This is a genomic window from Arthrobacter rhamnosi (assembly GCF_054510855.1).
Genome location: NZ_JBTNDT010000003.1, coordinates 1 through 56539, shown reverse-complemented (window position 1 = coordinate 56539; position 56539 = coordinate 1). Strand labels below are relative to the sequence as shown.

The window sequence follows — 56539 nt, the reverse complement described above, 5'->3', positions numbered from 1 at the left end:
CGAACTCCTGACCACCACGGGCACCCCGGCCCTCCACCCGGACGGTTCCCGTCTGGTGGTCGCCGCGACCCGCCCGGACTTCCGCGCCGACGCCTACGTCGGCCAACTGTGGGAGCTGACGCTCTCGGGAGGGCGGCGTCGGCTGACGCGGGGCTTCCGCGACACCGCGCCGCGCTACTCTCCGGACGGGGAGGTGCTCGTGTTCCTCCGGGCGGCGCCGGGCGGCAAGCCCCAGCTGTTCGCCGTCCGTGCCTCCGGTGGGGAACCCGTCCAGGTGACGGACCAGCCGCTCGGCGTCACCGCCTTCGACATTTCACCGGACTCGCGGACCATCGTCTTCGCCGCACGGGTACCGGAGCAGGGACGCTACGGGACGCTCGACGGCGTGGGCCCAGGCCTCGAGGACGCGCGCCTCATCACCCGCTACCAGTACCGGATGAACGGGCTTGGCTACACGACGGACAAGCGCTCGCAGCTGTTCACCGTCACGCTGCCCGACCTCGACGCGGAGCCGTTCATCGCTGCCGTCGGGCGGCTCAAGCAGCAGACCGCCGACGGTCCGGGTGCCCTCGAGGAGCAGGGCGCCGTGCCTCCCGCCACCCAGGTGACCACTGCCGACGCGGATCACCTCGATCCTGCCGTCACGGCGGACGGCCGCCGCATCCTTTTCACGGCCGCGCTGGGACCGGACGCGGACTCGACCCTCGTCTCCGACATCCACTCGATCGCCCTCGACGGCAGCGACCGGCAGCAGCTGACGAACCAGGGCGGGGACACCCTGCTCGGCTGCAGCGCGCCCCGATCCAGCACCGACGGCGCGTGGGTGTTCTTCCTGGCGTCGGACCTGTCGCCCTCGGGCCTGGACTTCGTGGCGCGGAACACCGCCCTCTACGTGATGCCGGCAGACGACCCGCGGGACGTCCGGCGCCTCAGCGATCCGGAGACCGTGGACTTCGGCGACGTCCAGGAGATCGTGGCCGACGGCCCGCATTCCGTCCTGGTGTTCAACCGTTCCCGCGGGGCGGGTGAACTGCTGCGCGTCTCGGCGACGGGGGAGTCGGCCACCCTGGTCACCGGCCCCACCGTGGTCACCGGAGCCGCATCCACCGGAAGCACCGTCGTGGTGTCCTATACGGATCCGACGACGTCGGGCGAGGTCGCCGTCGTCGACGGGACCTCCCTGCGTCCGCTGTCCGACTTCTCCGCCGCACTGCGCACGGACACGCGCGTGGGAGACCTGCAGGAACGCACCTATGCGGCTCCCGATGGAACCCCGGTGCACGGGTGGGTCGTCCTGCCCGAGGGCGACGGACCGCACCCGGTGCTGCTCGTCATCCATGGCGGACCCTTCGCGCAGTACGGCTGGGGCTACTTCGACGAGGCCCAGGTGTACGCCGCGGCGGGATACGCGGTACTGCTGTGCAACCCGCGCGGTGCCGCCGGGTACGGACAGGCCCACGGGAGGGTGATCAAGGAGGCGATGGGCACCGTGGACCTCGACGACGTCCTCGCATACCTCGACGGCGCGCTCGCCGAGTACGATGCGCTCGACGGCGAGCGCCTCGGCGTCATGGGCGGGTCCTACGGCGGCTACCTGACCGCCTGGACCATCGCCCACGACCACCGCTTCCGGGCCGCGATCGTCGAACGCGGCTACCTCGATCCGCCGTCGTTCGTGGGGTCGTCCGACATCGGCTGGTTCTTCTCCGAGCAATACACCGGCACGGACCCGGCACAGGTCGAGGCGCAGAACCCGTTCGCCAAGATCGGCGACGTGAGGACTCCTGCCTTCGTGATCCACTCCGAGGAGGACCTGAGGTGCCCGATCGAGCAGGCGCAGCGGTACTACACGGCGCTGAAGAAGCAGGGCGTCGAGACCGAACTGCTCGTCTTCCCCGGCGAGACGCACGAGCTGTCGAGGTCGGGCTCGCCGTGGCACCGGAGGCAGCGCTTCGAGCACATCCTGCGGTGGTGGGCGAGGTACCTGCCCACCGGAGCGAACCTCTCCGACCCTGCGGGCGGGTGACGGGGGGCGGCGGGGGCTAGAAGCCGAGACCCCGCCGCGCGTCGTCGACCGTAGGTTGCGCCCACCGGGTGTGCTCTGTGTCGGCCGTGAGGGAGCGGAGGATCGCCCGGTCGAGGTACAGCTGCCCGTTGAGGTGGTCCGTCTCGTGCTGCACGATGCGGGCCGGCCAGCCCTCGAAGCCGGTCGTCACGCTTGTGCCGTCCTGCTGCGTGTAGGTGGCCGCGATGCGGTGCGGGCGCTCGACGACGGCCTGGTAGCCGGGTACGGAGAGGCAGCCCTCGTAAAACGCGGCCACGGCGTCGCCCGCCGCCTCGTAGCTCGGATTGATGAGGACGGTGAACGGCAGGGGAGTGCGGGACCGCGCCTCGGCGACCGCCGGGTCCCGGACTCCCTGGTCCTCGAGAACGGCGATCCGCAGGGGGATCCCGATCTGGGGTGCGGCGAGGCCCACTCCCGGTGCCTCGTGCATCACGCGCCGCATCGTCGCGATGAGCCGGCCCAGGGTGTCGTCGTCGAGCTGCCCGTCGAAGTCCTGGGCGGGCCGGCGCAGGACCGGATGGCCGGCCGCCACGATCTCCGGCAGGTCCGCCGCGAGGACGGCCTCGACGAGCTCGACGACCGCACCGGCCGGGAGCACGGGACGGACATGGTTGCTTGAAGCATCTGCACTCATGCCTACAGGAAAGCACATTTGCGGACAGGGACGGGTCGAGGCGCATTGCCGGTTCGAACGTGACGACGGACAATCAGACGTGCTGCCTTCGGCGGCGGCCCACCGCACGAGTACGGGGTCGGCCGCGCTCGCGGCCACCCGACGGATGGAGACACCATGAGCACAGCCACGACGGACCTCCAGCAGGGAGCGTCCCACCCGGCCGACAGCCACGACCTGATCCGGGTGCAGGGCGCCCGTGAGAACAACCTGAAGGACATCACGATCGAGATCCCGAAGCGTCGGCTGTCGGTGTTCACGGGAGTCTCGGGCTCGGGCAAGAGCTCGCTGGTCTTCGACACCATCGCCGCCGAGTCGCAGCGCATGATCAACGAGACGTACAGCGCATTCCTGCAGGGCTTCATGCCCACCCTCGCGCGGCCCGAGGTGGATGTCCTCGAGGGACTGACGACGGCGATCATCGTCGACCAGGAACGCATGGGCGCCAACCCGAGGTCCACGGTCGGCACCGCCACCGACGTCAATGCGATGCTGCGCATCGTCTTCTCGCGCCTCGGGCAGCCACAGATCGGCTCGCCGCAGGCCTATTCCTTCAACGTCGCGTCCATCAGCGGGGCGGGCGCCGTCACGATCGAGCGCGGCGGCACCACGGTCAAGGAACGCCGCAGCTTCACCGTCACCGGCGGCATGTGCCCGCGCTGCGAGGGCATGGGCTCCGTGACGGACATCGACCTCACGCAGCTGTACGACGAGACGCGGTCCCTCAACGGCGGAGCACTGACCATCCCCGGGTACAGCATGGACGGCTGGTACGGCCGGATCTTCACCGGGAGCGGATTCTTCGACCCGGACAAGCCCATCCGCGATTTCACGCAGCGTGAGCTCCACGACCTGCTGTACAAGGAGCCGACCAAGATCAAGGTCGACACCATCAACCTGACCTATGAGGGCCTGGTCCCGAAGATCCAGAAGTCGATGCTGTCGAAGGACCGTGAGGCGATGCAGCCGCACATCCGTGCCTTCGTCGACCGCGCCATCACGTTCACGACATGTCCCGAGTGCGGCGGGACCCGACTCAGCGACGCCGCACGGTCCTCGAAGATCCGGGGCATCAGTATCGCCGACGCATGTGCCCTGCAGATCAGCGACCTCGCCGCCTGGGTCCGGGAACTCGATGAGCCGTCGGTGGCGCCGTTGCTGGCGGCGCTGGGGGAGACCCTCGACTCGTTCGTGGAGATCGGGCTCGGCTACCTCAGCCTCGACCGGCCCTCCGGCACGCTGTCCGGCGGGGAATCGCAGCGGACGAAGATGATCCGCCATCTCGGGTCGTCGCTGACCGACGTGACCTACGTCTTCGACGAGCCGACGATCGGCCTGCACCCGCACGACATCCAGCGCATGAACGACCTGCTGCTGCGCCTGCGGGACAAGGGCAACACCGTCCTCGTCGTCGAGCACAAGCCCGAGATGATCGCCATCGCGGACCATGTCGTCGACCTCGGCCCGGGCGCCGGGACGGCGGGCGGTTCGGTCTGCTTCGAAGGCACCGTCGACGGCCTGCGCCGCAGCGGGACGCTCACCGGACGGCACCTCGACGACCGCGCGGCGCTCAAGGACACCGTGCGCCGGTCGCCGCGGGCGCTGGAGATCAGGGGAGCCTCCTCCCACAACGTGCAGAACGTCGACGTCGACATCCCACTCGGCGTGCTCTGTGTGATCACCGGCGTCGCGGGGTCCGGTAAGAGTTCGCTCATCCACAGCTCGGTGTCCGGCAGGGACGGCGTCGTCGCCGTCGACCAGACGGCGATCAAGGGCTCCCGCCGCAGCAACCCCGCGACGTACACGGGGATGCTCGAACCCATCCGCAAGGCCTTCGCCAAGGCCAACGGTGTCAAGCCGGCCCTCTTCAGCGCGAATTCCGAAGGTGCCTGCCCCACCTGCAACGGGGCCGGGGTCGTCTTCATGGATCTCGCGATGATGGCCGGTGTGGCGACCACCTGTGAGGTGTGCGGCGGCAAGCGGTTCCAGGCCGAAGTGCTCGAGTACAAGCTCGGGGGCAAAGATATCAGCGAGGTCCTGTCGCTGCCCGTCGCGGACGCGGCCGAATTCTTCCGCGCGGGCGACGCGAAGGTCCCCGCCGCGCACGCGATCCTGACCCGGCTCTCCGACGTCGGGCTCGGCTACCTCACCATCGGTCAGGCCCTGTCGACGTTGTCCGGCGGAGAGCGGCAGCGCCTGAAGCTCGCGACGCACATGGGTGAGAAGGGCGACATCTACGTCCTCGACGAGCCGACCGCCGGACTGCACCTCGCCGACGTCGAGAACCTGCTCGGCCTGCTGGACCGGCTGGTCGACGCGGGCAAGTCCGTTCTGGTCATCGAACACCACCAGGCGGTCATGGCGCACGCCGACTGGATCATCGACATCGGGCCGGGAGCCGGCCATGACGGCGGAACCATCGTCTTCGAGGGGACGCCTGCGGATCTGGTCGCGTCCCGGTCGACGCTGACCGGACGGCACCTCGCGGAGTACGTCGGGGCATCACCGGTCTGATCACCGGACCGGTTATTTCGCCGCTGTGCCGCGCTGCGCTTGAAATGCGCGGAGATAGCGTCGACTATTCGTAAGGCCGGTAGAGCACCGGCAGTGGAGGAGACATCATGACCACGTGGCTGATCACCGGCTGCTCGACGGGCCTGGGGCGCGCCCTGGCGGAAGCCGTCCTTTCGCGGGGAGACAGGGCCGTCGTCACGGCCCGCGACGCATCGACGGTCGAAGACCTCGCGTCCGACTACCCCGACACCGCACTTGCCCTCCCGCTCGACGTGACCGACGCCGGCCAGGTGCGGACGGCGATCGAGCGTGGGACCGCGGTGTTCGGCGGCATCGATGTGCTGGTCAACAATGCCGGCTACGGATACCGGGCCGCCGTGGAGGAAGGAGATGACGACGACGTCCGCACGCTCTTCGACACGCACTTCTTCGGATCGGTCGACATGATCAAGGCAGTCCTCCCTCAGATGCGGGCCCGCCGCTCCGGCACCATCGTGAACCTGTCGTCGATCGGCGCGAAGATCACCCCTGCCGGGTCCGGCTACTACGCGGCCGTCAAAGCCGCCATCGAAGGACTCACCGGATCCCTGCGCAAGGAAGTGGAGCCCCTGGGGATCACGGCGATGGTCGTCGAGCCCGGCGGATTCCGGACCGACTTCTCGGGCCGGTCGCTGCAGCAGTCCGTCGACGCCATCGACGACTACTCCGAGACCGCCGGGAAGCGGCGGAAGGAGAACGACGCCACCCACGGCACGCAGCCCGGCGACCCGGCCAAGGCCGCCGCCGCGATCATCACCGCGGTGGAATCCCCGAACACGCCCGAGGTGCTCGTCCTCGGGTCCGACGCGATCAGCGCCCATACCGGCGTTCTCCAGGCACAGCTGGACTCATTGGAGGCCTGGCGACCCCTCGGTGAGAGCACGGGCGTCGACGCGTAGACGCACTGCCCGCGGGCTCCCCTCCAGTTCCCGGCAATGCCCCCCCTGCCCTACCCGATCTGTTCGATCCCACGTTGCCCGGGAACCCGGCCGACGCTCATTCCTCGAAGGAGACACCATGAAGGTCCTGATCACCGGAGCCCACGGCAAGGTCGGCCGCGCAGCGACGCAGGCGATGAAGGAAGCCGGTCACGACGTGGTCACCACCGACCTCACCCGTCCCGGCTTTGAGCGCAAGCCCGAGGGCACACTCAAGTACACGATGGCCGACCTCACGGACGCCGGCCAGGCCTACGCCGTCGTGCGGGACGTGGACGCCGTCGTCCATGTCGCAGCCATCCCCGAGCCGACCGGCAACCCGCCCCACGTGGTGTTCCAGACCAACCTCATGGCCACGTTCAACGTCCTCGAGGCGGCCATCCGCTTCGGCGTGAAACGCTTCGTCAACATCTCCAGCGAGACCGTCCCCGGATTCTTCTTCCCCGAGCGGGACTTCCTCCCCGACTACGCACCCGTGGACGAGAACCACCCGATCCATCCGCAGGACCCGTATGCGCTCTCCAAGCACTTCGGCGAGCAGCTCATGGACGCCGCGATCGCCCGGTCCGACATCCGGTGCATCAGCATCCGCCCCAGCTGGGTCCAGTTCGAGGGGAACTATGAACAGAATCTCGGACCGCAGGTCCGTGACGCGTCGGTCCTGAGCCCAAACCTCTGGAGCTACATCGACGTCTACGACCTCGCCGATGCCATCGTGCTGGCCACGGAGTCGGAGCTGCCCGGGCATGAAGTCTTCTACATCGCGTCCCCCGACAACGTCGGTGGCCACGACTTCGCCGAGATCCTGACGAAGTACTACGGCGACACGATCGAACTGCGCGGCCTGGACCGCACCGATGCATCAGGCATCACCAGCGCGAAGGCCCAGAGAATGCTCGGCTGGACGCCGAAGCGTTCCTGGCGCGACTACCTCGACTCCGATGGGCACGCGCTGAGGAGATGATCCCGCCGGCACCGGATGCGGATTCCGGTCGATGAGGGGGCACCCATGGATGCTCGGACAGATACCGCTGGTGGCTCGGGCGCGAGGATCCGCTTCGGGATCGTCGGAAGCGGGTGGAGGAGCGAGTTCTTCCTCCGCGTCGCCCGGGAAATGCCCGACCGCTTCGAGGTCACGGGCCTCGTCACACGGAACGAGGCAACCGGACACCGCATCGAGAAGGCGTGGCGGGTGCGGCCCTTCGCGTCCATCGACGACCTTGTGGCGAGGACTTCCCCGTCGTTCGTGGTCGTCTGCGTTCCCCGGGAGGTGGCGCCCGCCGCGATCCGTCACCTCGCTGAGCTGAAGGTTCCGGTTCTCACCGAGACACCTCCCGCGCCTGACCCGGAGGCCTTGAGCAGCCTGTATCCCCTGGTCGAGCGGGGAGCCGTCATCCAGGTGGCGGAGCAGTACCATCTGTCCCCGCTCCTGCGGGCGCAGTTGCGCGTCGCTGCGTCCGGACGCCTGGGAAGGATCAGCCAGGTGCTGGTCGCCCAGTGCCATGACTACCACGGTGTGAGCATCCTGCGGCGGGCGCTTGGCGTCGGGTTCGAGGACGTCTCCATCACGGCGGCGATCTTCCGGTCGCCGCTCGTGAAGGGGCCCGATCGGGAAGGGGACCCGCGGGAGGAGGTGACGGTGACCGCGGACCAGCTGTCGGCCCGTTTCGATTTCGGCGACCGGCTGGGCGTCTACGACTTCGCCGAGCAACAGTACTTCTCGTGGATCCGGGCGAACCGCCTCCTGGTGAGGGGGAACCGTGGAGAGATCGACAACGCGGATCTGCGGTACCTCCGTGACGTCCGCACACCGGTTTCGACGACGTTCCGTCGTGTTGCTGCAGGGGAGGGCGGCAACCTCGAAGGTTTTTTCCTGCGGGGCGTCATGGCCGGCGACGAATGGGTGTTCGAGAACCGGTTCGCGCCCGCCCGGCTCAGCGACGACGAGATCGCGATCGCGGAATGCCTCGTGCGGATGAGTGAGTGTGTCGGGGGCGGTCGGGACCTGTACAGCCTCGCCGAGGCGAGCCAGGACCAGTATCTGTCCCTGCTCATGAAGCAAGCGGCGCTCACGGGGGAAGCGGTCCGCTCCCGGCGGCAGGTCTGGTCCCGGTGAGACCGCATGCAACAACGGAATGCCGTTCTTCCTGTCCCACCGGAGCGTACTGGAGTTTCCGACGACTTCTCCCGGCCCGGCCTCGTGCACCATGAACGAGTGCCATCGTCGATGGCAGGGCCACCCACCAAGCCACCTGCCTGACAACTCACCCCGTCGCTCACCAACTCATCACTCCCGGGAAGAATCGCCATGAAAATACGTTACGGAATATCAGCTCTGCTGTTCGCCGCGGCCATTACGGGCACCACCGCCTGCGGCTCCGATACCGAGCCCAGCACGGCTGGGGCGACCAGTGCAGCTGCGGCACCTGCATCAGCGGCGGCCACCGCCGGCGCCGGGACGTCGACGGAAGCTGCGCCGGCGGAAGAAGCGACGATCACCATCGCGGACTTCGAATACGTGATGCCTGCGACCATCGCACCCGGCGCGACGGTGACGGTGATCAATGAGGACGACGCTCCGCATACGGTGACGGCCAAGGACGAGGGCGGGTTCGACGTCGACGTTTCCGGCGGTGAGACAGTGACGTTCACCGCACCGGATGAAGCAGGCGAGTACGCCGTCATCTGCACCTATCACCCCGCGATGTCCGGAACCCTGGTCGTCGGATGAGCACGTCCGGAGCCGCTGCCGGCAACAGGAAAGCTCAATCTCCACCGAGACAGGGTCCCGACGCCGGGGGAGAGGCGCGCAATCGACTGCTGATGATCGCCCTGCGGGTCCTGGTTGCGGTGGGTCTGATCGTCAGCGCGGTCATCCACTTCCAGCTAGCCCCAGGGTTCCAGCAGGCCGCACCGACCGGAATCGGCGGGGGAAACCTCTTCCGGATCCAGGCGGTCGTCGCGGTCCTCGCTGCGGCGTATGTCCTCATCAGGGGCAGTCGAGCCGCCTACGCGCTCGCCGCCGTCGTGGCGTTGTCTGCTCTGGCAGCGGTGGTTCTGTATCGATATGTGCAGGTGCCGGCAATCGGGCCCATCCCGTCCATGTATGAGCCGGTCTGGTACGCGAAGAAGACTCTGACGGCAGTGGCAGAAGCCGTAGCCGGGACCCTTGCAGTCGCCGGATATGTCCTCCTGCACCGGAGGACCCGGTGAGCAGCTGGATAGTGGCCAGGTTCTGCTCCTCGCCTGCACTTCCGTCGGCACCGGCGATGAAACGCCTGGGCAACTCGTCGGAGAGCGTCACGAGCGCCTGGCCGAGCTTTCGGAGGTCCCCGCCCTGCTGACCAGCGTGGGTGGCTGATGATTCCGGCTCACTCCCGGGCAGGTGGGCTTGCCGGACTCCGGGGGTCGCCGTCGTGTGCCCGGCCTGCGGCGGGAAGAGGTTGCGCTGGTGGCCGGGATGAGCCCCGAGTACTACAAACGGCTCGAGCGGGGTAACGCAGCGGGCGTCTTGGAAGCCGTCATCGACGGAGTCAGCCGCGCCTTACACCTCGATGACGTCGAGCACGCACACCTGCATGCCCTTGTCCGCGCGGCCACTGCAGGGGCCCACCCGCAGCAACGACCCCGCTCGACGAGAAAGTCACGGCTCCCACCGGGCCTGCAACAGACCATCGCTGAGAAGTCCACAATGCCCGTCTTCGTCCAGAACGCGCGGCTCGATGCCGTCGCGACCAACGCTCTGGGGCGCGCTGCTCTCCGACATGCTCGACGACGCCGAGCCTCCGGTGAACGCCGCCCGATTCATCCTCCTCGACCCCCGTGCGCAGACGTTTTACCGGAAGTGGGAAGCACAGACCCGTCAGATCGTCGCCGTGCTCCGGGCTGAAGCCGGCCGATCACCCTACGACCGACACCTGAGCGACCTGGTCGGCGAGCTGTCCACCCGTAGCGACCTGTTCCGGCGACTATGGGGTGCTCACGACGTCCGAGAACACCGGACCGGCACCAAAGCCGTCCACCACGCGCTCGTGGGAGACCTCGATCTCACATTTCAGGCCATGGACCTCGCATCCGACCGTGGCCTGCAGATGATCGTCTTCTCCGCCGAACCAGGATCCGCCACGCACGAGCGGATCCAGCTACTGGCCAACCTCACCGAGACCACCGTCCGGGAAGCAGCCCGTCGCTCATGAGCTGCTGCGAGTTCGGCGGCGAGTGTCGGCTCATCCCTAACGGCACCTGCTGCGGACACCATGCCGAGCCCCACGGCCGATCATTCTCTGAGCTGTGCACCTGGAATTGTTCGCCGGGACCGGTGCTCCGCCGCCCAGGAGGCGAGCAGTCGAAGCCGCTCCGCCGACGGCGACCCGGGCTCGGCGGTGTAAATCATAAACACCAGCCCGGGCTCGGCCATGGGCAGTAGCTCCTCGTAGGCCAGACTGAGAGGACGTAGGCGTTGATCACCCAGGGCAGGCTCGCGGAGGAGACCGCCAGCTCGTTCTGGATCGACGGCAGCGCGATGTTCGCGATCGAGTCATCCAGCACCAGCATCAGCTGCGCGCCGGCCACCACCAGCAACGCCAGAGCAAGGCTCCTGCTCTTCGCAGCGGCAGGTCTCCCGGAAAGTCGGGAACTGAGTGGCTTCACGGGCATTGGATCTCCTCCATGAATAGCTCGTCCATCTGGGTACCCCCTAGGGGTACTTCCGGATAGTTTTACCCCTAGGGGGTATCAGAGGCAAGTCGGAGAACCCGGCGTGTTGGATCATGATGGGGGAGTAGCGAGGAGTCCGCGCCCGATGGTGATGCCGCGGTTCGTGGCCCGTCCTGAAATGCTTTCAGCATCCCACTAGGGGCGGGGCTGATCGTCGCCCCGAGGTTCAGTCTTCCTGCTGCCGAAGGATGAAGCCGGACATTCCCGGGACGGTGAAGGCGACTTGTCCGTACTTGGGGGCGTAGATGATGCCTTTGTTGATCAGTTGCGCTCGAGCGGGGCCGAGAGCGGTTACTTTGACGCCGAGTCGTTCGGCAATCTGGCTAGTACTGGACCCGGCGTCACCATCATGAGCCATCGCTCGGAGATAGCCGCGTTCCTTGCGTGTTGCGCGTCCCCAGCGGGAGGAGAAGAAACCAGCGTCGAGTTGGCTCCGACCGATCGACACTGCTACTTCGGCGTCTTCCTCGGTGAACGGTGTGCTCGGAGCTGCGTCCCAGATCGCCTTGCCAAACTCCTGAATGAAGTAGGGGTATCGCCCGGAGGCGTCAAGCAGGACGTCGAGAGCATCCTGGGAATATTCCGCCCCCATCTCTTTGGCCGGCCGCGTCAGTGCATACTGCGCATCTGTGTCAGCGAGGGGGCCGATGGTGCGGTAGGTGAAGAGCCTTTCGGCGTAGGTCCGGGCTTCACTGAGGGTGGTAGGGAGATTGGGTAGGCCGGCGCCGACGATGTAGAACGGCCAGCCGCGTTGACCTGCTGCATGCTGGACGGTGATGAGGGCAGAGAGTAGTTCCTGGTCGAGGTCCTGCATCTCGTCGATGAAAATCGCGAAGGCACTGTTGTCTGTCTTGAGGGCGAGTGAAACGTCCTCGACGAGCTCCTCGAGGTCGATGTCGATGGTGCCGGAGTTGGCTCGGTTGGAGCTCACGCTGATATCGGCTTTGATCCCGGGCACACCCAGGGCGAGGTTGAAGGACTGAATCGTCCCGAAAGCCTCCCGCAATCGGTCCTTGCCGGATGGCCCGTTGTATCGGCGTGCTGCTGAGGTGAGTTCCCGTGCAAACTTCTCCCGAACCTCTGTGAAGCCTTGTGCTTCCGGCTTGCCCTCGAGCCAGATGGTGAACCAGCCGTGGTTGTCCGCGTGGGACCTCAGGTAGTTGAGGAGGACGGTCTTGCCGACACCCCGAAGCCCGGACAGCACCATTCCACGGTTCGGCAGGTCCCGTTTCGTTCGCGCGACGATGAGGTCGAACGCGTCCATTTCCTGCTGCCGGCCTCCCATGACACGGGGCGGTAGTCCGGATCCGGGGTTATAGGGGTTCAGCTCCAAATGCATATAAGGAAATCTAGCCGCTTGTAAGGAAACTTGTATAACTTGCTAGAACTTTGTAGTTCCGCGTGAGCGGTTGAGGGACGGTGAGCTGTCCGCGACGAACAGCACGTGTCCGATGCCGAGAACAGTCCTGTGCCCGCAGCCCTCGTGGCGAAGCCGACATGGTGTCGTGGTCATCGCATCCAGGCCCACGCGGATGCTTCAGTGCCTGAAGGCCAGGACGTTCGGTGAGCGACAGTTACCAGGAGGAAGAGTCCATCAGCCGTCGGTGATCCCATGTCTGACGATGGCTCCGACTCCACTTCCTAGAATGCCGATAATCTACATTATGTCAGGTAGTGGTTCGGGAAAGGGCTGAATCCACTCCTATTCGGCGCTCTCTGATGCAATCTCGTCGAAGGCTGCAGCAAGTTCATCGGCGGCCAGCAGGGCTCGTCGTTCCGCGGCCGGCAGGGTTTCGTACGTGTACAATCCTGGGAAGCACTACAGGCGACATGCCCGCGGCCGACGGCCACGAGCTCCACCCCAGACGGCTCGTGACCATCAACTGAACTTCATGCCGTTGACCGCAACGCTGCTTCACGTCACCACTGATATTTGCGAATTCAGCGCCAAGAACTAGTACCGGCTGAAGGTTTGATGCCACTGCAGAGATAACCGGGGTGACTACTCACAGAGGGTAACGAACTTGTCGTGATCCGTTGACATGGGCGAACAGTGGATTGATCCGATTGGGACGGTGGCAATTCCCGTCGTGTGAGCAACAACCGCACACTAGTCATCCCTGTGCTTCACCTCGGGTCATGCCGTCATTCATAACGGATTCAACGGTGAATCGAGGATCATGATGAACAAATGGCGACTCGCCTCAGCCCTTGCCATGACCGGTGCTATCACCTTCACCGGTGCGGTTCCAGCATCAGCATCAGCATCGACCGGCGCCTCTGTGTACAAACAGCTTGGATGCGTGGACTACGGCCATGTCGAGGTGTGTGGGACGATCCACTCCTCCATCACGGTCGTCAACACTCCATCCGGTCACGTAGTCATGCGCGGCAGCACCCGATACGACACGACGACGACCTTCGATGAGGGCTATTCCTACTCCACAACTGGCTCCATGCGGTCCCACCTGCTGCGGAAGGACGATCAGAACGCGGTTTACCACGATCAGTTGACCGAGACGCTCGTCGACCCGAACCTGGGTACCTGCACTGCAGTCATCGACGTGCACTACGCAGGCGGCGAGTTCCAATTCCAGCAACGCAGCTTCGAGTGCGTCTAAAGGACGGCCCGAGGGTCCGTCCAATGATCCGGTTCGTGCGTAATGCCCCGGCACCCCTGCATGGCCAGGGCATTCGCGTCGTTCTTTCTAGTGATCCTTTCTAGGGAAGGGTGCAGCTCACGGAGCCGTGGTCGAACTTGGATTCGTCACGGATTGCGATGAAGTCCGTTTCGAAATTGCATTCCATGCCGTCCGGGAAGACCATTGTGCTCGCGCCCTTGAGCTTGATGACCTTTGCCTGGAAGTTGAGTCCATCTATGTACCATTCGAAGACGCTGACGGATGTATACGCGCTCTCCTCCGTGGTCGTCTGCCCCTGGTGAGTGGTCGTTGATGAGGACTGGATCCGGCCCTGCACGATGACCCTGCCCGAGGGTGTGTACACCTCAATGCTGCTTTGCGTCCCGGTCGTACAGGACACCAATCCGACTTCTTCGTCGATGATGCACCGATCGAAGGTGATGGCTTGCCTTCCCTGCGTGCTGGCGGCGTTTGCCGGGACTGCAGCCGAAACCAGAAGTACAGCCGTGGCGCCCGCGCCGACAGCTACCTGACCCCAAAATGGTCGATACATTATTCCTCCCCGATTTTGTTGAAGACGGTCCAGACCGGACCGTTGGCGGAACAGTACGAGCCACGTGAAGTAGGCGTCAAGAACCATAAAGGACGGATCCTACGAATGGTGCGTACGTTCTTAGGGGCGGGAACGAGGGAAGCATTTGGGCTGTCACACGCTGGCATCTGAATGGTGCCCATGGCTCGCAGCAGTGGCTGCAAGGATGCTCGCCGTAGGGTGAGCTGCATGCGTGACATCGCCAATCTCCTCATGAAGCTCGCCCTCACCGTCGGCGTGCTGGTGGTGGCCAGGCTGGTCTTTGATCTGAGCACAGCCGGCGTGCTGGGTGGTGGCGCTGCGGGGCTGGTCTTAGCCACCGCACATCACGTCAGGGTGCGGAGGGAGAAGCGGGCATCCCTTCACGGTGCCGACGACCGACCGGAGGGTCAAAAGCTGGAAGCGGCAGCTGCACCACCAGCTCCCGCTTCCGTACTGCTTTTCTTGCGTTTCCCCGCAACGAGGAAATCTATGGGGCCCGGTTCTTCTCTTCCTCGAGAGTCCGTCGGCCTGGCCGGAGGGCTCCCGGTGCTACCGGTTCCCACTTCCTGCCGTTGTTGTGCTTGCGCTGCAGGCGCTTCACCTCGCGCATCACAGCTGCTTCGATCAAGTCTGTCACGGACCGGTACCCCTCGGCCCGTCCCGCGGCGAGGAACGCGGCCCGCACCTGGTCGGCGTCGGTCTGCGTGAAGTACGGCGTGAATGACGCCGGTTTGCGCTTGCTCACCTGCTACTCCTCGTCGTCGAAAGCTCCTGCTGGCGGCGGCGGTCTGAGGCCACCGCTGAGTTCGTCTAACTCGCTCGTCTTGTAGATCCTGATGATGTTCTGCCAGCCCTCGGCATCCGCGGCCGGTGCAGCGGACAGCGGGTGCTCCCTGCGTCCGCAAGGAACGCCCACCCCTGCGGATGAGCGTCCCCGTACAACGTCAACGGAGACGCTCATCCGCACCCGACGCACTCGGTCGCCTGACCACCTGGCCACGTGCTGGTCGATTCGCGCCCATCCGCCCAGTCTCTCAGTCCCCTGCGTCAGTCACGGTGTCAGAGCCGTGTTCTACGCTTTGTAGTGGAGTCCTGTCCGGGGTGTCCGTCGTACTCGACCTACCGTGCACCCTGGTCAGGACTTCCTGCTGTTCTCGAGTGCTGTCCGCCGGTGTGCCGCGCAGCGGCTTTAGATGATGTTGCCGTCGGGCCAGTCGTAGAGTCGGGCGAGGCGGACGATGGAGGTCGGTGTGCCGTCCTCGGTGAACTCGAACCCTGAGTGTTCGTGGCTTCCGCCGGCATGAGCGATCGCTGCGAGGACGAGGGCCAGCACGTCCCGGTCCAGACCGGGGATGATGTCCCCGAGGTCGACCAGTGCTCCCCCATCACCGAGGGAAGCGACCAGCAGCATGAACCGGCGCTCCCCTCCGGAGAGGCCTCCGAGGTTCTCCTCGATCGCTTCGAAATCGACGTAGGGCCAGCGGCTGCCCATCCCGATCCACGGCTCCCCCGACCTGGCGAAACGACCGTCGAAGGCCCGGATCAGCAACTCGGTTGCCGCTTCGATCGTGTAGGTTCCTTTCGCCCAGGACCGCAGGCCGCAGTGATGCTCGTTCGTGAGCGCTTGCGCCTCGGGGCTGCTGGTCATGAGTTTTCTCTCTCCTACTGGGCGGTTTACGGGGCCGCTTACTGTGACTAATTGGTGTGACTGGTGGTGTGATGCGTCGGTAGCCAGCGTAGAGCCGGCCACCGACGCTTGTCCGCCATGCTGTGCAAAGCCTGCGGCTAGAACGGAGGTTCACTCTCGGGGCCGTTGCCCCACCCACCAGCACTACCAGCACCGCCAACACTTGCTGCTGCAGGGGCTCCCCATGGATCATCCGCGGGCTGCTGCTGCCACGCGGTGTTGTTCTGGTTGCCCTGATTGCTCTGTCCGCCTTGCTGCGCTCCCCCACCGTTGCCTCCCGTGCCGCCGTTGCTGGTGTTGCTGCGCTGGGTGCGGGTGACTTTCGCGGAGGCATAGCGCAGGCTCGGTCCGACCTCGTCGACCTCGAGTTCCATGACGGTGCGCTTCTCGCCTTCCTTGGTGTCGTAGCTGCGGGACTTCAACCGGCCCTGGGCGGTGACGCGGTTCCCCTTGGTCAGGGTCTCGGCGACGTTCTCGGCCGACTCGCGCCACACGTTGCAGCGCAGGAACAGGGTTTCCCCGTCCTTCCAGTCGTTGCTCTGCCGGTCGAAGGTGCGCGGGGTGCTCGCGATGGTGAAGTTCGCGACCGCTGACCCGCTGGGGGTAAAGCGGAGTTCGGGATCCGCGGTGAGGTTCCCGATGACGGTGGTGACGGTTTCTCCGGCCATGATGCTCAACTGCCTTATCTATGGGTTCTGGTGTTGTCGTTGATTTCAGTACTTCTGTGTTTCAGTACTTCTGTACCTCGGCGTACCGTACTCACGTACTGACAGAGTCCGGTACTTCTGTGCATGTACTGGGATTATTGCCGCGTGGTGTCGAGTTTGATGACCTGGGCAATTTTGGGTGGATTCAGGCCGGACCAGTGGTCCTCATTACCGTCCTTCTCGTACACGACGACCGGCGCCTGGCTGTAGCCGAGCTCGTCGGTGATGTAGGCCAGGGCCTGGTCATTGGCGGTGATATCCACGGTGGTGAACCGGACGCCGGCGGCATCGAACAGTTCCTTCGTCTTCTTGCACCCGAAACAGCCCGACGGCTTTTCGTAGACGGTGATGGTCATGGCGCTCAGTCCTTGGTTACGTATCAGTTTTAGTGAGAGTCGACTGCTGTACTGCTGGTACTAATTCAATTGTTTATTCATCTGAATAAACAATGCTTTTCCCCTTAGATTTAGGATCTTTGAAGCTTCTGTATGGGACGTCAGAATCCGTAGTTTCGGTCCTCCGGCGAGGGGCCGCACCCCGCCCGCTGGGGCGGGGTGCGGCCTCTGTCAGCGGGTCCTAGCAGCGGTGGATGTATCCGTAGGGCTTGGTGAACTCGTCCTCCAGCTCCCCAGCCGTCTCCGGGAGGTTGCTTGGTCCGTCGGCTTGCCCGTGCTTCCAGTACCAAAAGACCTCGGCGGTGATCGCCGTGCGGCAGGCGTCCTCGGTCCGGTACCAGTGCGTGAAGGTGTCGCCCTCGACGTAGGTCCCGTACCCGTACAGGGTGCCCGTCTCGTCATGGTGGGTGGCGGCAGCGAAGAAGACGTAGGGCCAGGACCCGGCGTCCCATCCATCAATCCCCCACGCGCCCATGACCTGCCACGGGCCGCCGGTGAGAGTGTCGAGCCAGTCGTACCCGTCGCCTGCCCGGTCATCCACGGGCAGAACCGGGGCGCTGACGGTTTCCCCGGTGTCCTTCATGGTGGTGCCGACCAGAACTACGGTGTCAGTATTCAGAAAGTTGATGGTGGTGCTCCTTATCGATGCAGGTAGTGAGGTCAAGAGGCCTTGGTGACCAGCAGTGGCCCATCTCCCCCGACGCTTCTATGTCTGTCAAGCGGCTGGAATGGGGCGCTGGCGTGGACCAGTGGAGAGGCGGCTTTGGTGACCGACCAGCTTCCCCTCCCCCATTGTTTTGGCTGCTGGCGGAGCTCGCTCGCTCGTCCCCGACGGAGCAGTGCTCAACGCCGCAGGTGCGAGGGTGCACCCAATCTTGGGAGGAAATAAGCGACGTAAGGAGCGCCGGACAGGATGGATGTGCCCGATGCCGGCGGAGCCGGTTGACGCTGTGGAGCGGGGGCGCACAATCCGCAGGACAGCAGACAAAAACCGTCGTAGACACAACAGGGTCGGGTGCGACGAAGGAGCGCCCGACCCTATCAGGCCAGGAGCGAAGCGAGAGGACCATGGTCCTGGTTAGAGCGCCAGCGAAAACCCTGGGAAGCCTGCACACCAGAGGGACCAGCAACCACCAGTTGGCCACTGAGGGCGCGGGCGAAGAGGGCCCTCCTGGGTGGTTCTACTGTGCTTTGACGATGGGCAGGTCGGCCCACTTGGTGGTGTAGTGGGGTGAGAGCATGTCGCGTTTCATGGTCCAGTCCGACCCTGCTTTCAGGCCGGCGTGGCCGAGGCCGATCGCTGAGCGCCCGAATTTCTGGCCGATCTCGTGCAGGAGTGGGCCCGTGTCCTTGCCCGGGCCCCGCCCGGTGTTCGCCCCGGGATCCAGGTCGAGGGTCAGGAGGGTGTCCTGTGTGCCGACGGGTTGGAGGTCGGTGACGATGACCCCGGCCCGGATGTAGGACACGCCCTCTTCGATGAGCGGCAGGAGCCTGTGTGCGGCACGGGTGAGTTCCAGTGGATTCGCGGTGTGGGCCGGGAGCGGGATGCAGATACTCGGTGCGCTTCTGGTACCGGTACTGAAGGGTGAGGTGCCGGCGAACGCGGTGAGCACCCTGCCCTGGAGGTTCTTGCGGGCCAGGCGGGAGGCAGCGCCCTGGGCGTAGACGCCCAACGCCTGGCCCATCGCGTCCAGGGTAGTGACGGGGGTTGCGAAGGAGCGGGAGAAGAGGACTTGCTCGTTGCCGGTGGACTCGCTGGAGGTGATGCAGGGTGTGCCCTGCAGTTCCAGGACGGTGCGCATGAGGACCACGGAGAAGCGTTTCCGGATCAGTACCGGGTCCGCGGCGGCAAGGTCCCAGGCCGTGTCGATGCCGATGGCGTTCAGGCGCGCGGTGTTCCTAGTGCCGACGCCCCAGACGTCGGTGACCTTCAACCTCCGCAGCAGGGCGTGCCGCTGGTCCGGCGGGACGAGGTCCCAGTGGCAGACCCCGTCGAAGTGGGGATTGCCCTTCGCCCACCGGTTGGCGAGTTTCGCCAGGGTCTTCGTCGGGGCGATGCCCACGCACACGGGGAGCCCGGTGTTGCGCCGGACGGTGGCCTTAATGGTCCTGCCGGTGGCGTGCTGTTGCCTGTGGGTGCCATGGAGAGTGAGGAACGCTTCGTCGATGCTGTAGATCTCGAGGTTGGTGGTGTGCCTGCCAAGGACTTCCATGACGCGGGCACTCATATCCCCGTACAGCTCGTAGTTGCTCGAGCGGACTTGCAACCCCCACGCCTTGGCCTGTTCCGCGATCTGGAACCACGGGGCACCCATGCGGATCCCGAGGACCTTCGCTTCGGCACTGCGGGTGATCACGCACCCGTCGTTGTTCGACAAGACCACCAGGGGGCGCCCTTCCAACGACGGGTCGAAAGCCCGCTCGGAGGAAACATAGAAGTTGTTGACGTCGACCAGCGCAACACCGGAGCCAGCTCGACCGGTTACAGGACCCCGGCCCAGCGGGGAAGGTTCAGGGTCAGACATGATGGAGGCACCGAGTGGCCACGCCCCAGATGACCAGGTCATCGGGGTCGGGGACGGGGATGGGCGGGTAGGCGGGGCTCGCTGCAACCAGCGCGACACTGGCAGCCGCACCGTCACCACCATTCGTGCCGTTGGACCTAGTGTTGGGACTGGTCTCGGGGTCGGTAATGCGGAGTCGTCGGATGATGAGTTCACCGTCGAGGACGGCGATGACCACGGACCCGTCTCTGGGTTGCAGGGCCCGGTCGACGATCAGTTCATCACCGTCGGAGATTCCTGCGCCGTCCATGGCATGGCCGGACACGCGCACAATGTAGGTGCTGGTGATGTCCGTGATGAGGTGCCGGTTCAGGTCGATCCGGTCCTCGAACCAGTCCTGGGCCGGGGACGCAAAACCCGATGGCATCAGCTCCGTCCGGGCAGCAGCTGGAGCCGGCCGGCCAAGTGCCGCACCGGGTGCGCCGAACTCGTCCATGACCCTATGTGCCCTTCCATCCCGATGGCCACAACAGCCCAAGTCATCGATCGTAGACTGCGCCACCGACACGGACATGAAGGAGCCGGCCAGTCACCTCCGGTTGTCAGGAGAAGACAAAATCGATCAGTGCGAAAGGTCAGAAGAGGGTGGGCCGTCGGGGTCGATGCCAGTAGCGCTTATGCCTCCCCTCAACCGGTCAACGCCCTCGCCGCTACAGAGCGGAAAAGCAAGGACTGTACGCATTGGAAAGCGGTGGTCTTAGAGACAACCACGACGAACACTGAGCCAGAACCGACGTTTCGCTTGTGGTACCTGCGCGCCCGTTTCGATCGTCCCGGATAAATGTCCCTCCCGTGATCTGACGCGGTCGGTAGATCTATCGGTTCTCACGGTCGTCTGCACAAATACTCAAGGTCGTTGGCACGGGCGTAGGGCGACCGGCTTACGGGCGCCCCACAAATCCATTTCAGACGCTGACATTGTTCGGCAATTCAGCCGAGGGGGCGAACCAACTCTTCCGACCCCCTCGGTGAGGCGCCGAAGCTGCACGTCCCTCGGATCACGGCCCCGCGTACAAGCTGCACCGTTTGGCGCGGCACCTGCGCTGAGCTCGGCATCCTAGGCCAACAGAACCCGCCTCCAACCGCCTACGGGCCAATGGAGAAATCGAGCGCTCCCACCGCACCCTCGCCCACGGCTGGGCATTTTTCGCCGCTACAACTCGGAAACAGTCGTCCAGAGGTCTGCACAGTGCGGGCAGCCACGCCACGTCGCGGTCAGCTGGATTGGCCGAGGCTGACGACGAGGTTGATCACCACTGCGACCACGAAGGTGCCGAAAAAGTATGAGAGCAAAGCGTGCCCCAGACCAATCCTGCGCGAAGGTGTGGATGACTCGTTCACATTGCTCGCGCTGTATGCCATGCCGATCGAGAACGCCGCGAAGGCGAAGTCGCTGTACGACGGGTCCTCGTTCTGATTGAAACTGAAGTGATGGCGGTCATCGTGGTAGTACATGCGGGCGTACTTGAACGCGTAGACAGTGTTGATCAGAGCCCAGGCGATCACCACACCGAGAGCGGCCAGGATCGCCGCGACCACGCCGATGGGGTCCTTCTGCTGGCTGCGGAGCAGTGCAAAGACGACTGCGACGAGACTGACGAATGTCGCACTGATAATGAGAGAGTCCAGAAGCCGGCGAGACCGATCTTCCTGAAGGGCGAGTTTACCCGTGGCTTCCGGACCTGCGGGCCACGCCTTGGCCCAGGCCCAGCCCAGGAAGACACCGCCGGCGACAGCCCAACCGATCAGGGGCGCGAGTTCGGGAGCACCGAGCAACACCGTAATGAGTGCGACAAGGAGGCCAATGACGGCCGAGATCAGAGCCTTGCGATTCATGTGCTCCATCTATAGGGGTGCCCTCCAGCCTCGATTGTCCGCGAAGGGGTGTAATCGCCCGCGGCTTGGGTTAGAGCTAATCTCAATCGCTCAGCATGTGCCATTGGCCACCTGGTCTGCCCCGAGGGAACAGGTGTCAGGCTACTTTGTGCTTTCGCAGGGCCCTCAGCGCGACGGCCGCGAGTCCGCAGGCGGCAAGTGCCCACGGGGCGCCGACGATCACGGGGTCCATCCACTGATGGCTCAGGTCGGTCCGCTTCTTCCCGAAGCGGGAGCCGATCCCATGGCGGGAGAACTCGCCGAGGACCCCGGTTTCTGTCACCGGGTTGTCCGGGCGCAGGGTTGCGAACGAGCGCAGGTGATTCTCCCATGCATCCACCCTGTCGCCCGCGATAAGCAGCAGCCAGTGTGCGGCCCGGCCCTCACTATATTTGTAGGCGTACTTCCGGATCGCTCCCGACGCGCCCCTGGGAGGGGTGGACGTCCCGAAGACGGGTGTCAGGAAAGCGTGCTCGACGGACCGCTCCCGGGGCCGCTTCTCCGGTTGGCGCTCGGGGAAATCCCAGCGCGCACCGGTATCGATGCCGGGCTGCTCGCGGGGGTAGGAAGGCCTGTCCGCCGGGTCGGCATCCACCCCCCACCCCGGGATTCGCACCCTCAGGTCCTCCACTGACTCTGTGAGCGCGGGCTTGTCGGCGGTGTAAGGCGTCGGTATCGCAGCCATGATGCTCTTCCTTTCAGTCCGCGCTGGAAACGATAAGGGGCTTGATGCAGTCATCGAGCTTCGCGGAGAACATGTGGTACCCCTCCGCGATATGTTCCAGCGGGATGCGGTGCGTCACAATATCGCTGGGCTTTAGGTACCCGTTCCGGATGTGTTCGAACAATCGCGGCCACTGCCGCTTGACCGGGCACTGGTTCATGCGCAGCGTCAGCCCCTTGTTCATGGCATCGCCGAATTTCACGGCGCTGAACAGGGGCCCGTACGCGCCCACCACGGACACCGTGCCACCTTTGCGGACGGAGTCGATAGCCCAGTTCAGGGCCACAGGCGAGCCGCCTTGCAGCTTCAGTTTCGCGGCGGTCACGTGCTGAATGAAGTTGCCGTCGGCCTCGGCGCCGACGGCGTCAATGACGACGTCGGCCCCCAGGTAGTCCGTTGCTTTCTTCATCTCCACCACGATGTCGTCGTACTCGGCGAAGTTGTACGTTTCCGCGTGGGCGAAGCTGCGGGCCTTCTCAAGGCGGTACTCCAGGTGGTCGATGACGATCACCCGTCCGGCCCCCATCAGCCAGGCGGACTTGGCGGCGAACAGGCCGACCGGCCCGGCGCCGAACACCACCACGGTGTCGCCTTCCACAATGTCGCCCAGTTGGGCGCCAAAGTAGCCTGTCGGCAGCGCATCGGTGAGAAGGACTGCGTCCTCTTCGTCCATCCAGTCGGGAATCTTGGAAGGACCGACGTCGGCGAACGGGACGCGCACGAACTCAGCTTGGCCCCCGTCGTACCCGCCCGTGGTATGGGAATAACCGTAGATGCCGCCCACCGCCGTCGCGTTCGGATTCACATTGTGGCAGTTCGAATACAGACCGCGGGAGCAGAAGTAGCAGGAGCCGCAGTAGACGTTGAACGGAACCATCACACGGTCACCCGGGGCGAGGTTCTGCACGGACGGGCCCACCTCGTGGACCACCCCCACGAACTCGTGCCCGAACGTCATCCCCACCCGCGTGTCCGGCATCATGCCGTGGTAGAGGTGCAGGTCGGATCCGCAGATCGCCGCCTTCGTCACGCGCACAATCGCATCGTTAGGATGTTCGATCGCTGGTATGTCCTTCTCTTCCACGCGAACCTTGTAAGGTCCGCGATACACCATGGACCGCATCAGTACCACCTCCGGAAAATTGCTGGTTCCTGCACTGGAAGGTTTTGTCCGGGCTAGTTCAGGCGCTGGCGGGGTGAAGGACGATCTTGGTCCAGCCGTCTTCGCGGTTGTCGAAGTTTCGGTAGCCCTCGACGGCCTGATCTAGGGTTAGTTCGTGGCTGACGAGGAAGGAAGGCTTGGCCTTTTCCCCGGCGATGAGATCGCGCAGGGCACGGTTGTATTTCTTCACAGGGCACTGACCCGAGCCCATGGTTTGTCCCTTGAACCAGTAGTTTCCGTAGTCGAAAGCTACCTGGCCCTGCTGGGCGAGGTCGTCGGGACCGCCGGGGTCCTGGGGGAGGAAAACCCCGACGACGCCGATGCCGCCGACGAACCGGACGGAGTCCACGAGCCGGTTCAGTGTCATGTTGGGGTGCTCGGTGCCTGAGGGATCGTGGGCCTGGTAACCGACGCATTCACACCCGCGGTCGGCGCCGAATCCCATGGTCTGGTCCTTGACGAATTCGACGGGGTCAACCACGGAGTCATCGACCGGGATGGCGCCGATCTGTTCCGCCAGCTTCAGGCGGTCCTTTTGGCGGTCCACGACCATGACCTTGCCAGCGCCCTTGATGATGGCCGAGTAGGCGGCCATGAGCCCGACGGGGCCCGCACCGTAGATGACGACGGAGTCGCCCGGGTATACCCCGGCCATCTCGGTGGCATGCCAGCCGGTGGGGAAGATGTCGGCGACCATGACGTAGTCGAGTTCCTTCTCCACGGCGTCCTCGCCCAGGCGCAGGCAGTTGAAATCTCCGTACGGCACACGCAGGTACTCGGCCTGGCCGCCCTGGTACGGGCCCATGTCCGCGAAGCCATACGCGGCACCGGCGAGCTTGGGCTCGGGCTGCATGGTCAGGCAGTAGTTAGTGAAGCCGCGTTCGCAGTTCTTGCAGAACCCGCAGGCGATGTTGAACGGCAGTACGACCCGTTCGCCTACCTTCACCTTGCTCACGGCCGGACCAACCTCGATCACTTCGCCGAGGTTCTCGTGCCCGAGAGTACGTCCGGGTTCGAAACTGGTGCGGCCCTCATACATGTGCAGGTCCGAGCCGCAAATGTTCGCCGACGTGATGCGGACCAGCACATCGGCGGGATGTTCGATCCTGGCGTCCGGTACGTCCTCGACACTGACGTCGTTCGGTCCTTTGTAAACCACTGCCTTCACGGTGAGCCTCCTTGTATTAATGCGGCAACGAAGATGACGCCGATCCAGCGGCCTCCTCGCCTTCGGCGACCCATCGAGGCAACCCGTCAACGCACAACACGATTGTTCGCTTCACCGCAGATGACCACCACGACATAATTCCTCCGGCACGTGAGCCAGGGGCTAACGTTGATTATGGAGTTGCGACACCTGCGGTACTTCGTGGCGGTGGCCGAGGAACGGCACTTCGGGCGCGCCGCCCGCCGGCTACGCATCGCCGCCCCGTCGCTGTCCCAACAGATCAAGGTCCTGGAACGGGACCTGCACGTCACCCTGCTCGAGCGCAGCCCCCGCCACGTGGTCCTCACCCCCGCCGGGGAGGTGCTGCTCGAACACGCCCACGTCCTGCTGGCCCGCGCCGACCGCGCCCGCTCCGAGGTCAGCTGCGCCAATGGCCGTCACCGGCATCTCAGCCTGCGCGTCGCTCCGGGCGTGGAGCACATCCTGAATGATCCCCTGGGCCGCCTGTCCGGGCTGGCCTCCGAGCTGGAGGTCACCGCTATGACCGCCACCGACAGCGACGCGATCCGCGCGGTCCGGGACGAGCACATCGACGCCGCCATCGTGTGGGTGCGCAGCGCTGAGGACCAGGACCTTCCGGGGCGGCTCCTGGCTCGCGTGCCGGTACACCTGGCCCTGCCGGTCGGGCACCGTCTCGCCGCCGCGGAAGCCGTCCCAGTCACCGACCTCGCCGACGAGACGGTCGTGATGATCCCGCGCGACCAGTTCCCCGGCATCTGCGACTACCTCCTCGCCCACCTGCTCCCCGCGGGCCCGTCCCGTCCCAACCAGGTACTCACCCCGCCGAATCTCATCAACGCACCCGAAGCCCTGCTTCGCGCCGTCGCCGCAGGCCATGGGGTAGCACCGGTCGCACCGGCGGTGGCCGAGCACTTAGCGGTACCCGGGATCATCGTCCGCCCCCTGGCGCCCTCCTTGCTGGCCCCCCTCGACCTGATCTGGCACGACCCCGCCCACCCCGCCCTCCCCGACGTCATCGCCCTGCTTACCAATGTCAAAGGACAGGCACCCGCTAGTGACCAGGGCGGCGGACGGAACCGAACGCTTTGTCCCTAGCAATCCCTCCAGAACCGCCTCACCGACCAAGGCCATCTCTCCTGACAGGGCTCCAAGCCAGCTGGTGATGACCCGCAGCATGACCCCGCCTGGTCAGCGCGAATTTGTCCTCGCTGGTGACCAGCCAGCACCACTGCACTTTGCAGTGCAGTAGGCGATCCCATTGCGGGGCACTGCTTCTTTATTTTGCTGCTCAGAGTGGCCGGCCGTAGGGATAGTCCACCCACAGGCCGGCGCCTTCTTCTGGGCATGCCAGGTCGGCGCCCTTCCGCGTGGACCAGTAGTCTGCGGGGAAATGGGCTCCCTGAAGAACGGCGTTCAAAGCGACGCCGTGCCCCTCGAATCCGTCGGCGAACCGCACGTCATACCGAATGCTGCGGTAACGACTCTTCAACCAGCGACGCCTCTCCCATGAGGCGAAGGCTCGGATGGCCACCGGCAACTGTGAACTCATTCCTACATCCTCCCGCGCCGCTCGCCCTCGTGCTGTGACCGACACATGAAGGCGCAATCGATATGTGCCCGTAAGCCGATTGCTAACATCACCGGCCTCGCCGCCGCTGAGGACGCTGTGCAAAAAGCCCTGCCGAACGCCGACGCGGCCGAGGCTCAGTCGAGCCAGTCCGGGGGGCCGGCGAGGCCGATCCGGTAGCGTGCGGCGTCCTCGGAGGGGCTGTGCGGCCCGAGGGCCAGCTGGAAGGTCCGCAACTGCCAGCGGGTGCGCTGCAAGCGGAGGCGGGCTACGGGCGAGCGGTCACCGCGACCGGGCACCCCGGCGAAGGGAGCCACGGACGGGGAGACCACCAGCGCCCCGGCGCTGGCGAGGCCCTTGTAGAAGATCCGCTCGGCACGGTTCAGCCCGCCAGGGGCGGACAGGAAGGCGAGGAGCTCGGCGGGGACGGCTTCGAGGTCGGGCTCCACCGCGCGCAGTGCCTCGGCGAGTTCCCGGCGGCTGGCCGGGAGGTCCTCGGCCCCGAGGGCCCGGGCGCTGCGGGACCAGTCGGGGACGTAGGTGTCGGCCCAGGTGCGGCCGAACCGCGGGGCCAGGTCATGCCCGACCGCCTCATGGGCCCCGAGGAAGGCGTCGGTGAAGGCCAGGTGCACCCAGCGCAGCAGGGCGGGATCGGACGCGGAGTAGGCGCGGCCGTCGTCGGTGGTGCCGCGGACCCGCCCATGCATACCGCGGACCCGCGCCGATTCCCGCTCGGCGAGCTCCGCGGAGCCGAAGGTACTCACGGTGAGCCAGCGCGCGGTCCCGGCGAGGCGGGCCCACGGGTCGCTGCGGTAGGAGGAGTGCCGTGCCACCCCGGCCATCGCCAGCGGGTGCGCGCCCTGCCCGAGGAGGGCCGCGACCCCGCCGACCAAGGTGGAGAGATTGCCGTGAACCCGCCAGACGACGCCGTCGGGCTCGAACCAGCCCGGCCCCTCCCCCACCAGGGCGATCTCGCGCACCCAGTCCGGCGCCCCGGTCGGATCGCCGGAGACCCGGGCACGAAAGGCACGCCGGACGCGGTGGGCCAGCTCGGGGGTGTGCAGTATCGAGCTAGCAGGCATGATGCTCCAACGACGGTAGGTCGGGTACGACGGACACCCCGGACAGGACTCCACTACGAAGCGTAGAACACAGCCCTGACACGGTGAGGGCCGCATGGGCCCTTCCATGGTCAGAAAAGTGTTGGTGCTTCGGGGTCGATGCCGGTGAGCAGGGGGCGGATGATCGGCTCGTTCCATCCGTGCTCGAGGAGGGCTGTGCGCAGCTCCACGGAGTGGGCGCGGAGCTGGGCGCGGCCGACTCTGCGCCACCGGAAGGTCGAGGCGTTGGCGTGCCGGCCCTTCTGGGACCGGTCGAGCATGTTCAGCGCCTGGGTGCCGGGCAGCAGGTGCGTGTCCGTCCCGGTACTGGCGTGAACGCACAATGGCACGTCGCAGACGTGCATGAGAGCGATGCCGGGGTGCAGGGTCTCGCCGGTGAGGTTTTCGTAGGCGTAGCGTTGCGGCCGCAGGGCGCGTTGCTCGCCGTCCCTGGTGACCCAGAACCGCCCGTACCCGTCGTCGGCGACGGCGCCGGTCCAGATCCAGCAGTCATGCGGTCGCGGGCCCTTGACGACTTTCTCCCAAAACCGGTCGGCCTCTCCCCTGCGCTGCCTCATCACCAGCTAACCCCGCTAAGACGTCATAGGACCCGGACGGGCCGGCGGACGATCGGCCGGCGGCCCTCCATCCGCACCACGCCTGCGATAACCAGTGCAGCTGCGACACGACCATCAGCTGACCCCACCACGGCGCGGCAGCCGCGGCGACGAGGACATACAGGCCGGCGAACCAGAGGGCGATCGCCAGGGCGCCGGCGACATGGTTGCGAACCCGCGGCGGAATCGGTAGCAGGAGCAGCGGCAGCCGGAGGATGGCGCGGAAGAACCGGTAGCTGTAGCGGATGCTCGCGGTCAGCCACCAGCGGATGAGTCTAATCATCGGAGTCTCCTGATCACCGGGGATCTTGTCGTGCGAGCTGTATTTCGGTCGCTTCGATGATGGTGGCCGATCCCACTGACGGTTTCACCTTCGGTTTTCGTCCCTTTGACGGAGTCACCTGATCCCGTTTGAGCGTCCGGTAGATGGTGGTCCTGCTGACGCCAAGGACCTGGCCAATCTGTTCGACGGTCATGTCCTGCTGCTCATACATTCGCCTCGCGGCCGTAGCCTGTTGAGGACTGAGTCGCGGTGGTCGGCCACCGGTGCGACCTCTAGATCGTGCCGCCGCGAGACCGGCGTTCGTACGCTCCCTGATGAGGTCCCGTTCGAACTCGGCGAGAGCAGCGAAAACGTGGAAGACCAGTCTGCCGCCGGGCGAAGTTGTGTCAATCGTTTCCTGGAGGGACTTGAATCCAATGCCCTTGTCCTGAAGTGCTGTGAGTTGGTCGATGAGGTGCCGGATGGAACGACCAAGTCGGTCGAGCCGCCAGACCACGAGCGTGTCCCCGGGGCGCAACTGATCCAAAAGCTTGATTAGCTCAGGTCGCTGATCGAGGGACCCTGAGATGGTGTCCACAAGCACCCGGTAACACCCGGCGGCATTCAGTGCGTCGACCTGCAGCGAAGCGTCCTGATCGGTCGTCGACACCCGCGCGTACCCGAGAAGGTGTCCCATGCCCTCCAATGTAGCGGAACTCATCACCGGGAAGTAGAAGTGGCACATAGATTGTGGCACTGAGTATTGCTACAGAAACAGAGCCCCTTAAAATCAGCATCGAGAGGTGCCAGCACGTGTAGCGAAAACGTTCGATTATGGGACGCCGTTCGGTCAGGGTTTGGCAGTAGGTATCACCCGAGCTGTTGAATTGCTGAAGTGCTCAACAGCAAGCATTACGAGGCGCCAAGGTGCCTTGAGCCTTTGTCGCTTTCCGAGCGTGGCGGCAAAACCGCCGGCATACTGAGATAGTTCTTGATCCAGCTCCGCTGCAGTTGTGCGCCCCAGTATTCGCCGTGCCCAAATATTTCTTGTCCGCCTGCTGGAGGATCCTCGATCCTGGTATTACGTTCATTGACAGTTTTCTCGTCGTCGTTCGGTCCAATCAGGGGGGTCGCTATCGGGTCGGTCACCCGCCAGAAGTTGGCCCAGCCGTCGCTCATGGCCACAATACGATGGAATAGGTTGTCGTCGAATGTCTGCGGGAAAAATCGGAAGTAGAGCGAGCCTAGAGGTGTTCCGCAAGTGACAAGTGCTGGGCGGGTCCCGTTGCCGGTGGTTGGCTGGTGAGCGACAGTCCATGCTGCTAGAACGGACCCCTGACTATGGCCAACTAACACTTTTCGTTGATCGGGGCCAAGGTGTAGCGCCTCCGTGATGCCTTGAACGGCGTCGCGGCGATACGTTCTTGCACCTAGCGGCTGAAGCGTGATGGGCCAGAAGCCTACGACGTCCGCGGTGTTGGTCAACACGGTCTTCAACGCCGGGAATCTGTTGGCGTTTCGAACGATGAAGAAGCCCACGACAGCACTAATACTTGCTAGCCAGCCGATTGCGGAGATGTACCAAGGGAGACACTCCTCACCCAGCAGCGGGCTACAGTAAAGTCCTGCGTCTTCGCGTTCTACAAATAAAGTGAGCAATGCAGAACCGAGCAATGATGCCAGCACGACGAACGTTGCAGATGTAAGAAAGAGAATTAGCGGAAGGTGTCCCACCATCTCATGAGCCCACCGTAAAAAATGTTCCCGGTGTCGCTTCGGGGGAAACCAGGACAGCATCCTGGGCCTGAATACCCAGCACAGCACCGCGAGCCCGAGAATCAGGAGCAGCGCAAGCCCCACTAAAGGAAGCAACGTCGTGGGATAGCTTCGCCCCAACCGAGACATCAAGATCCCTGCCGGCAGGATCTCGTCCCGAGATCCGAAGACGCGCGTTGATTCCCTCGATCGTAAGACGACCTGTGTCACCCCTGCATGAACGCTGCTGCTAATAAGGATCGTGAGCACACCTGATAGCAGGACCGCGAAAGAACCACCTGATGCAGGTCCCGGCTCTGACTGCACCCACGTAGCGAGAAGAACGATGGCCACTACGAGGCTCAGCGCCAAGACGCCGTACGAAACCAATCCGATCGGATCGAACCAAAGGGGGGTTTGATCCAACTGGTCGATGTCGAAACTTCTTGAGGCAATCTGTTCGTTCGTGGGCCCCTGCACGGCGAAAAAGCGCAGCCAGGAATATTCCTCCACCTGCCACTCTCCCGGCCGAAACCGCAGTGCCCCAAGCGCGATCACCAGCACAACCACGGCATGAGTGACACTCCACACCACGTGTGACACCGACTCCGCCTTCAACGCCCTTGCCAGCATCACAAGGATCACGATTCCGGCGCCAAGTACGACTGCCAACGTCAAGCGGTGGAGGTGCCACTCGTCCGGAAGATCCACGATCCGAAACAACGACTCGGACAGTGCGATCAACCAACAAGCGGTTACCGCGCTCAGTACCAGGCTCCATACTGCCAAGACTCCGGTATGCACGCTTCGTCGCCACCCATGAACAGGCCTCATCTCGTACGCCACATTGACCAGGGTGAATGGAAACGCCAGGTACCAAAAGAACGGGCCTAAAGCGCGACGCGACATACGCGACCAGTTAGCCAGAATGAGATCGTGGCCGACTCCCTTAGGCGGACGTACAACGGCCACGCCGCGCTTCTTCCCAGGAATCAGTTCAAATGGCCTACCTAGACCGGATAGGACATGGTGATCTCCTACACCATGAACACGGATTTCCCGCCCGCCAGACGGCATCGCCTCCACCGTCGCCGGTCTTGCCTGAGCGTCCACGTTGACCCTCTCGTGTGCACTGCCATTGTGCCCTGACAGGCAGACTACTCCCAGGAACTCGCGGGCGTTAGAGCCCTGCGATACAACTCAAGGAACAAGCTCTCAAGCTCGAATTACACCCCGGTGCCCACCCGCAAGCAGCGCAAACTCCTCGAATCAGTTGTCTCGTAACCTCAAGCTTCGAGGGACACTTCTCCAAGCTCACGCCGAGCTTCGTGGCACCGGGAACTACAGGCTTGGCTATGTCGATCTAAGCGGGACCCATCCGGGCGGTCTAAGCGGCCCCACCTGGGACCGGCCGGCCCTCACTGTGTTGCGCGGATGGCGTCGTCCACTGCAGTGACGACGGCGACCGGGTCTTCGGACGGGATCTGGTGGCCGACTTCCGGCACTACGACTAGTGTCGAGCGGCTCGAGAGCGCGGCCAAGCGCTGCTGACCTTCGGTCCAGGCATCGGTGGCCCCCTCTCCCCGGGACACCACGATCACCACCGGGTCCTCGGCGAGGTGGGCCACCGACTGCACGGCGCCCTCCAGCTCCTTCAAGTCCAACTGCTCGTCAGCCATCTCGACATCGGCCGTGGTGCTCGCTCCGGTTCCGGCGAGCACGCCTACAGACGGGTCCAGGGCGTCGACGAACACCAGGGCACGGACCCGGTCGGGGTGACGGTCCGCATAGACGCGCGAGAGATATCCCCCGAAGGAGTGCGCGACCACGATCACGGGAGCATCCTTCGCCGCAAGGTCGACCACAGCGTCCAACTCCTCGTCGAGCTGGTCCGCGGCTCGCCCTGCAGTGTTCGGAGCATCGCTCCGGCCGGTGCCGAGTCGGTCGTAACGGCACACCCGCGCATGGTCAGCTAATGCGCTCTGCACCTCGACCCACTGCGCCGACGTCGCGTCATCCCCGATGCCATTGACCAGGACGACTCCGGGCCCTTGCCCCACGCACCACGCGGCCTGTGTGCCCTCCGGCGTGTCAACGTCGACGGCGACCTCCCCCGGGACGGCCAAGCTCGTGGAGTCGCAAGCAGCCAGGCTGGTGATACACAGCAGCGTCAACGGGATCATCGCCACACGAGCTCGCACGGTCCACTCCCCTACCCGGTCTGCTGAAACGAGCATCATCAGGTGGTGCTGCAACTCGTCGCACGCCAACCTGCGCCTGCTCCGGCAGGAACCCTCAGCTGAACACGATCTTCCGAGGGCTCCGGCAGTTGCGTCAACTAGAAGTGACCCCCGGCTGTTGCAAAGAGGCGCTCACAACGGGTCGCAGTGAGTCACAGACAAGCGACGCTGTGGCTGGTGCGTTACCCGGCTAGGAGATGCCTTCGTCGCTCTACACTTCATCAAAGATGTCAATCAGCAGTGCGGCGCCCGCCTCCCGCGGCGGCCAGGCGATTGTGTGCCACTCATGACGAAGCCCCTGCCTGAAAGTGTTATCGTCCACCTCGGTCGGCATGAGCACCAGACGCTGACTCCGGTGCGCTCGAAGCCCCGCGATGACCCAGTCGGCAACCGAGTTGATTCGCACATGCACCCCGATCTCACGGTCCGGTACAGCGCGCAGGTGATAAAGGCGATCGGGCTGCCACGGCGGGATTTCCTGAGCCAGACGGAATGCCTGGTGCCGATCGAACCACGATTGCTCAATGGCTCCATGAAGCAGTCGACGCAACCCTGGACCACCGCCCTGCCGGACCCGGTGGAACGCGGCATCCGTTGCCGCCCCGATCACGACATGATCGGGGTGGCCGGTGACGCCGTCGGGCCCGAAGGTCACCACGACGTCCGGGCGTTCCTCATCGAGGAACGCACTCACCTGGTCGACGAGCAGTTCGAATGGCACGTTCCGCAGACCACCGTCCGGATGGCCCAGCCAGTCATGCCGTTCCGGGCGGTGACCTACTGCATTCCAAGCGCGGTCGTCCTCCTCCCGCCTAACCGCACCGAGCCCCTCCGGGCCCACGATGACACCCGGGGCAACCTCCCCGGCCGCGCCGTCGGTCGCGTGCAGCACGACAACGCGCAGGCGCGGGTCGTCCCGGTGCAGCGCGACGGACCCGAAGACCGCGAAACACTCGTCATCAGGGTGAGCGAAGCACAGGCCGAGCGACGGCCCCGTCATGACTCCATCACCCGCCAATGGTACGACCACGCGGTCCTCTTCGGCGGTCTAGAGCATCGCGCTACTACCGCGACCTCCGATGAACCAACAGCCAACCGGCGCCGGAGCTAACACCCAACGCCGAGAGAAGGCATCCACTAATTGCCGCATTTCACCCGCTTCCCCCCGGACACGTGCGGGCGTAGTGCTGTTCTCGACGAGTTACTTAGGCAGTGGCTCTTCGGCACCACAAGCGACAGGCCAAACCACCAACGCGACGCTTGACCGCCGCGTGACGTCGCCCTTGAGGCCCAACAGACTCTTCCCGGCCGGGCCAGTTCCAGCCGGAACGCGACCAGGCTTGTCCCCACGAGGAATCCCAATATGGGCTACAGGGCTGGCCGTCACTGTGTGAGGTCCAGACCCTTACGGGCCCACGCTGCAAAAGCCGTGAAGGAACCCACACACCGTTTATCGGACAGTCCCTTTGCTGGGCCATGTATAGCCGGACGCTTAGGACCTCGTAGCCAGGTCGGCGAGGATGCGTCCTACGGCCGGCGTGAACTTGAAACCCTGACCCGAGAATCCTGCCCCTACGGTGACGGGCCCACGTCTTTTCAGCACGAAGTCGCTGTTTGGAGCTGTCGTGTAGGTGCAGCTGATTTCGGTTGAGGTGTCTGCGTCTGCTCCGGGCAACCATTCGCGCACGTAGCGCTGCAAGGATCTGTGAAGTGTTGGGTCCGCCTCGAAGGTACGAGCATCAGGATCCGTCACACTGCCCGCACTATCCCACCCGACCTTAATGCCCTCCCCTGGTGAATACATACCGTAAATCATTGAGGGCCAGTAGTCGTAAGCCGGGTCACTCGGTGTGGGGTTGTGGTTGAAGCCAGGCCAATCTGAACCAACGAGCGTTTCGCGGAAGTGAGCGGGCTGTACCTGTGTCACGACGAGCCGAGGCAGTGGCATCACGTTGTAGAGCAACTTGGTCACCCACGCACCCGCAGTTACGACAAGTCGGCGAGCCTCAAAAACACTGTTCTCGGTGGTGACCCTGACTTTGTCATTGCCCAGCACCTCGATGCCTGTTGCTTTGATGTTCTGGCGTATGTCGGCGCCGGAAGCTGTTGCAACGGTCTGCAGCGCCTGCAGTGCTGCGTCCGCCCTTATCCGCCCGGACTCCGGCGCGTACAGTACGGGGGTGTCGAAGCGGATACCGGGCCACCTTCTATGTGCCTCGTCCGGGGGCAACATCTCGGTCGGTATGCCGGCAGCAGCTAGTGCGGGACGCATTTCGTCGAACTCCGGGTTGAACCCGTGGTTGACGATGCCGACGATGTCGAGCAATGTCGACCCGGAAGCCTCCTCGAGTTCAGCCCATAACCGTCGGGCTTCTACCAGCATCGCCACGTACTTGGGGTCGTAGTATGCCTGGTTGAAATTTCGGGTCGTGCCGTGGGACGCACCCACAGTGCTACCGATAGAGAAGCGCTCTAGTAGCGTCACCTCGGTGCCGCGTTTCGCCAGGTGCCACGCTGTGGCCAGGCCCATCGCTCCGCCTCCAACGATCAGGGTGTCGACGTACTCCGTGGCTGTCGTTGATGGGGTCATCGATTACTCCGTTGCTGATTGATTCCACGACTGATGTAGCAATCGGTCTTTGGCTCTCTTTTGTGGGACTGCATGTGGTGGCTACTTGAAGCCGATGATCCATATGACGGCGGTGCGATAGCGCACGCAGTTGGGCACGTGGTGCGCAGATTGCCATGGCGTTCCGCCGAAGGTTCACAGCTGAAGGGACCCGATCATCGTCGAAGCCACCGGTCGAGCGTGTGAGGGAAACCGGGAATGTGTGGAAAAGTGCAGCGACACTGAAACCAACCACGTGCTCTCCTCTACAAAACTTTTGAAAGGAATGACTTCGTCCGGGGATGCTGCGGATTTCCCAGTACCTCGTGCGGGTCGCCTGATTCAACGACTGCTCCGTCGTCGATGAAGACCAGTGTGTCGGCCACTTCGCGGGCGAAGCCCATCTCGTGGGTCACCACGATCATGGTCATTCCCGATTCCGCCAGCGCTTTCATCACGTCAAGTACTTCGCCTACAAGCTCAGGGTCCAGCGCTGACGTTGGTTCGTCGAAGAGCATGAGCTTCGGGTCCATGGCGAGTGCGCGAGCGATTGCCACACGCTGCTGTTGTCCGCCGGAGAGATGCGCAGGGTACGCGTCCGCCTTATTACTCAGGCCTACTCGCGCCAACAGTTCCTTCGCGCGGGCCGCCGCGACGTCCTTCTTGATGCCCTTTACAGTCACGGGTGCTTCGACAATGTTCTCGAGGGCGGTCATGTGGGGAAACAGGTTGAACCGTTGAAAGACCATCCCGATGTCACGACGCTCACGGGCGGCTTCCCGGGGTTTGAGCTCCCACAGCTTGCCGCCGTGCTCCCGATAACCAACCAGGCTCCCGCCGACCGTCAGGCGCCCAGCATCGATCTTTTCGAGGTGGTTGATGCAACGGAGGAACGTGGACTTTCCAGAACCACTCGGTCCTACCAGGCACATCACCTCACCTTGTCGAACTGACAACGAGATGCCCTTAAGGACCTCGTTACTTCCGAAGCTTTTCGAGACGTTGTCCGCATGAACCATCGTGTCTGTGGCTGCGTGTGTCATGTGGTGTGGTCCGATCCATGCGTGCTGACAGTCGGCTGACGCGACGAGGATGAACCTGCACCTGCAGAACCCGCTACGGAATCGGTGTCGAGGCCGCCCTTCTTGTCGGGTCTGGCGTGTCCGACGCCGCGGGAGAATCGCTTTTCCAGGAAGTACTGGCCGATCATCAGGATCGAGGTGAAGAACAGATACCACGCAGATGCCACCAATAGCAGCGGGATCGGCTCGAAGGTGGTGACTGCGATGTCTTGGGACCGTCCGTAGAGGTCAAAGCTGTAGGGAACTGCCGTCACAAGGGAGGTGGTCTTGAGCATGGAAATCACTTCGTTGCCTGTGGGCGGGATGATGATGCGCATGGCCTGCGGGATCACGATGCGTCTCATCGTCTTCAGGCCGGACATTCCGAGCGCGACGGCGGCTTCCTTCTGGCCCGGGTCTACCGAGAGGATGCCCGCTCGTACGATCTCCGCCATGTAGGCGGCTTCGTTGAGCGCGAGTCCCACCAGTGCGAGCCAGAAGACGTCGGCTGCCTTTACCTCGAGCACTACCCAGGGCTCGGCGAACGGTAGCCCGACATTGATCGTGGCGTAGATCGTCGCGATCAGTCCCCAGAACACCAACTGTACGTAGACAGGTGTCCCACGGAAGATCCAAAGATAGAGCCACGCGACGCCCTTGACCACAGGGTTATCCGAGAGCCGCATCACGGCCAGCATGATTCCGAGGACGACTGCGAGGATCATCGAGAGCACGGTCAGCATCAGCGTATTCACCGCTGCCTCTGAGATGCGCTGATCGAAGATGTACTTCGCGAAGGCATCCCATCCATAGGCTGGTCTGTTTGCTGCGTCCAGTACGAAGAGCGCAAGCGCGCCGAGGAGGATGACTGCAAAGACAACGCGGCCCGGGTGTCTCAACGGGACGGCTTCTATCGCTTCCCCGCTCATGGGGACAGATGCCGCTGGCGACCTTTTCCGCAGGAGAGCCATGGTTAGCCGTTGCTCGCGGCGTTGATGGTGATCGTGCTGAGACCGCCGCTGGTGATGCCCCCCTGTTCCAGGATTTCGTCGTAGGTGCCATCGTCGACGAGGGACTGCAGCGCAGCCTGGACCGCTTCGGCGAGTTCCGATCCCTTCATGACCGGCATCCCGTAAGGTGCGACGTCGAAAGCATCACCGGCCGTTTCTACCTTGGTTTCCAGTTGTGACGCTGCGTATTGAACGATCGGCGCGTCGGCGCTCATCGCGTCGGCGCGTCCGCTTACGACCGCATCTGTGGCGCCGGCCTGGCTATCGAACTGCATGATGTTGATAGCTTCCTTACCAGCATCCGTGCAGGCCTTTGATTTGGCGGGCAGTTCGTCGGTCTGCTGTGTACTGGACGTCCAGACAGCCACCGTCTTTCCACAGGCGTTGGCTGGATCAATGTCCTTCCCCAGCGGCTGAAGCCACTGGTTGCCAGCATTGTAGTAATTCACGAAATCAACTGTCTTCTCCCGCTCGACCGTGTCCCCGAAGGAGGAGATACCGATGTCATAGGTGCCTCCGGTGATGCTCGGAAGGATCTTGTCGAAATTGGCGATCTGGAAATCGGCTTCCAGCCCCAGCTTCTGCGCTACGGCGGAGCCAAGCTCGATCCCCCAACCAATCGGCTTGCCGGCGTCATCCTTGTACTCGTTGGGGGCGTAGGTCGGGTCCGTACCGATGACCAGCTTCCCAGCCGACTTGACGTCGGCAGGAAGTAACGCGGCGGCCGCTTCGTCCACATCGATAGCTTCGGTCGAATCCGGTTCCGCCGGCTGCGCAGATTCAGCGCTGTTGTCTACGCATCCGCTCAGCGCAACCACAGCAGCTACGAGCAAGGGGGTGATGAGTTTCGCGCGCATAAAGATGTCCCTACGTTTCAAATCTGGTGGAGGTGAGAAGAGCCTTCTCTAGCACCTTCCTCACACTGCAACCATGAATTCGGGCACTTTTCGGAGCCTAGCTGGAGCTGAGCTGCCGGCGCCAAAGCCGCCTGTCCTCCGACGTAATACAAGCGGGCGCGCAGACGCCGCCCTCTACGCCCAACTCCGCCCATGACGGGCTGGCAGCTCGGGTGCTGGCCCAGATGATGCCTTCAATACCTGCACCACAAGCCGTGTACTCAGCGGAGGCGTTTTGGCCCTCGCCCCCACGGGGCTCGCTACCCTCTGGTCCTTGCTACCCGCTTTCACCGTGTGACGGTCTCCGCGATCGATTGGCTTTTGACCCCAGCCCGGTGGCAGCTTTGTACTTCGGCACCCCGTTCTTAGCACCTGCCACATCTACTTTTGCATCCGGCACGGCCGCAGTTTTGCGGCATCCTTGAAAGGAACTGCGGCTTTTCGATGACTGAAACTCCCTCCCCCCTCCTGTTTGCCCTCTACGAACAGGCCAGTGTCGGTTGCGGTGGGGCGCCGAGCCTTTGGACGCATCCCCTGGACGAACGCCTCCAGGTCAATTCCCTGGATCGGTGGAAGAACGTGGCCATCACTGCGGAACAGGCCAACCTTGACGCCTTGTTCTTCGCCGACGTGCTGGGCCTCTACGACGTCTACGGTGGGTCCGCGGACGCCGCACTGAGCTGGGCGGTGGAAGCCCCGGCAAATGACCCGTTCATGTACGTGCCAGCTTTGGCGGCCCTGACAGAGCGCCTGGCCTTCGTGATCACCGCGTCCACCACCTACGAGCACCCTTTCGCCCTCGCCCGACGGTTCGGCACCCTGGACCATCTCAGTGATGGTCGCATCGGCTGGAACATCGTCACCTCGTACCTCTCCAGCGCGGCACGGAATTTCGGCATGGACGAAATGCTCAAACACGCTGACAGGTACGCACGCGCCGATGAGTTCATGGATGTGTTCTACAAACTGCTCGAAGGCAGCTGGGCGGCTGACGCCGTCGTCGGAAGCAAGACCGATAACGTCTACGCCCGCCCCGGCTCGGTTCAGCCCATCAACCACGACGGGGAGCACTTCCGTGTCGACGGCCCAGCGCTGACGTCCCCGTCCTCACAGCGCACACCCACCCTGTTCCAAGCCGGCTGGTCCCCACGTGGACGCGAGTTCGCTGCCAAGCACGCCGAGGTGATCCTCCTGCCCAAGGAAGACCCCCAGGAGATCGCTACCGGTCTAGCGGACATCAACCAACGAGCCATCAACCAGGGACGCCCCGCCGGAGAAGTACGATCCATGGCCTTGGCCAGAATCATCACAGCTCCCACCGATCTCGAGGTACAAGCGAAGTACGACCAGCTGCAACGCAACTACCACCTCGAGGCACAACTGGTCAGCTACGCCGGAGACACTGGAATCGACTTGAGCCAATACGCCGACGATGAACCCCTGACGACCACGACCAACGGTTTGACCTCCTATGTCGTCAAAGGCGGCACGCAGGACAAGCCACTGACCGCAGGTGATGTTCGAAAGAAATTCGCTGAGGTAACCCGCGGCACAGACCTGCTCTTCATCGGAACTCCCACCAACGTCGCACAACAAATCCAAGAGCACGCAGCCACTTCAGGGCTCGACGGGTACATGATCAACCCACTCATCAGCCCCGGATCCCTGGATGACTTCGCCGAATTCGTGGTGCCAGAACTAGTGGAACGCGGCCTCTACGACCCCGCCCCGAAGTCCGGAACCCTGCGATCCCGGCTCCGTGAAGACAACTCGAACCTTCTACCGTCAACGTCCTACGGCGCATCGTTCCGGCAGCCCTAGCCCCCGGCCCGGGGGAAACACTCAGGCTGCCCGAGGCAAACACTTGAGCGGCGGAGAGGACAACAAGTGACGTCCTCTCCGCCCAACCAGCACCTCGATCAGGGCAACATTCTGGTGATTGCAGGCTGTAGAAAAGTGGTGGTTCGCTTTCACGATTAGAAGAGTGTGGGGTGGGTGGGATCAATGCCGTGAATGAGTTCCCGGATCACGGCCGGATCCCACCCTTTATGCTTGAGCTGATCCCGCAGCACCCTGGACCGGGCTGCTTTCTGAGCCCTGGTGAGCCATCGCCATCGCAGTGTGGTGATCGTCGGGTGGCGGCCCTTCATCGCCCGGTCGGCCATGTTGTCCGACCGGGTACCCAGGCTCAGGTGGGAGCCAGGACCCGGAAGGGCTTTCACGCACAAAGGCACGTCGCAGTGATGCAGGGCCGTCCTCCCCTCAATCGCGGACAAGCCGCCAAACACCAAGGACAAGGCGAACCGGTGCACACTCACCGTCCTATGCCCCTCGAACGTTCTGATCGAGAAACGCCCATACCCGTCGTCGCTGACAGCGCCCAACCAGATCCAGCACGAACCAAGATTCGGGCCCCTCAGAATGTAGGAGTCGAACCGTTCAGCGTCGGACAGATGCACGCCGGTCCCCTATCCGTAGGACTCCGCCTAACGAAAGCACCGCACCAAGTATCACTTTGAGGGAAGCTGGCTTCGTCCCAACGTTCAGAGGCACGCGGTGCCGGCAGTCACCAAGACCGCGACTCCTCCATACTTCAGACAATCGTCCGACGAGCCCCGCCGGAAACCAGTTCACAGCCGTTTCCCGACCATGCTCCCCACTTCAGGAATCGCCATGGTCCGACCCTACGACCTACTGCCGACGTTTCACCCGACGCCTAACCCGACCGAGGGGCTCCGAGCAGGGTGACAACTGCACGCGGTCTTTGGCTTGCAACCCTTGGGTTGCAAGACAATTGGCCGAGACACTGCTGCGTCCACGCCGTCACTCCTCCACGGATGTCTTGTAACCCAGTCCTGTAAGCACAAGTGCTGTTTCAGGCCTGCGATGCCGGTTGCAAAACAATTTCGGCTTCTCCGCTGTCGTGCTGCATCAGACTGCCATCGTGATGGGGAGTGACAGCTTTCAGTGGAATCAAGGCTCGGCACCCGCAGGTCAGCGAGTCCCTTAATGTCCCGGCATGAAGGCCCGCAGGAAGACGACGCTTTGCGTGATCCTGCCAGCATATGAGCCGGTGGACGTTTCGTTGCAGATTCAGGCTCACCTGTCGATCAGCCGTCTCTGGCGGGCCTAGCCGGAGGGGTGGATCCGGCATGGGCGAACTGGGTCCAGCACGTCGCGCTCCCCATCTATGCGTTCCTCGACTGGCTGTTGACCACCGACAGGCTTCGCCTGGCGTTCAGGACGATCGGCCTGATTCTGATTCACCCGCTGACCTGATGCGCGGTCGTACTCGTCCGTGAAGCCACCGGCGGATGGGTCCCATATCCATTTCCTGACCCAACGACAGGATGCGAATCGATAGTCGATCTACGGATCGCTCTTTACATCCGTGCTCGAGCCGGATTATGGTTGCCCCAGGTCTCAGCCTGGGGGGGTGTAGTGATGAAGATGCCAATGCATCGGTCTCTCGCCACTTCCGTGCGCCTTTCCTTCATCGCCGGTGCCGGCGCCCTCGGCTGGATGGCGCTGGGCGCGACAGGCGCCTCAGCGGCGGAAACGCCCCGTGAGGCCGGTCTTCTCGATTCGGCAGCGGGCATCGTCAGCTCAGTGAGCGCACCCACGGTGTCCGCGGTGGGGGCCGTCGCCGATCCGCTTCCGGCCGCGATCATCCCCGCCTCGTCGGCGTCCGTCGCGCCCCGGTCCCTCCAGCTCCCCGTCGTTCCCGACCTGGTGGCCCAAGTCCCCGAGCTCGTTGCCCAGCCGGCCGGGACGGTCCTCGTCCCGGTGACCTCCGCGGTCGACGGGCTGGTCGCGCAAGTGCCGATCGTCCGGTCCATCATGCCCGACGGGACCGTCACAGGAGTGACCGCGCCGGTCATCGGCGTCGTCGATGGAGCCGCAGGTGTCGTCACGGCGCCTGTCCTCGAGGTCGTAGCACCCGTGACGGACGTCGTCGATCCCGTGGTCGACGCCGTCCTCCCGCTTCCGGAACTCGTCGCTCCGGTGACGGACGTCGTCGGCCCCGTGACCAACCCGATGGTCGACGTCGCCCTCCCGCTTCCGGAGATCATCGCTCCGGAAATCGCAGCTCCCATGACTGTGCCGGTTCCGGCGCCCGTCGTCGACGGCGCTCCCGGCGTCACGGTGGCGCCTGCCGCTCCCATGGCCGGGGATGCCGTCGAGCCCGCAGTGCGGACCGGTGCCTCCGATTCCTCTGACTCCTCCGATGCCGCCCCCGGCGCCGTTCCCGCCCAAGAGGTCCCTCTGGCGCCCTCGCTCAGCGGCGCGTCCGGGGCCGGCCGTGGTCCTGGTGTCGTGACAGGCACGCTCCTGTCAGCGCCTGCTGACTCCTTCTTCGACGCCTTCACGCCGCCCGCTGCGGCACTCGCGCACCTCGCGCCCGAAGCGCCGGAACTCCCCGCTGCGCCCTTCGCGTCCTCGTCGTCGGCCCTCGCGTCCATGACCAGTGGCGGTGCCGCAGCGCCGCTCACCGCACTCGGCGGAGCGGCCCTCGTCCTCTTCGTCCCCCTCATGGACCAGGCCGCCCGCGCAGCGGCGGCAGGTCTTCCGGCAGCTCCCAGCTTCGACCCCGGCTCGTCTCCTGATTAGTGGTGGCCCCGCCGCGCGGCTGACGGCTTCCGGTGCCTCGGGCACCTCCACACCACTTTGATCCACAGGAGAACATCATGCGTACATGCATTCAGCGAGGGCTCTACGGGGTCCTTCTAGCCGGGGGCGTCGTGGCCCTCGGAGCAGGATCGGCATCAGCGGCAAGCCTGTCGGCGACGTCCGATCTCGAGCTCGATTCGAATCTCGGAACGATCATCACCACACCCCTGGAATCCGGTACCACGAGCAGCTCGATCATCCAGCAAACCATGGGCTCGCTCGACGGCGGGCTGCTCAACGGCGGTTTGGTCAACGAAAATGTGATCTCGCCCGAGGCCGTGGTGCCGGTGAATGTGTCCGGGAACTCGGTGTCAGTAATCGGGGACTCGTCCTCCACCAGCGGGTCCGGGGCGAACGGCTCGACCGGCTCGACCGGCGGGACGGCTCCCGCTCCGGCTCCCGCACCCGCACAGGGCGGACTCCTTGACGGCGGTTTGGTCAACGAAAATGTGATCTCACCCGAGGCCGTGGTGCCGGTCAATGTATCCGGGAACTCGGTGTCGGTAATCGGCGACTCGTCCTCGACCGGCGGGTCCGGGGCGACCGGCTCAACCGGCGGCACGACTAACGGCGCGGCTCCTACGCCGGCTCCCATGCCGGCTCCCGTACCCGCCCAGGGCGGACTCCTTGACGGCGGTTTGGTCAACGAAAATGTGATCTCGCCCGAGGCCGTGGTGCCGGTGAATGTGTCCGGGAACTCGGTGTCGGTAATCGGCGACTCGTCCTCGACCGGCGGGTCCGGGGCGACCGGCTCGACCGGCGGGACGGCTCCCGCTCCGGCTCCTGCATCTGCATCTGCATCTGCATCTGCATCTGCTCAGGACGGGCTGCTCAACGGCGGTCTGGTCAACGGAAATGTCGTCTCGCCCGAGATCGTCGTCCCGGTCAATGTCGGCTGCAACAGCGTCGCCCTCATCGGTGACAGTGCTTCGGATTGCACCACCGGTTCGACCGGCGGCACGACCGGTGGCAGCACCGGTGGCACGACCGACGGCGGCATCCTGGACAACAATGTCGTCTCGCCCGAGGCCGTGGTGCCGGTGAATATATCCGGGAACTCGGTGTCGGTGATCGGCGATTCGTCCTCCTCCGGCGGGTCCGGGGCGACCGGCAGCACGACCGGTGGCAGCACCGGTGGCACGACCGACAGCGGCATCCTGGACGGCGGACTGCTCGACGGCGGCATCCTCGACAACAACGTGATCGCGCCCGAGATCGTCGTCCCGGTCAATGTCGGCTGCAACGGCGTCGTCCTCATTGGTGACAACAGCACCGACTGCGGATCAGGCGCCGAGGCACCCACCAACCCCTCGACCCCGACCAACCCCACGACCCCGACCCCGACCCCGACCCCGACCCCGACCGATCCTGATGCTCCCACGACCGGAGACGACGGAGGCACCGACGGTCCTGCGGACGGAAACGACGGCGACGGTTCGGCCGACGGTGGCACCAACACCGGTGGCACCAACACCGGTGGCACCAACAACAGCACGAACGATGGCGGTTCGATCAGCACGCCGGATGTCACGGGCGCCGAGCTCGTCTCGGTCACCGGTCCCGCTACCGCACCGGGCACGCTCTCCGTGGCGAGCAGTGGCGTGAAGATCACCACAGCTGCCGATGCAGCAGCGACGACCGCGGCACCGAAGGCCCTGGCCTCCACGGGGTTCGCTGAGCAGCAGATCCTGCTCCTGGGCTCGCTCCTGCTCCTCGCCGGCGTGGGCGGCCTACTGGCCGCACGTCGTCAGGGAGCGCGTGCCTAGCACGGGCTGACCCGACACGAGAGAGGGCGGGCCCCCGCAGTACACACTGCGGAGGCCCGTCCTTCGGCGTGCCGCGAGGGGTCAGGCTGCGTCGTTCCTCAGTCCAGTATTCCTACGCTGGAAGGGCATGAGGGGAACAGGGTAGAGAGCAGGTTGATGCAGCAGGAGGACGAGATGAGCGACGCCGACTATGACAAGGACCAGTACGCCGCGACCCTGGATTCAATGCAGCGTGCGAACATCACCGCAGGCGAGTTGTGGCTGTATTACATCAGCATGGGCGGCAGCACGGACGAATTCGAAATCAACGCCTACCTGCACGGGATGATGCGCCTACCGGCCATCGACCGGGACATGCTCTCCCAATCCGTTAACGAGTTGTACGACGACATCTGCAGAAGCCCCCGGGCACCCTTCAGCACGGACCTCGAATCCCAAGAGCGCAACCGCTAACACGCCAGGTCACTTATCGCGCAGCAGGCCCGGCGGGGTCAAAAGTGTCTTGTCCTCTAGAACACCAGAACGGCAGGGCCGCCCGCCAGGACCTCTGATAGTCGCACGGTGGTATTCGTCCGCGTCAGCAGCGTCGCGTCGGGTAGTTCATCACCTACAGCGACGACACCGGTAGGGTGCCAGCGGACCGCAGGTCAGCCTGCTCACGCGCAAAGGTGTCAGCCAGCACCGGCCCGATCTGTGCCTCGGAGCCCGGGTTGAACTCCAAGATCTGCGACTTAATGCTGCTGCGAGGCATGATGATTTTTCCTATGAAGGACTAGCAGTCCAACTAGCCCGAATACAACCCTGCTCCCGAGACTAGAGGCACCCCGACCGAACGATCACCGATCGCGTCATACACAGAAACATCCGGAAACTTACCAACGGATTTCACCAGCCGCCCTGAATACACTCCTGGTAATGCGCTACCGGGAGAAGTGCTGGGCGAGGTGGCTCAACGCTGCGGTGGTGATGATGATGGACAGCGCGACCGCGGCCAGCATGACGTATAGGCCGCTGAGCATCATCATCGGTGATGACGCGTCGTGTAGGTAGCCGATCCCGCCGAGCAGACCGACGATCCAGAACATCCCTACCGCGAATAGGGCAGCCAGCGACGGGACCACGGCGCGGTGATCACTCAACCAGTGCGCGATCGTACCTAACCCGGTCATGCCGGGTCCTGCAGGCAGGAGCTGAGGCGTTTGATGCCGTCCCGGATACGGGTCTTCGCCGTCGGAACAGGAATGCCCAGATGCTCGGCGACCTGGGTGTACGTCATGCCGGCGTAGTACGCGAGCTGGATCGCTTCACGCTGCACGACGGTGAGGGTACTCAGGCACGCTGTGACAGCTTCGGTCTCGGACCGCTGCACGACGATGTCAGCTACCTCGTCGTAGTCCACGGTCTGGTTCTTGATGCCCCAGCGCAGATCCCTGACGCGGTGGGATTCTTCGGCGCGGACTTTATCCACTGCGCGGCGATGCGCGAGAGTCATGATCCACGACATGCCCGAGCCCCGGATGGGATCGAAACGGGCTGCATCGTCCGACCAGAGGGCCAGGAACACATCCTGCGTCGTTTCGGCGCTCATCTCCGCGTCCACCAGAACCTTGCGTACAAGCCCGTATACACGGCGCGAGGTGCGCTCGTACAGTTCATCGAACGCCTGCACGTCGCCGTCAGCTACACGAAGCAGCAAGGACCCCACTTCACACACCGGCCCGCCAGAGCCAGTGCCGGCAGGCGCCTTGAACGCAGATATGGAAGAAACGTGTGTGGAAGAGGTACGGGCAGGACGGGAAACGATGGGCAGTTGTGCAGTAAGCATAGGACTGAGACCTTCTAGGACCCCCGCGTAGAACCCGACAGCCACGATATGCCGCGACGCGCCCACCGGATTGCTAAATGATCTAAGCAAATCAAACCACACGCGTCTCAGCTGCAACAGGATGGTGATCGAACGTGGAGGGCTGTCCGATAGACGGTGCGCCAGGGTCTGGTGGCGTGCATTTGTGAAGGGTTCTCTCAAACGGTCCGCGGAAGTAATCACGAACCCTTGCAGGGCGGGCTTTCACGATTGCTGGATGCCGCTCACCCCACTCCGCGGCGAACGCCGTAACCGGGTTCTTTGCCGCCGCCTCACTCGGAGCCGTAGAAACACGCGAGTCCCCGATTACCGCCATCGCGGCCTACAGCGCACAGCACGAAGCCATCGACGCTGCCAAGCGTGCACTCGCCCGCCATACCACCCAAGTCCTGAACCCTCGCACAGGCATCCAAGCAAACCTGTACCGCACCTTCATTGTCTTGGGCGAAGCTTGTCACTCATGGAGCCCAGCAGGACTTGTGCGCCAACTCACAGCGATCCCGACACCCGCCAGCACCGAACCTTCCCCTGGACCAATATCGAGCGGATTCTGCCTGCCCAGGAAGAGCAGGTCAGCACGTACTAGTTGAGGGATGATCGAAAGAGTTTTGGGATGCCAGTTGAGGAGCATGTAGCTGACCGGGTGCCTAGCTGGGTGCCTGACTGGGGGTTCGACGTGAGACGAGAGACGGTTGCCGCCGCTGGCGGTAAGGCCAGAATCATCCGGATTGCTCCCCGTCTTCTGCAACTAACTTGGGACAAGGGAACGATTGTCGGGGCAACCGATGCTCAGGACGTCCTCAACCGCAGCGCCACACTCGTAGGGAACGTCCCTTATGCCGTCATGGTCAATTTGCATGACATCAGCGGCATCAGCGTCGCCGCTCGCGATGCTTTCAGGACTGATGAGCGGATCACGGCCTGCGCCATGATCGGATCCAGTCCAATGGATCAGGTGCTGGCTGCCTTCTCCTCCCGGGCAATTCATCCGACGCGGTTCCTGTCTTCGGAATTGAAAGCAGTGCACTGGCTTGCCTCCCACCTCAGTGCGCATCAAACCCGTATCACCTGCCCGTAAACCTGGTTCCCCCCGTCATGACAGGCACGAACAAGGCTTCATGACAGCGCGTCGACTTCAAGGAGACTGGTGAGAGAAGTCCGGCCGAACCCGCCCCAACGAGTGCCAAGGGTCTGCACGACAGGTCATCAGCCAGGGGCATGGTGCAGGGGTTACGGTGGGGCACGATCCGTCCCGCCGCAGGCGTTGAAAGCTGGCGGCGCAGATGGCGGTGCTGTGAGGTCCTGCACTTCACGCGACGCTCGTGGTAGATACCTAGGAGACATTCATCGTCGGAGGGTTCAGTATGCGCAGCCGATGCCGTCGACGCGACGAGCAGTTCAGCAGGGAGATCGCTCAGTGATAGTCCCAAGAACACACACCAACATATTCCAGGGGTCCACCATCGTGGCGGTCTTGCGTCCTCTCATCCGTCTGATTGCGGTCTTGGCCGTCGGGACCGCTGTTGTCGCAACGTTCCTTGATACTGCGTCGAGGACACCCATCAACCCGTTGAACTTTTTCGGGTTCTTCACCATGCAGAGCAACATCATGACCGCGGTCGTCCTCCTCCTCGCCGTGACCCTCGAACTGGGGAAGCGGTCGAATCCGGGGTGGTTGGTCCCGGTGCGGGCGGCGACGACGACGTACATGGTCGTCGTGGGCGTCGTCTATAACCTGCTGCTAGCAGGTCTGGCCGGCGGGGTCGACCTGGCCTGGGCGAACTGGGTCCTGCACGTCGCGTTCCCGGTGTACGCGTTCCTTGACTGGCTCCTGAATTCCGATCGCCACCGCCTGCCGTTCACGAGAATCGGCCTGATACTTGTTTACCCGCTCACCTGGTGCGCGGTCGTCCTCGTCCGTGGAGCCACCGACGGATGGGTCCCATACCCGTTCCTCGACCCGGCGACCGGGTACGGGTCGGTAGCTCTCTACGTCGTCCTCATCGCTGTTGCGTTCACTATTTTCGGGGCCCTGATCATTGCCATCAGCCGACTCCGCTTGCCATGGACGAACCGCACATCCCACACCAGTTAGCTGCACTGCCGGAGGTTGGTTGAGATGGGGCGCGTGGGAAGTTCACCGGCGGGAGCACGAAGACGGAGTGTGGAGCGTAACGGCACGGACTGCTCCTACGCTAGGCCCGCGATGCTTCCTGAGGTGGTGTCGCCATACTGCGCACATGGGTAAGGATCGGCCGTAACTCGCTCTGGCGCACCTCACGCAGCGAGGTGATGGAACGACCAACACACCATTCGATTACTGTCAGCCGCTCGTGCGGGGTGATGACGCGCGCGTTGTAAAGTGCCTGCTGCAGCATGAGGATCTGGCGCTCACGCAGCGGGCTATCAGCAGAAAGAACAGACAAAGAGTGCACGGGATGCAGTGCGGTAATCGCGTTCATGGTCCGAGCCTAGGCTCGGCACCACAACGGCCACGAGCAGACCGGCGTGCCCCACATGAAAGCTGCGTGAATACTGCTCCTAAGGACCCTGTTCCAGGCTCACCTTTAGGGTCATCCGGTTGTGCCGCACCGCCTGATTCCACTGAACAAGACGATCCCCAGGTAACTCTCATGAAGAGCACCGCCCTCAGCTACGCAGTAGATGCTACTCACAGTCAGCGCTCCGAACCTGACCGGACCCTCACCCTAGGGGGAAGCGCGTGTCGACGTAGCAGCTGTTCAGTTAATTGGTGTGAACTTGACCGATGACCCCGCCGACGACCAGACACAACATACCGGCACCAACGGCCGCCCACGCGGAAACGTTCACCATAGGGGTAGAAGACGGGATTATCCGGGTCTGGTGGACCGAGGGAGTAACTGTTGATGATGACACCGCCGCCCGTCTGGTCGACCATGTCAGCAGAATTCAACCCCAGCATTCACTACCGATGCTTGTGCGACTCAATGGAATGAAATCGTTGTCGCGGTGCGCGATGCAAACTTTCGCCCGTGACCTGGACGTGTCGGCCATGGCCCTCTTGGGCCCCTCGGCTGTCGACCACGCTATCGCCGAGTTCTTCATCCAGGTACACAGGCCCGACTACCTCGTACGACACTTCACCGACCCCCTTGCAGCTCGTCTTTGGCTCACGGACGCAACGTACACCAGCACGTAGCAGCACGTAGCAGCAGAACCGGGACCACACCCCTTAGTGCGCAGGAACAGCCATGACGGACCGGGCACCGTGATCGCCAGTGATCCAGGAACGGGCGTGGAGAAGTTCAACCATCCGTGATGAAACCAGTTCCGGCATGCAGCGCGGATTTCGCTGCAAGACGTCGCATCGTCCTAGCTGGATCCGTTCACACCCTCCTGGGCGGCTGTGACACCGAACCCCACGTCGACGCCAAGCCCTACGCCGTCATGAACTTCTTCAAGGTAGAACTTTGGCGCAGCAACAATCTTGCGAACGAGCCTCCTGGGATGCCGAATCATTTGTCACTTTTCTGTGCAGCACACCCTATTTTGGTATATCCGCGTCGATACTTTGGCCCGGGACGCGCAGTTGCAGCTCGACCGTATTGATCATCGCTGGCGTGCATACGTGACGTATTCGCTGATGTGACCTCTGGGAGTAGGGCCGCGGTTGCAGCAACCCTGATCGGTGCCGGGCCCCGTCCTACCTGGGCCCTTGGCGAAAGCAGTTATTCAGCCATTCCTGTGCATCATGGGCTGTCGCGAAGTGTTTGGTGGGGTAGGGCGGGTGGTGCTGCTGTTTGTAGTAGGCGGTGATGATCGGATCCCCAGGTTCGGCTCCGACTATGGCCAGGGCCGCGATGTCCAGCCTCGTCGCCAGGGAATGCAGTGCTTCCTCGGTGAGTGGGACCAGGTGGTTGAGGCGGATGAGCATCGGCGGGCAGACGGTCGGGCTGAGTTGATTGAGTCGGCCCTCTAACGCTGCCGCGACGGCATTGGTGACGTCGGTGCCGGTTTTGAACTCGATCCACAGCACTTCGCCCCGCATCTTGGCTGCGAAGGGGTCTGCTATGCCGGAGAGACTGTCCGGGTCCGCGCCGGGGTTTGTTTCCGCCAGCAGCCAGGCAATCGCGTCGGATTCCTTGGTGAAGTACCGGCTGGGTGTGGCGGACCTGTAATTGAACGCGGTGAGCACCCTGCTGACCTCATCGACACCGACGATGGCGGTTCGGGTGGAACACGTGTCTTCGATGAGCAGCTGCTTGGCTCCCGGGGTGATCCGCTCGACCAACCCGATATGCACGAGCAAGGGCCGCTTACCCCCGGGAGACGCAGCAGTGACAGCCGCAATCGTCGAGTGGATATCCTCGGCCTGCATCATCACCCCGGCCGCCCACCGCAATCGCAGGAAATCCCCGTCATCGCTCAGCGTGTAGCGAGGCAAAGACACGTCATCAGAATCCGTCATGGTACTCCCCCAGTCCACGCCGACGCTCGGCGTCATGCCGTTTGACGCATAATCGCGCATGATCACCGAATTCTGGGCGCCGCTCGTGATGGAGGACGTAACAGTGCAGCCAGGGGCGTCTTTATCGTTGCCCCTCTCGGGGCGGTCCACGCTCTGACAGTGGAATCCCATACCGCTATTCGAGGGTCGGTTTTTGTATCTCAAGTTCTAAAGACGTCTTCAACGGTCGCGCTAAAGGCCGAGGTGCAGCGATAGCAGCTGCGTGGAAGGATGGTCTAAGAAATCTTCGGGCTTGTCCAGTGTTTGGAGACCACCCGCACGGGAGCCCGCGCTACGGGCTGAGAAGAAGCTAAAGCGGCTTCGACCGTTGAACCTGCACCGGGTAATGCCGGCGAAGGAAGTGACATTGATGTTTAACAACAGTTCAGCAACTGCGCCCCGCTCAGCTATGCCGTTTGGTGCCCGGCGAGAGCTACTACGCCGCTGGCTGTCAGCGGGTGTGTGGTCGCGTTCCTCGGAGACGCCGCCTTCGGTGCGACATATTCGGTGCTTGAACCTTCCGCATCGGATGGATGCCGGGCCGTCGCCCGGGAGAGTTCATTTCTCATGTCAGGTGGAGGCCAGGTCTACTCGGTGCACCCAATGGGTGTGGGCTGGCGTTCAGGGTCGTGGACGGCCGACGACGGAATCCGCCCAATCGACAACGAACAGTACGAGTTGTCCTGGGGTCTGTGAGGTGGAGCACTACTGGTGCATGGAGACGGTCATAATCCTGTTTACCCGAGCTTGCACGAAGTCGCCTGTGACTAGACGCGGTACTGTGCCCGGATCCCCCATCGGCTCGACGGGAATCTTTCCGATCCGCGCCGCACCGACCCGTATTGCGACTCACATGCGCGGGCGATATCGAGGTTCGATGGGTTTGCTGTCGCAGGACCGTCTAAAAGGTAGTGGAGGGCCGTTCGGTCTGCTTCGCAGAATCAATGTCAGGAGTAATCATGGCTGCACCCCTCGTTTACGTCAGCTTTCCTGGAACCGCGAGGCAGGCACTCGGGTTCTATGCCGATGTTTTCGGAGGCGAGCTGTCCCTGGACTCCTACGAGGATCACGGCCGGACCGACGGCCCACCAGAGGCTGTCGCCCATGGGGTCCTCAGTGGTGTTGTCTCCCTCGCGGGTTCTGACACGCCGGAGGGAGAGCCCTCGGTGCGGTGCGAGGGCCTGTTGCTCTCCCTGCTGGGCACAGCTGAGCCGGCAGTGCTGCATGAGTGGTTCGACAAGCTCAGTGTCGGCGGAACGGCGATAGATCCCCTGATCCAACGACCGTGGGACGGCGCGGACGGTCAGGTCACCGATCGGCACGGGCTCCGGTGGCTGATCGGCTACGAGTCCAAGGCGTGAGCGACGCCCAGCTGCTCGCCCACCTGACGGCCGCACGAGAACATGTACTGGACGCCGTCGAAGGGCTCACAGAACAGCAGATGAGCGTACCGCTCGTTCCGTCGGGGTGGACCATGACGGGCTTGCTGAACCACCTCGCGTTCGACGACGAGATGTTCTGGATCTCAGCCGTCCTCGGCGCGAACCCTGCCGCCATTGAAGCCCTCCATGATGGGTGGCACTCCACATTCATGACCGGCGCGGACGCCGTCCGTATCTACCGGGAACAGATCACCAGTAGCGATGACGTTCTCGCCGGCCTGGACCTGGATGCACCTCCCCGCTGGTGGCCGGCCGCTGCCCAGTTCGGGCACCCGCCCATGGCAGACGGGCGCGAGGTCGTGTTTCGTGTCCTCGCGGAAACCTCCGTCCACGCCGGCCACCTCGACATCGTGCGTGAACTCATCGACGGACACCAGAACCTTGTCGTGAACTAGCCGACGCACACACCCACACTTGCAGTTGCAGTTGCAGTTGCAGTTGCTCAAGAACCCCACCGAAAGGCCACCCGATGCCGTCCTTCGCCGTCCTCATCTACGCCGATGAGTCCCTCCACGCTCTGGAAGCCGCTGACGCCGACCTCGAGGAGAACGACCAGCACGCACGCGACCTCCAAGACTCAGGCTCGATGTCCCTCGCCTACGCCCTCACACCCAGAGCCAGCGCCGTCTCCATCCGACGCGACAGCACAACTGCGGGACCGTTTAGTGAGGCGGATCAGTTCGTCGCGGGCTTCTACGTCATCGAAGCACCCGATCTCGACGCCGCGATCGCCATCGCCCGCCTGAACCCGGCCGTCCGCACCATCACCGGCGGCGTCGAAGTTCGCCCCGTCCACAGCGGAGGAATCACCACCAAGATCCCGTAGAGCGGCCCATAGGCAAAAGATCCCCCGAGTGGTTGGGAGTACAGGTGATACCCAAGCCCACGGGGTTGTGCGAAACCGGGTAACAGAACTCGTTCCATTCGCTCACCGCCGATGGGCGACGATCAACAAACCCGTCCTCTACCGGCTACCCGAAGAACGCCCCATCATCGGCTGACCATCCCGCTCTCGCCTGCGACCTCCCGAAAGTTTGCGCACCCGGAGGAACCCGACCAGAACGATAGTGAAGCGACGGCGATGTGATTTGGGGATACTTTGGGCAGTTCCCGGGCGTACCCCAAGTACGCCGCTAGACTCGCGGGCATGGATAAGGGTACAGATGAGCAGGCACATGCAAGGAGTGCTCCTCGCGTGAAGGTGCAGAACGGTGCGACATACACGGTGACCAAACGGTCACGCCCTGGTCGTGGCCAACGGCCCTATTTTTGGCTCGGTGATAACGGCCAAGAGGTCGACCTGACCGAGAAGGAAATTGCCGAGCTTCTCTGACACGTGAACTAGGCTCACCGCCCGCTGAAGGATCCTTACCGGCTCACCTTCGCCCAAACCCCGGCCTAACGACCGCAATCACTTCAGTGAGAGTAGAAGCTGTTCCGCAAGACCTGATTCCCGGTAGCCTTCTCTCATCCGGGAGCAGCGAAACTGACTGACCGTTCTTTCCCTCGTCTCGAAAGCCTGGAGCTTCTCCAGACACCCGCGCAGGTCGACTGCCGAGTGTTCGCCCCCGTCACCCCAAGCCTCAGCCTGTCTTACAAACTTGTCTCACCATGTTTCGTCTCAGAAGTACTCGCGTCGGGGGCGTTGCTGGCGCGATGACGGACGTAGCTCTTGTGCAGAGCTGGTTTGCAGTGCAAACTAGTTTGTACTACTAGTTGAGGAGCCTCGCATGGACACGACACCTGATCGCACGTCTCAACCCTTTGATCTGCAGTCCGCGCTGAATGTGGTGCGGGATGCTGAAGCCCAAGCACGTCGGCAACTTAGCCCGGATGAAGTCGTGCTGTATCTCGTGTGGGGACTCGCCTGGCTGCTGGGGTACGGGGCCTTGCACGGCTCCCGCTTCGGTTGGCTGCCCATCGACCGCGGGCCCGCCTTGCTCGTGTTGGGGCTGTGCATCCTCGCAGGGGCGCTCGTGACACTGATCATGGCGGCACGTCAGAGTCATGGCATCAGGGGGCACTCCTCCTTCATTGGCGCCATGTATGGCTCTGCCTGGGCGCTGGGCTTCCTGGTCCTGGGCATATTGTCCGGGCTAATTGCCGACGCCATCGGTGACTACTGGCTCGTGGGCCTGGTCATCAACTCGATCGCCGTGCTGATCGTCGGACTTCTCTACATCACCGGTGGTACGACCTTCAACGATCGGACCCAGGCCATCTTGGGCATCTGGTTCCTCGTGGTGGACGTCATCGCGATCATCAGCGGACCAGAGCACTTCGTCACCGTCTTCTTTGTCTTCGGTTCGGGTGGATTCCTTGTCGGCGCCGTCCTCGAGTACGTACGACGCCGCAGGCAGGTGCGCTGACATGGCGGAACTCGACCCCGTCATCCACGCGGAGTCCCGCCTGCGTGCAATTGCCACCCTCAACGAGGTGGGAGAACGCGACCGGATCGCATTCACGAAGCTGCAGAAGATTCTGGGCATGACCGCAGGGAATCTGTCCACGCACCTGCGCAAGCTGGAGGACGCGGGCTATGCCGAACTCACAAAGGTGATCGAGGGACGCTCCCCCGCTACCTATGTCTCCATCACCCCGGCGGGCCGGGCAGCCTACAACGCCTACCGCACGGCCCTTCGCCGCCTGCTCGACGGCGACGCCTAGAACACCTCGGGCGCGGACAGGGATCTCATGTGCGCCACCGGTCCCACTCAACACCACCGGTCATCTTGGCTACAGCATGCAACGTGACCAAGCCATCCGATAGGGTCAAGGCCCTCGACGGGGTTTCCCTCGACATCGTCGCTGGTGAAGCAGTCGGACTCGCCGGCCCGAAGGGTGCCGGCAAGTCCACGCTGATCAGCCTGCTCACCGCGTTGCGGCACCCCGATGCGGGACCCACACAGCTACTCGGGCGTAGCCCTCTCGGATCCCCTTCAAGTCTGCGGCTCGGGACCACGCTGCCGGCCACGTCCGACCATTTACGTTGCGGGTGCGCGAAGCAGTCGAGTTCGTGGCCGCTCGTTATCCCGACCCGTCGTGATGGCTTTCCTCCTCTCCATGGACTTCCACCGCTGGTGACACCGACCGGTGCAACAGGGCGGTGATTCACCTGAAGTACGGCAAGGCTGTCTCGTCCTTCCGGCGGATGCCGACCGTGCTGGGAGCTGGAACGATGGAACGGGCAGGACGTACGACGGTCGGGGGCGCGCGATGACGACAGGAAGATCAGCGAGAAAACACGGGTGGGGCACCATCGGGGCGATGGTGCTGCTGCTGCTTTTGTGTCTATCCGGCTGCGGGGATTCCTCGGGATCGACGGTTTCGCCTGCACCGCCGGCGGAAGGGAATGTGCTGGACGCCGCCGATGTGCTCGACAATCAGCAGGAACGGCAACTGAACGCGCTCATCGATGAGCGGAACGCCGGCACAAACACGGCCAGGATCGCCGTGTTGACAATCAAGAATGCCGACGGATCCCTCGAGGACTTCGCCCGAAACGTCGCAGGTGAATGGGGGGTCGGTGACAAGGGCGACGACAACGGCGTGCTCGTGGTCGCGGATACTGCCGAGCGGGAACTGCGCATTGAGACCGCCGACGGCGTGAGAGACGCGTTCTCCGATGATGAAGCGGAAGACGTGCTCGAGGACGTCCTTGAACCGGCGTTCGCCGAGGAACGCTACGCAGAAGGACTCCTGGAGGCGGTCGATCAGATCTACCTGTACGCCGACGGACAGGAGCCGTCCGAGGAAGCGTTCAACTGGCTGCTCCTTGCTGGTGTTCTCGCAACGTTGGCCGTGGCCGTCGGGTTGATCGTTGGGTCCCTCGCACGGGACAGGCGCCGGCGTGGGCGCATGGCCGACGAGGAAATTCGGGCGGCAGAGGAAAAGAACCCGGACCTCCGCCTCACGGAGGAGCAGCGCGAGGCCTACCGGAAGTACCGGTACCACCACCGCAAGGACGACGCCGTTACCAACCCGTCCCTCTGGCTACCCCTCTATATATCCAACCCGGCCCTCTACTCCGGCAGTAGCAGCGGGACAGCGTCCGGTTCTTCATTCAACGGAGGCGGGAGCTTCAGCGGCGGCGGGGCTTCAGGAAGCTACTAGCCCTGAAACGACTCTCGACCTGAATCCTCCGCGCCCGTCCGCGCACGTCAGGTCACCTCTCCAAGTCACCGCTGCGGTCCTTCCTCCCGGCCAGACAGTCCGAACCGGACGCGGAGAAAAAACTTTCGTGCTGACCGCGGAGCATCCATTCTCCAGGGCATCCAGGGGCCCAAAGGGAATCGCGCCGACACTCACACGATGTCACGGATCACTGCCAACCCGGGAACGGGGGCAATCCACACCATATGGACCCAGCCGCTACTGCGACCAAACCGGCACGTGTCGTCATCCTGACGGGTAACCGCCTTGACTGCACACCTAGGCGGGCACCTGGACGAGGGCACTCGCGAGGATCACGGCAGGACATCGGATGCAGTGGTTCATGGACCAGCGACGGTAGGTTGGGGTCGTGGTCTCAAACCTTGCGCGCCTGGTCATGGCGCTTGTTGTGCTGTCCCTCACCGCGTGCAATATCAATCCCAGGGCTGTTCCCTGTGATCCCATCGACGGCCGGAACCTCGCTCCGGAAGCTGGCACGCTGATGGGCGTGAACCTGGAGTGGGGCCGGGAGACCCTCGCCGAGTACTCTGACAAGCTCGGTCAACGCCCCGCTG

Annotated in this window: 57 protein-coding genes, 2 pseudogenes and 1 riboswitch (1 of these 60 cut by a window edge); of the genes and pseudogenes, 27 read left to right on the top strand and 32 right to left on the bottom strand. The window is 63.7% G+C overall.

Translation table 11 applies throughout. From position 1 onward, the window contains the following. Window positions 1–2026 carry the 3' portion of a S9 family peptidase gene (locus tag ACX80I_RS06930; protein WP_459344397.1) on the top strand. Its footprint begins 17 nt before the window's first position, so 2026 of the gene's 2043 nt are visible here — the last part of the coding sequence; its start codon lies beyond the left edge, outside the window; it ends in the stop codon at window positions 2024–2026. Window positions 2027–2042: 16 nt separating this feature from the next. Here ACX80I_RS06930 and ACX80I_RS06925 read toward each other — a convergent pair whose 3' ends face one another. Then, complete coding sequence (locus ACX80I_RS06925; RefSeq protein ID WP_459344396.1) at window positions 2043–2699, bottom strand: peptide deformylase; 657 nt, start codon at window positions 2697–2699, stop codon at window positions 2043–2045. 156 nt (window positions 2700–2855) lie between these two features. Between ACX80I_RS06925 and ACX80I_RS06920 the strand changes: the two genes are divergently transcribed. The 7 genes from ACX80I_RS06920 to ACX80I_RS06890 all read left to right on the top strand — a co-directional run bounded on the left by ACX80I_RS06920 (window position 2856) and on the right by ACX80I_RS06890 (window position 10425). Beyond that, window positions 2856–5252 carry an ATP-binding cassette domain-containing protein gene (locus tag ACX80I_RS06920; protein WP_459344395.1) on the top strand — a complete coding sequence of 799 codons (2397 nt, stop codon included), beginning with the start codon at window positions 2856–2858 and terminating at the stop codon, window positions 5250–5252. Between the two features lie 107 nt (window positions 5253–5359). Then, a complete protein-coding gene (locus ACX80I_RS06915) occupies window positions 5360–6190 on the top strand; it encodes an oxidoreductase (protein WP_459344394.1) in 831 nt (276 codons plus the stop codon). Between the two features lie 118 nt (window positions 6191–6308). Next, a complete protein-coding gene (locus ACX80I_RS06910; protein ID WP_459344393.1) occupies window positions 6309–7193 on the top strand; it encodes an NAD-dependent epimerase/dehydratase family protein in 885 nt (294 codons plus the stop codon). Window positions 7194–7238: 45 nt separating this feature from the next. Then, a complete protein-coding gene (locus ACX80I_RS06905) occupies window positions 7239–8345 on the top strand; it encodes a Gfo/Idh/MocA family protein (RefSeq protein WP_459344392.1) in 1107 nt (368 codons plus the stop codon). Window positions 8346–8537: 192 nt separating this feature from the next. Then, window positions 8538–8960 (top strand): cupredoxin domain-containing protein, encoded by a 423-nt coding sequence (locus ACX80I_RS06900; protein WP_459344391.1) that lies wholly within the window; start codon window positions 8538–8540, stop codon window positions 8958–8960. Window positions 8961–9052: 92 nt separating this feature from the next. Next, entirely contained in the window at window positions 9053–9442 is a 390-nt protein-coding gene (locus ACX80I_RS06895; protein WP_459344390.1) for a hypothetical protein, read from the top strand. Between the two features lie 509 nt (window positions 9443–9951). After that, window positions 9952–10425 (top strand): MmyB family transcriptional regulator, encoded by a 474-nt coding sequence (locus ACX80I_RS06890; protein ID WP_459344389.1) that lies wholly within the window; start codon window positions 9952–9954, stop codon window positions 10423–10425. An 80-nt stretch (window positions 10426–10505) separates the two neighbouring features. Here the strand turns inward: ACX80I_RS06890 and ACX80I_RS06885 are convergent. The 3 genes and pseudogenes from ACX80I_RS06885 to ACX80I_RS06875 all read right to left on the bottom strand — a co-directional run. Then, window positions 10506–10676, bottom strand: a pseudogene (locus ACX80I_RS06885) (hypothetical protein); the annotation flags it as partial. After that, on the bottom strand, window positions 10619–10885 hold the full coding sequence (locus ACX80I_RS06880; protein ID WP_459344388.1) for a hypothetical protein: 267 nt from the start codon (window positions 10883–10885) through the stop codon (window positions 10619–10621). The pseudogene ACX80I_RS06885 and the gene ACX80I_RS06880, both read right to left, overlap by 58 nt. Window positions 10886–11111: 226 nt before the next feature. Then, window positions 11112–12230, bottom strand: a complete 1119-nt coding sequence (locus ACX80I_RS06875; protein WP_459344738.1) for an ATP-binding protein — start codon at window positions 12228–12230, stop codon at window positions 11112–11114. Between the two features lie 895 nt (window positions 12231–13125). Between ACX80I_RS06875 and ACX80I_RS06870 the strand changes: the two genes are divergently transcribed. Next, window positions 13126–13566: a hypothetical protein gene (locus ACX80I_RS06870; protein ID WP_459344387.1), complete on the top strand. Its 441-nt coding sequence runs from the start codon at window positions 13126–13128 to the stop codon at window positions 13564–13566. A gap of 100 nt (window positions 13567–13666) precedes the next feature. On the opposite strand, the gene ACX80I_RS06865 is transcribed toward ACX80I_RS06870, so the two are convergent. From ACX80I_RS06865 to ACX80I_RS06810, 12 genes are all read right to left on the bottom strand, one after another. Further along, window positions 13667–14227 (bottom strand): hypothetical protein, encoded by a 561-nt coding sequence (locus tag ACX80I_RS06865; protein ID WP_459344386.1) that lies wholly within the window; start codon window positions 14225–14227, stop codon window positions 13667–13669. A 421-nt stretch (window positions 14228–14648) separates the two neighbouring features. Then, on the bottom strand, window positions 14649–14906 hold the full coding sequence (locus tag ACX80I_RS06860) for a ParB family protein (RefSeq protein ID WP_459344385.1): 258 nt from the start codon (window positions 14904–14906) through the stop codon (window positions 14649–14651). Window positions 14907–15350: 444 nt separating this feature from the next. Next, the gene (locus tag ACX80I_RS06855; RefSeq protein ID WP_459344384.1) at window positions 15351–15809 is read right to left on the bottom strand and encodes a hypothetical protein; all 459 of its coding nucleotides are present in this window, start codon (window positions 15807–15809) and stop codon (window positions 15351–15353) included. A 137-nt stretch (window positions 15810–15946) separates the two neighbouring features. After that, window positions 15947–16516: a single-stranded DNA-binding protein gene (locus ACX80I_RS06850; protein ID WP_459344383.1), complete on the bottom strand. Its 570-nt coding sequence runs from the start codon at window positions 16514–16516 to the stop codon at window positions 15947–15949. Window positions 16517–16650: 134 nt separating this feature from the next. Beyond that, window positions 16651–16911, bottom strand: coding sequence for a glutaredoxin family protein (locus ACX80I_RS06845; RefSeq protein ID WP_459344382.1), 261 nt, complete (start codon window positions 16909–16911; stop codon window positions 16651–16653). Between the two features lie 220 nt (window positions 16912–17131). Next, entirely contained in the window at window positions 17132–17614 is a 483-nt protein-coding gene (locus tag ACX80I_RS06840; RefSeq protein ID WP_459344381.1) for a hypothetical protein, read from the bottom strand. Between the two features lie 517 nt (window positions 17615–18131). Next, window positions 18132–19451, bottom strand: coding sequence for a Y-family DNA polymerase (locus ACX80I_RS06835; RefSeq protein ID WP_459344737.1), 1320 nt, complete (start codon window positions 19449–19451; stop codon window positions 18132–18134). 16 nt (window positions 19452–19467) lie between these two features. Continuing rightward, window positions 19468–19950, bottom strand: a complete 483-nt coding sequence (locus ACX80I_RS06830; RefSeq protein ID WP_459344380.1) for a translesion error-prone DNA polymerase V autoproteolytic subunit — start codon at window positions 19948–19950, stop codon at window positions 19468–19470. A 779-nt stretch (window positions 19951–20729) separates the two neighbouring features. Continuing rightward, window positions 20730–21350 carry a DUF1345 domain-containing protein gene (locus ACX80I_RS06825; RefSeq protein ID WP_459344379.1) on the bottom strand — a complete coding sequence of 207 codons (621 nt, stop codon included), beginning with the start codon at window positions 21348–21350 and terminating at the stop codon, window positions 20730–20732. Between the two features lie 136 nt (window positions 21351–21486). Further along, window positions 21487–22074, bottom strand: a complete 588-nt coding sequence (locus ACX80I_RS06820) for a hypothetical protein (RefSeq protein ID WP_459344378.1) — start codon at window positions 22072–22074, stop codon at window positions 21487–21489. A 13-nt stretch (window positions 22075–22087) separates the two neighbouring features. After that, complete coding sequence (locus ACX80I_RS06815; RefSeq protein ID WP_459344377.1) at window positions 22088–23236, bottom strand: zinc-dependent alcohol dehydrogenase; 1149 nt, start codon at window positions 23234–23236, stop codon at window positions 22088–22090. A 58-nt stretch (window positions 23237–23294) separates the two neighbouring features. After that, on the bottom strand, window positions 23295–24443 hold the full coding sequence (locus ACX80I_RS06810; protein WP_459344376.1) for a glutathione-independent formaldehyde dehydrogenase: 1149 nt from the start codon (window positions 24441–24443) through the stop codon (window positions 23295–23297). A gap of 174 nt (window positions 24444–24617) precedes the next feature. Here ACX80I_RS06810 and ACX80I_RS06805 point away from each other — a divergent pair, with 174 nt between their 5' ends. Beyond that, window positions 24618–25559, top strand: a complete 942-nt coding sequence (locus tag ACX80I_RS06805) for a LysR family transcriptional regulator (RefSeq protein ID WP_459344375.1) — start codon at window positions 24618–24620, stop codon at window positions 25557–25559. A gap of 193 nt (window positions 25560–25752) precedes the next feature. Here ACX80I_RS06805 and ACX80I_RS06800 read toward each other — a convergent pair whose 3' ends face one another. The 12 genes from ACX80I_RS06800 to ACX80I_RS06745 form a co-directional block, all read right to left on the bottom strand. Further along, window positions 25753–26013, bottom strand: a complete 261-nt coding sequence (locus ACX80I_RS06800) for a hypothetical protein (protein ID WP_459344374.1) — start codon at window positions 26011–26013, stop codon at window positions 25753–25755. A 155-nt stretch (window positions 26014–26168) separates the two neighbouring features. Beyond that, complete coding sequence (locus ACX80I_RS06795; protein ID WP_459344373.1) at window positions 26169–27113, bottom strand: oxygenase MpaB family protein; 945 nt, start codon at window positions 27111–27113, stop codon at window positions 26169–26171. Window positions 27114–27223: 110 nt separating this feature from the next. Further along, window positions 27224–27709: a hypothetical protein gene (locus ACX80I_RS06790; RefSeq protein WP_459344372.1), complete on the bottom strand. Its 486-nt coding sequence runs from the start codon at window positions 27707–27709 to the stop codon at window positions 27224–27226. After that, window positions 27642–28031 carry a hypothetical protein gene (locus ACX80I_RS06785; RefSeq protein ID WP_459344371.1) on the bottom strand — a complete coding sequence of 130 codons (390 nt, stop codon included), beginning with the start codon at window positions 28029–28031 and terminating at the stop codon, window positions 27642–27644. The genes ACX80I_RS06790 and ACX80I_RS06785 overlap by 68 nt, the downstream gene beginning before the upstream one ends. A 13-nt stretch (window positions 28032–28044) precedes the next feature. Continuing rightward, on the bottom strand, window positions 28045–28707 hold the full coding sequence (locus ACX80I_RS06780; protein ID WP_459344370.1) for a recombinase family protein: 663 nt from the start codon (window positions 28705–28707) through the stop codon (window positions 28045–28047). Window positions 28708–28922: 215 nt separating this feature from the next. Then, window positions 28923–30737, bottom strand: a complete 1815-nt coding sequence (locus ACX80I_RS06775; RefSeq protein ID WP_459344369.1) for a hypothetical protein — start codon at window positions 30735–30737, stop codon at window positions 28923–28925. A gap of 446 nt (window positions 30738–31183) precedes the next feature. Next, window positions 31184–31891 carry an alpha/beta fold hydrolase gene (locus tag ACX80I_RS06770; RefSeq protein WP_459344368.1) on the bottom strand — a complete coding sequence of 236 codons (708 nt, stop codon included), beginning with the start codon at window positions 31889–31891 and terminating at the stop codon, window positions 31184–31186. A 325-nt stretch (window positions 31892–32216) separates the two neighbouring features. After that, the gene (locus ACX80I_RS06765) at window positions 32217–33005 is read right to left on the bottom strand and encodes a PIG-L deacetylase family protein (RefSeq protein WP_459344367.1); all 789 of its coding nucleotides are present in this window, start codon (window positions 33003–33005) and stop codon (window positions 32217–32219) included. A 492-nt stretch (window positions 33006–33497) separates the two neighbouring features. After that, complete coding sequence (locus ACX80I_RS06760) at window positions 33498–34595, bottom strand: FAD-dependent oxidoreductase (protein ID WP_459344366.1); 1098 nt, start codon at window positions 34593–34595, stop codon at window positions 33498–33500. Window positions 34596–34879: 284 nt separating this feature from the next. Next, a complete protein-coding gene (locus ACX80I_RS06755; protein WP_459344736.1) occupies window positions 34880–35632 on the bottom strand; it encodes an amino acid ABC transporter ATP-binding protein in 753 nt (250 codons plus the stop codon). A gap of 20 nt (window positions 35633–35652) precedes the next feature. Beyond that, the gene (locus ACX80I_RS06750) at window positions 35653–36603 is read right to left on the bottom strand and encodes an amino acid ABC transporter permease (protein ID WP_459344365.1); all 951 of its coding nucleotides are present in this window, start codon (window positions 36601–36603) and stop codon (window positions 35653–35655) included. Window positions 36604–36647: 44 nt separating this feature from the next. Continuing rightward, the gene (locus ACX80I_RS06745; protein ID WP_459344364.1) at window positions 36648–37541 is read right to left on the bottom strand and encodes an ABC transporter substrate-binding protein; all 894 of its coding nucleotides are present in this window, start codon (window positions 37539–37541) and stop codon (window positions 36648–36650) included. Window positions 37542–38024: 483 nt separating this feature from the next. On the opposite strand from ACX80I_RS06745, the gene ACX80I_RS06740 reads away from it, so the two are divergent. From ACX80I_RS06740 to ACX80I_RS06720, 5 genes are all read left to right on the top strand, one after another. After that, window positions 38025–39401, top strand: coding sequence for an NtaA/DmoA family FMN-dependent monooxygenase (locus ACX80I_RS06740; RefSeq protein WP_459344363.1), 1377 nt, complete (start codon window positions 38025–38027; stop codon window positions 39399–39401). A gap of 1320 nt (window positions 39402–40721) precedes the next feature. Next, window positions 40722–40859: a Pr6Pr family membrane protein gene (locus ACX80I_RS06735; RefSeq protein WP_459344362.1), complete on the top strand. Its 138-nt coding sequence runs from the start codon at window positions 40722–40724 to the stop codon at window positions 40857–40859. Window positions 40860–41060: 201 nt separating this feature from the next. After that, window positions 41061–42191: a hypothetical protein gene (locus ACX80I_RS06730; RefSeq protein ID WP_459344361.1), complete on the top strand. Its 1131-nt coding sequence runs from the start codon at window positions 41061–41063 to the stop codon at window positions 42189–42191. A gap of 77 nt (window positions 42192–42268) precedes the next feature. Next, the gene (locus tag ACX80I_RS06725; protein ID WP_459344360.1) at window positions 42269–44017 is read left to right on the top strand and encodes a hypothetical protein; all 1749 of its coding nucleotides are present in this window, start codon (window positions 42269–42271) and stop codon (window positions 44015–44017) included. A 174-nt stretch (window positions 44018–44191) separates the two neighbouring features. Continuing rightward, on the top strand, window positions 44192–44470 hold the full coding sequence (locus ACX80I_RS06720) for a hypothetical protein (RefSeq protein ID WP_459344359.1): 279 nt from the start codon (window positions 44192–44194) through the stop codon (window positions 44468–44470). Window positions 44471–44937: 467 nt separating this feature from the next. Here ACX80I_RS06720 and ACX80I_RS06715 read toward each other — a convergent pair whose 3' ends face one another. Further along, a complete protein-coding gene (locus ACX80I_RS06715; RefSeq protein ID WP_459344358.1) occupies window positions 44938–45186 on the bottom strand; it encodes a hypothetical protein in 249 nt (82 codons plus the stop codon). Continuing rightward, complete coding sequence (locus tag ACX80I_RS06710; RefSeq protein WP_459344357.1) at window positions 45183–45842, bottom strand: ECF RNA polymerase sigma factor SigK; 660 nt, start codon at window positions 45840–45842, stop codon at window positions 45183–45185. Before ACX80I_RS06710 ends, ACX80I_RS06715 begins: the two co-directional genes overlap by 4 nt. Before the next feature lie 652 nt (window positions 45843–46494). On the opposite strand from ACX80I_RS06710, the gene ACX80I_RS06705 reads away from it, so the two are divergent. Continuing rightward, window positions 46495–46959 (top strand): DUF7793 family protein, encoded by a 465-nt coding sequence (locus tag ACX80I_RS06705; RefSeq protein ID WP_459344356.1) that lies wholly within the window; start codon window positions 46495–46497, stop codon window positions 46957–46959. Between the two features lie 297 nt (window positions 46960–47256). Continuing rightward, window positions 47257–47976 carry a Pr6Pr family membrane protein gene (locus tag ACX80I_RS06700; protein ID WP_459344355.1) on the top strand — a complete coding sequence of 240 codons (720 nt, stop codon included), beginning with the start codon at window positions 47257–47259 and terminating at the stop codon, window positions 47974–47976. Window positions 47977–48076: 100 nt separating this feature from the next. On the opposite strand, the gene ACX80I_RS06695 is transcribed toward ACX80I_RS06700, so the two are convergent. Next, window positions 48077–48343 (bottom strand): hypothetical protein, encoded by a 267-nt coding sequence (locus tag ACX80I_RS06695; protein WP_459344354.1) that lies wholly within the window; start codon window positions 48341–48343, stop codon window positions 48077–48079. A gap of 305 nt (window positions 48344–48648) precedes the next feature. Between ACX80I_RS06695 and ACX80I_RS06690 the strand changes: the two genes are divergently transcribed. Then, window positions 48649–49062 (top strand): DUF7793 family protein, encoded by a 414-nt coding sequence (locus ACX80I_RS06690; RefSeq protein ID WP_459344353.1) that lies wholly within the window; start codon window positions 48649–48651, stop codon window positions 49060–49062. A 504-nt stretch (window positions 49063–49566) separates the two neighbouring features. On the opposite strand, the gene ACX80I_RS06685 is transcribed toward ACX80I_RS06690, so the two are convergent. Next, on the bottom strand, window positions 49567–50481 hold the full coding sequence (locus ACX80I_RS06685; RefSeq protein ID WP_459344352.1) for a DUF7793 family protein: 915 nt from the start codon (window positions 50479–50481) through the stop codon (window positions 49567–49569). A 158-nt stretch (window positions 50482–50639) separates the two neighbouring features. Next, window positions 50640–50748: riboswitch (TPP riboswitch) on the top strand. A 581-nt stretch (window positions 50749–51329) separates the two neighbouring features. Here ACX80I_RS06685 and ACX80I_RS06680 point away from each other — a divergent pair. The 9 genes and pseudogenes from ACX80I_RS06680 to ACX80I_RS06640 form a co-directional block, all read left to right on the top strand. After that, window positions 51330–51731, top strand: coding sequence for a VOC family protein (locus ACX80I_RS06680; RefSeq protein WP_459313284.1), 402 nt, complete (start codon window positions 51330–51332; stop codon window positions 51729–51731). Then, window positions 51728–52207 carry a mycothiol transferase gene (locus ACX80I_RS06675; protein ID WP_459344351.1) on the top strand — a complete coding sequence of 160 codons (480 nt, stop codon included), beginning with the start codon at window positions 51728–51730 and terminating at the stop codon, window positions 52205–52207. The genes ACX80I_RS06680 and ACX80I_RS06675 overlap by 4 nt, the downstream gene beginning before the upstream one ends. 74 nt (window positions 52208–52281) lie before the next feature. Continuing rightward, entirely contained in the window at window positions 52282–52638 is a 357-nt protein-coding gene (locus tag ACX80I_RS06670) for a YciI family protein (RefSeq protein WP_459344350.1), read from the top strand. Between the two features lie 321 nt (window positions 52639–52959). Beyond that, window positions 52960–53145: a hypothetical protein gene (locus ACX80I_RS06665; protein WP_459344349.1), complete on the top strand. Its 186-nt coding sequence runs from the start codon at window positions 52960–52962 to the stop codon at window positions 53143–53145. A 397-nt stretch (window positions 53146–53542) separates the two neighbouring features. After that, the gene (locus ACX80I_RS06660) at window positions 53543–54181 is read left to right on the top strand and encodes a hypothetical protein (protein WP_459344348.1); all 639 of its coding nucleotides are present in this window, start codon (window positions 53543–53545) and stop codon (window positions 54179–54181) included. A 1-nt stretch (window position 54182) separates the two neighbouring features. Further along, entirely contained in the window at window positions 54183–54479 is a 297-nt protein-coding gene (locus ACX80I_RS06655; RefSeq protein WP_459344347.1) for a transcriptional regulator, read from the top strand. A 29-nt stretch (window positions 54480–54508) separates the two neighbouring features. Beyond that, complete coding sequence (locus tag ACX80I_RS06650; protein ID WP_459344346.1) at window positions 54509–54922, top strand: ATP-binding cassette domain-containing protein; 414 nt, start codon at window positions 54509–54511, stop codon at window positions 54920–54922. Window positions 54923–55166: 244 nt separating this feature from the next. After that, complete coding sequence (locus ACX80I_RS06645; RefSeq protein ID WP_459344345.1) at window positions 55167–55925, top strand: TPM domain-containing protein; 759 nt, start codon at window positions 55167–55169, stop codon at window positions 55923–55925. Between the two features lie 409 nt (window positions 55926–56334). After that, window positions 56335–56539: pseudogene (locus ACX80I_RS06640) on the top strand (hypothetical protein); the annotation flags it as partial.

What these genes read in the sequence shown, in the direction of transcription:
- ACX80I_RS06740 (WP_459344363.1), top strand. Translation starts at nt 38,025, where the DNA reads ATGACTGAAACTCCCTCCCCCCTCCTGTTTGCCCTCTACGAACAGGCC.
- ACX80I_RS06815 (WP_459344377.1), bottom strand. Translation starts at nt 23,236, where the DNA reads ATGCGGTCCATGGTGTATCGCGGACCTTACAAGGTTCGCGTGGAAGAG.
- ACX80I_RS06760 (WP_459344366.1), bottom strand. Translation starts at nt 34,595, where the DNA reads ATGACCCCATCAACGACAGCCACGGAGTACGTCGACACCCTGATCGTT.
- ACX80I_RS06875 (WP_459344738.1), bottom strand. Translation starts at nt 12,230, where the DNA reads ATGGGAGGCCGGCAGCAGGAAATGGACGCGTTCGACCTCATCGTCGCG.
- ACX80I_RS06880 (WP_459344388.1), bottom strand. Translation starts at nt 10,885, where the DNA reads ATGCCCGTGAAGCCACTCAGTTCCCGACTTTCCGGGAGACCTGCCGCT.
- ACX80I_RS06660 (WP_459344348.1), top strand. Translation starts at nt 53,543, where the DNA reads ATGGACACGACACCTGATCGCACGTCTCAACCCTTTGATCTGCAGTCC.
- ACX80I_RS06850 (WP_459344383.1), bottom strand. Translation starts at nt 16,516, where the DNA reads ATGGCCGGAGAAACCGTCACCACCGTCATCGGGAACCTCACCGCGGAT.
- ACX80I_RS06665 (WP_459344349.1), top strand. Translation starts at nt 52,960, where the DNA reads ATGGATAAGGGTACAGATGAGCAGGCACATGCAAGGAGTGCTCCTCGC.
- ACX80I_RS06780 (WP_459344370.1), bottom strand. Translation starts at nt 28,707, where the DNA reads ATGGGACACCTTCTCGGGTACGCGCGGGTGTCGACGACCGATCAGGAC.
- ACX80I_RS06805 (WP_459344375.1), top strand. Translation starts at nt 24,618, where the DNA reads ATGGAGTTGCGACACCTGCGGTACTTCGTGGCGGTGGCCGAGGAACGG.
- ACX80I_RS06920 (WP_459344395.1), top strand. Translation starts at nt 2,856, where the DNA reads ATGAGCACAGCCACGACGGACCTCCAGCAGGGAGCGTCCCACCCGGCC.
- ACX80I_RS06820 (WP_459344378.1), bottom strand. Translation starts at nt 22,074, where the DNA reads ATGGCTGCGATACCGACGCCTTACACCGCCGACAAGCCCGCGCTCACA.
- ACX80I_RS06695 (WP_459344354.1), bottom strand. Translation starts at nt 48,343, where the DNA reads ATGAACGCGATTACCGCACTGCATCCCGTGCACTCTTTGTCTGTTCTT.
- ACX80I_RS06755 (WP_459344736.1), bottom strand. Translation starts at nt 35,632, where the DNA reads ATGGTTCATGCGGACAACGTCTCGAAAAGCTTCGGAAGTAACGAGGTC.
- ACX80I_RS06925 (WP_459344396.1), bottom strand. Translation starts at nt 2,699, where the DNA reads ATGAGTGCAGATGCTTCAAGCAACCATGTCCGTCCCGTGCTCCCGGCC.
- ACX80I_RS06690 (WP_459344353.1), top strand. Translation starts at nt 48,649, where the DNA reads ATGACCCCGCCGACGACCAGACACAACATACCGGCACCAACGGCCGCC.
- ACX80I_RS06750 (WP_459344365.1), bottom strand. Translation starts at nt 36,603, where the DNA reads ATGAGCGGGGAAGCGATAGAAGCCGTCCCGTTGAGACACCCGGGCCGC.
- ACX80I_RS06745 (WP_459344364.1), bottom strand. Translation starts at nt 37,541, where the DNA reads ATGCGCGCGAAACTCATCACCCCCTTGCTCGTAGCTGCTGTGGTTGCG.
- ACX80I_RS06870 (WP_459344387.1), top strand. Translation starts at nt 13,126, where the DNA reads ATGATGAACAAATGGCGACTCGCCTCAGCCCTTGCCATGACCGGTGCT.
- ACX80I_RS06710 (WP_459344357.1), bottom strand. Translation starts at nt 45,842, where the DNA reads ATGCTTACTGCACAACTGCCCATCGTTTCCCGTCCTGCCCGTACCTCT.
- ACX80I_RS06845 (WP_459344382.1), bottom strand. Translation starts at nt 16,911, where the DNA reads ATGACCATCACCGTCTACGAAAAGCCGTCGGGCTGTTTCGGGTGCAAG.
- ACX80I_RS06905 (WP_459344392.1), top strand. Translation starts at nt 7,239, where the DNA reads ATGGATGCTCGGACAGATACCGCTGGTGGCTCGGGCGCGAGGATCCGC.
- ACX80I_RS06705 (WP_459344356.1), top strand. Translation starts at nt 46,495, where the DNA reads ATGCCAGTTGAGGAGCATGTAGCTGACCGGGTGCCTAGCTGGGTGCCT.
- ACX80I_RS06680 (WP_459313284.1), top strand. Translation starts at nt 51,330, where the DNA reads ATGGCTGCACCCCTCGTTTACGTCAGCTTTCCTGGAACCGCGAGGCAG.
- ACX80I_RS06890 (WP_459344389.1), top strand. Translation starts at nt 9,952, where the DNA reads ATGCCGTCGCGACCAACGCTCTGGGGCGCGCTGCTCTCCGACATGCTC.
- ACX80I_RS06855 (WP_459344384.1), bottom strand. Translation starts at nt 15,809, where the DNA reads ATGACCAGCAGCCCCGAGGCGCAAGCGCTCACGAACGAGCATCACTGC.
- ACX80I_RS06900 (WP_459344391.1), top strand. Translation starts at nt 8,538, where the DNA reads ATGAAAATACGTTACGGAATATCAGCTCTGCTGTTCGCCGCGGCCATT.
- ACX80I_RS06765 (WP_459344367.1), bottom strand. Translation starts at nt 33,005, where the DNA reads ATGACGGGGCCGTCGCTCGGCCTGTGCTTCGCTCACCCTGATGACGAG.
- ACX80I_RS06785 (WP_459344371.1), bottom strand. Translation starts at nt 28,031, where the DNA reads ATGATTAGACTCATCCGCTGGTGGCTGACCGCGAGCATCCGCTACAGC.
- ACX80I_RS06720 (WP_459344359.1), top strand. Translation starts at nt 44,192, where the DNA reads ATGAGCGACGCCGACTATGACAAGGACCAGTACGCCGCGACCCTGGAT.
- ACX80I_RS06725 (WP_459344360.1), top strand. Translation starts at nt 42,269, where the DNA reads ATGCGTACATGCATTCAGCGAGGGCTCTACGGGGTCCTTCTAGCCGGG.
- ACX80I_RS06795 (WP_459344373.1), bottom strand. Translation starts at nt 27,113, where the DNA reads ATGCCTGCTAGCTCGATACTGCACACCCCCGAGCTGGCCCACCGCGTC.
- ACX80I_RS06825 (WP_459344379.1), bottom strand. Translation starts at nt 21,350, where the DNA reads ATGAATCGCAAGGCTCTGATCTCGGCCGTCATTGGCCTCCTTGTCGCA.
- ACX80I_RS06915 (WP_459344394.1), top strand. Translation starts at nt 5,360, where the DNA reads ATGACCACGTGGCTGATCACCGGCTGCTCGACGGGCCTGGGGCGCGCC.
- ACX80I_RS06895 (WP_459344390.1), top strand. Translation starts at nt 9,053, where the DNA reads ATGATCGCCCTGCGGGTCCTGGTTGCGGTGGGTCTGATCGTCAGCGCG.
- ACX80I_RS06715 (WP_459344358.1), bottom strand. Translation starts at nt 45,186, where the DNA reads ATGACCGGGTTAGGTACGATCGCGCACTGGTTGAGTGATCACCGCGCC.
- ACX80I_RS06670 (WP_459344350.1), top strand. Translation starts at nt 52,282, where the DNA reads ATGCCGTCCTTCGCCGTCCTCATCTACGCCGATGAGTCCCTCCACGCT.
- ACX80I_RS06655 (WP_459344347.1), top strand. Translation starts at nt 54,183, where the DNA reads ATGGCGGAACTCGACCCCGTCATCCACGCGGAGTCCCGCCTGCGTGCA.
- ACX80I_RS06800 (WP_459344374.1), bottom strand. Translation starts at nt 26,013, where the DNA reads ATGAGTTCACAGTTGCCGGTGGCCATCCGAGCCTTCGCCTCATGGGAG.
- ACX80I_RS06865 (WP_459344386.1), bottom strand. Translation starts at nt 14,227, where the DNA reads ATGGTTCTTGACGCCTACTTCACGTGGCTCGTACTGTTCCGCCAACGG.
- ACX80I_RS06830 (WP_459344380.1), bottom strand. Translation starts at nt 19,950, where the DNA reads ATGGACGAGTTCGGCGCACCCGGTGCGGCACTTGGCCGGCCGGCTCCA.
- ACX80I_RS06790 (WP_459344372.1), bottom strand. Translation starts at nt 27,709, where the DNA reads ATGAGGCAGCGCAGGGGAGAGGCCGACCGGTTTTGGGAGAAAGTCGTC.
- ACX80I_RS06700 (WP_459344355.1), top strand. Translation starts at nt 47,257, where the DNA reads ATGCCGTCGACGCGACGAGCAGTTCAGCAGGGAGATCGCTCAGTGATA.
- ACX80I_RS06910 (WP_459344393.1), top strand. Translation starts at nt 6,309, where the DNA reads ATGAAGGTCCTGATCACCGGAGCCCACGGCAAGGTCGGCCGCGCAGCG.